Source organism: Devosia sp. MDV22-iso42 (assembly GCF_058629155.1).
Genome location: NZ_JBZVWR010000009.1, coordinates 54,466 through 108,883 on the forward strand (window position 1 = coordinate 54,466; position 54,418 = coordinate 108,883).

The window sequence follows — 54,418 nt, forward strand, 5'->3', positions numbered from 1 at the left end:
GGGAAACGCGCCTGGAATTTTACCAGGATCGACGGCAGCAGGTAGAAGAACACGGCCTGAGGCAATCCAATGCGGAGCACAGCCCGCTGGCTGTTAACCACCAGCGACAGCCGCTCCAGCATGATCTCGAGCTCGGGATGCAGCAGGTTGTAAAGTGCGGTCCCCCGCGCTGTCAGACGGATTTTTTTGGCGCCCTGATCGGATTCGACCAGCCGATCTTGCATGATCTGTTCCAGCCGCCGCACGTGGTTCGCCGCCGATTGGTAGCTCAGATTCAGCTCACGTGCCGCCGCGGAGTAGGACCCATGGCGGGCCACCTGGTAAAAGGTCTGGATCAGGGTGAGGTTTACTTCAGTCATCGAGGTCCTTCCGGGCTTGCCGGATGATAGAGCCCCCTCTGCGCTGAACAAGCTAGTGCAACGTCAGGCGTCTACAAAAAAGCAGGGGTCAGCGCCCCATGTCATTTGTATCGACGCTAAACCGCGGTGGCGGTCATTGTGGGGCGAAACGTTCTAGAGCCCTCTCATGATATCGCCCACCCGACATTCAACAGCTATTCCCAAGTCCGTCGTCGTGATCGGTGCTGGCATTGTCGGTATGTCGGCGGCGCACTTTCTGTCGCGTGCCGGCTGCCAGGTGCGCGTCATTGAAGCAACGGCCCCCGCATCCGGGGCCACCGGTTCATCTGATGGCGCCGTCTCGGTCGCCAGCAAGAAAGCCGGGCCGCTGATGACGTTGGCGATCGCCGGCGCCCAATTCTATCGCGACCTGACCCAGGCCGGTGTGCTGGCCGGTGAGTTCCATTCGCGCGCCACATATGTGGTTGCCACAGACGGCGATGAGTTGGCCGTGCTCCAGCGTCACGCCGCCCAGCTAGAGGCTGCCGGCGTTGACGCGCGCATGCTGACGGGCGCCGCCTTGAGGCGGATGCTCGGCCAAGCGGCACCATCGGCATGCGCGGCAGTTGCCGTGCAGGGCGATGGGCATGCGGTCGGCTATCGTGTCGTTGAGCGACTTCGCCAGCTAGGCGGTTTCACGATCGAACGTAATCTGCTCGTCAAGGGACTGGTCCAAAGCGATGGCCACGTAACGGGCGTCGCCACCGACAACGGCATCTTCGAGGCTGATGCCGTGTTGATCGCGGCCGGCGGTGGCTCCGCCACGTTCCTGGGAAGCTCTGACATTCTTCGGCCACGCAAGGGACAACTCATCGTCACTGAACGCGGCTATGCTGCCATGCCCGCTTTTCCCGGGCCACTGATGTCTTGCGGCTATCTGGTGAGCAAAGGCAGCCAGGTTGGCAGCGGACCTAACTCAAGCCGGGGCTTTGGCCTGGTTATCGATCCCTTGCGGACTGGTCAGTTCCTCATCGGTGGCACCCGCGAGGATAGCGCCGACGCGACCAGCACGGATCTGGCGGCCGTCGAGCGCCTGCTGCGCGACGCGGTGAACCTGTCGCCGTCGCTGGCGCAATTGCGCATAATCCGCGTCTTCGCCGGCGTTCGTGCCGCTACCAGCGACGGTCTCCCCATCGTCGGCGCCCTCGCTCCGCACGACAATGTCTGGATCGCCACCGGGTTTGAGGGGGACGGCATCTGCCTGGGCCCGCTCATGGCGCAGGCTTGCCAACAGCTGATCTGCGGCCAGACACCCGATATCGACATATCGGCTCTCGATCCCAATCGCTTCTCGCTCGGACGGGAGGCGGCATGAGCACATCACTCAAGACATTCTTGTGGGGCGGCAAACCAGTCCCCTTTGAGCCTTTTGACACAATCGCAGTTGCGCTCGACCGCGCCGGAATAAACACCCTTGGTGATGCGCAAGGCCATGGTGGCGGCCGCTATTTCTGCGGCATCGGCGCCTGCCAGGGTTGTATCGTGGGCGTGGATGGTGTGCACATGGAAGCCTGCCTGACCCCGGCATGTGAAGGCCAGCGGGTGCACCCCATTTGTCAGGTTACACCATGAGTGGGGCGCGCGTTCTTGTGGTCGGTGGCGGTCCCGCCGGCGTTGCGGCCGCCGTCGAACTAGCCACGGCGGGGCTCGCCGTGACCCTGATCGAGCAAGCGGGCAAGCTGGGCGGCGCAATTCATCACCAGCCAAACAATCCGGCCCGCAAGATTGCCGTACCGGCCGCGCAACGGCGACGCTGGGCCGAGTTGATGATGGCGTTTTCGGGCGCCGCAATCGAGGTCCGGTTTCGTCATGTCTTTACAGGCATCGACGGCACCGGCCTGGTCATGTGCGAAGATCGCGCGGCCGGCGCTGTTCGGGCCGAGCGCTTTGATGCTGTGATAATGGCGATCGGGGGGCTCGAACGCGTGCTGCCGCGGCCCGGGGCGCACCTGCCTGGTGTCGTCACCGCTGGGGGACTGCAGGTAATGATGAAGGCCACGGGCGTTGCGCCGGTTGGTGCAGTGCTGCTGGCCGGGTCGGGCCCGCTGCTGATTGCGCTAGGTGCGCAGATGTCTGCAGCGGGCAATCCACCAATCGCGATTCTTGAACGAAGCAAGGCGGCGGCATCGCCTTGGCTGCTCCTAAGTCTGCTGCGATCCCCAGCCTATCTGGTGGAAGCGGCAGTGCATATGTTCAGGTTGTGGCGCGCCGGTGTGCCGTGGCAGCTTGGCGTGTCGCTGTCAGCGATCCGCGCGACCGCAGATGGCCGCCTCGAAGCCACGCTGACGCAGGCCAACGGTCATCAGACCTGCATTCTCGCCGACCGCATTGCGCTGCATGATGGACTGCGCGCCAATAATCCCGCTCATGCCCCGTCATCGGCCGGCGACCTTGCACCCTACGTGATTTCTGCCGGGGACTGTCGGGAAGCGCTTGGTGGCGTTGCCGCGATTGCCGACGGGCAACGAGCGGCAGGGAGCATTATCACCCATCTTGGTGGGATCTGGCAGAACCAGGTCAGGGTTGAGGCGACGCTGGGCCATGAGCGCAAGGCGCAAGGCGCGCTTGCCCGTCACTTCGATTTTTACGGCCCGGACCTGAGCGAACTGCCGGACGAGACCATATTGTGTCGCTGCGAAGGGCGCACCGTCGGCGACCTGCGGGCGCTGCTTTCAAGCGACGATCTGCCGTCGCCGCGGGAAATAAAACTCAATGGCCGCTTTGCCATGGGTGCCTGTCAGGGACGGTTCTGTGCCGAATGGACCGCAGCCCTCGTGGCCGCCCGTACCGGCGGCAGTCCCCAGCCCTTAGCAGCCTTCACTGGCAATCGATGGCCCCTCAAACCCATTTCGATTTCATCCTTCCTAGGGACGTTGGCGCCAGACGCCACCCGCCCCCAAGCAGAAAACGAGAGCGATTGACCATGGCGAAAATACTGAAAATCGCGTCCACCAAACGCAATGAGCAGATTCTGGTGTCTTCACCCTTTGATGGGCGCCCGGTGGGCAGTGTCGATATTGCCGACGCAGACGAGATCTTCAAGGCCGTCCTCGCAGCCAAGAAAGCTCAGAATGGGTTTCGGTTCTCCATGCCGTCGCAACGCCGCGATCTGCTCAACGCGCTGGCCGGGATGATTGCTGGCCATGCCGAGATCCTGGCCCAACTGATCTGTGCCGAAGTGGGCAAGACCATTGGCGAGGCGCGCAACGAGGTGCGGCGGGCTCAGAATACACTTAAACTAGCGGGCGACGCGGCAACCTTTCTGGATGGCGAAGTGCTCCATTGCGGCATCGTCTCGGGTGGCGTGGATCGACAGGCCGTGGTGACCTATTCTCCGGTTGGCGTGGTGGGCGCCATAACGCCGTTCAATTATCCGCTCAATTTACTGTGCCACAAGCTGGGCCCCGCCATTGCCGCCGGCAACAGCGTTGTCGCCAAGCCGTCGCCCAAGGCCCCGCTGGCAGCACAAATGCTGGCTGAACTGGCGCTGGATGCGGGTTTTCCGGTCGGGCTGTTTCAGGTTGTCCATGGCGGTGCTGAACAGGCAATCGCGCTGGCGCGTGCGCCTATTGATCTGCTCAGCTTTACTGGCGGCCAAGCCGGTGGATTGGCACTCAAGAATGCTGCCGGGCTCATCCGCTGCTTGATGGAACTGGGCGGTAATGATCCCCTGTTTGTTCTGCCCGATGCCGACCTGGACGCGGCTGTCCTCACCGCAATCGCCCAGCGATATGAAATAGCCGGGCAGAGCTGCGCGGCGGTTAAAAAACTCTATCTTCACGCCGATATCCACGATACCGCGATGGCAATGCTCGACGATCGCATTGGGTCCCTGGTGCACGGCGATCCGCTCGATCCGGCAACCCAGATGGGACCGGTCATCGATACCGACGCAGCCGCCAATGTCGAGGCACGTATCGCCGCGGCCATCACTGATGGTGCCCGCCTCGTGCGGGGCGGTACGCGCAATGGCGCGCTGATGGCGCCCACTCTGGTCAGCGAAGTTCCGGCCGATGCCGCGCTGTTTGCTCAGGAGACCTTCGGACCCGTCATCTCGGTGCGTAAATTCTCCGATGCTGAACAGGTCATTGCCGAGTTCAACGCCGGTGTGCACGGCCTGCAGGCTGGCGTCTTCACCAATGATCATCGGGCCGTCAAGCTATTCTCCCGCAAGCTTCAGGTTGGCGGCGTCATGATCAATGAAGGCCCCGATTTCCGTGCTGAACACGTTCCGTTCGGTGGAATCAAGTCCAGCGGACTGGGCCGCGAGGGTGTTCGCATCACCCTGCGCGAAATGAGTGAGACCAAGGTGGTGATAGACTGATGGCCACCAGCAAGCGTTTTGCGGTTTATGGCGCCTCAGGCCGCGTCGGTGCCAGGCTGGTCGAAGCCATACTGGCCAGTCCAGGTATGGAACTGGCCGCCGCCCATGTCTCGCCGACCTCCAGCTGGATCGGCGGGCAGGTCGGCAATACGGCGATCGAATATCGCCAAGCCGAGTCGTGGATAGATACCCATTGCGACGCCATCATCGATTTTTCGACCCCGCAGGCCAGCATCGCCCTGCAGGCGTTGCTGGCAGACCGATCCATTCCGGTGGTGGTGGGCACAACCGGCTTTTCCGCCGCACAGCAGCAGCAGCTTGACGCGGCCGCGCGCCTGCGTCCGCTGATGGTGGGGATCAACTTTGCTTTGGGGTTCGGCGCCTTCACCGCGAGCGTACAAGATTTTGCCCGGGCCTTTCCAAGCGCGCGGGCACAGGTCAGCGAGACGTATCACCAGCGCAAGAAACGAGCTGCATCGGGTACTTCGCTCCTGCTGGCCGACATCATTCGGGACGCTCAAGGCAGTCACGCCGACCTGTCACCACCAGGACCGGAGATATCGATCCACCGCGCTGGCGATGTTGTAGGTGTCAATGAAGTGCATTTCGATCTGGGTGTTTCGCGGAGCAGCTTCAGCTTCAACGTGACCGCGTTGAACGCCTATGCCGAAGGAGCAATTGCCGGCGCCAACTGGCTGGCCGAACCGGGACGCAAGCGCGGACGCTATGACCCGTCTGACATCCGGACATGACCAGCCGCGTCTCACCAAATGCTTATCCAACAAGGACTCTATGACATGGCCAGCATGATCGACAGATTTTCGGGCGTCTTTACTGCCCTCGTTACCCCTTTCAGCGATAATGGCATCGACTACGACGCATATGATCGGTTGCTCGAAACACAGATTGACGCCGGGATCAAAGGTTTGGTGCCGGTTGGAACGACCGGTGAAGCGGCAACACTTGAAAAAGACGAGGTGGCGGCCCTGATCCGCCATACTGTCAGGCGTGTCGCCGGTCGGGCTTTTGTTCTCGCGGGGGCAGGGTCCAACAACACCCAACACGCCGTCGACGCCGCCCGCATGGCGGCGGACGCTGGCGCTGATGGTTGCCTTGTCGTTACCCCCTATTACAACAAGCCCAGCCAGGATGGCCTCATCCTGCACTATGCTGCAATTGCCGAGGCCGTCAGCACACCCATCATGTTGTACAGCGTCCCTGGACGCTGTGGCGTGGAGATTGCCGTCGAGACGGCCGCTGCCTTGGCCGCCGCGCACGCCAACATCATTGGCATCAAGGAGGCCGGCGGGCGCGCCGAGCGGATATCAGACCTCAGGGCCGCCTGTGGTGAGGACTTTGTCATCCATTCAGGCGACGATGATCTGACCTTGCCGTTCCTGGCGGTGGGCGCCCACGGCGTGACCAGCGTCATTTCAAACTATGCTCCGCAGGCCATGGTGGCACTTGTACGCGCCTGGGAGTCGGGCGATCTGACGGAAGCGCTTGTCTGGCATGAGCGTGTTCACGCCCTGGCCAAAGGCATGTTTGTCGAGAGTAATCCGGTACCAGTCAAATTTGCTTTGGCACTTCGCCAGAAAATGAATGGTGACGTTCGGGCGCCTCTGGCCCCATTGCGACCGACCAGCCGAACAGCTCTGATTTCCGCCCTCGAAGTCTTCGACGGCTACGCTGCCTAGGCGCGGACCTTCCAAGAAATGACACAAGTTGACTGCGCGCGTTTGCATTGAAGAGCGCAGGGTGGGGTTGCACTCTCAATTTGAGGGAAGGCGAGCCTCTGGGCTCGCAAGACTGAGGGACTAAAAGAACAAGAGGGAATTCGCCACTGGCGAAAAGGGAAAAACATGACAGAAATCAAGACAATTCTGGCAGCATCACTGATGGTACTTGGCGTGACGCTCACCGCGGCTCCTGCGCTCGCGCAGGATACCAAGAGCACCATCGACATGATCAAGGAGCGCGGCGTCCTGCGTATTCCTGCGATCATTAGCGAAGACCCTTACTTCAACAAGGATCCCCGCACGGGCGAGTGGACTGGATTCGTCATCGACATGGCCGGCGACATCGCCGAGACACTCGGCGTTGAGCTCGAAGTTGTTGAAAGTTCCTGGGCCAATTCGATCCTGGACGTTCAGTCGGGGAAGGTCGATATCGCCCTGGCGCTGACGGCTCTGCCCGCGCGTGCCCTGTCGCTGTCGTTTTCGGCACCCACCTACTACAACAGCTTTGTGATCGTCTCGCCAAAGCCACAGTTTGCTAGCGCTACCTGGTCGTCGCTCAACAATCCTGAGGTCACGGTGGCCGTCGACCTAGGTTCGGCGCAAGACCTGATCACAGAGCAATATCTGCCCAACGCCACCGTCCTGCGCTTCAAGACCCGCGATGAAGCGGTGCTGGCAGTCGCCAGCGGCAAGGCCGATTTGCTGGTCAACACCGTGCTCAACTCGATGGTGATGGTCAAACGCAATGCCGCACTTGGTGCGGTTTATACGCCACAGCCTGTGCTGTCGTCGCCGTCGGTCATTGGCATCAATTACGCTGCCGACGAGCAGTTCAAGTCCTTCATTTCTGCCTGGGCCGAATACAATCGCCGGGTCGGCAACAACCAGACCTGGATCGTCAAGGGTCTGGCGCCCTTTGGCATCGAGATCGTCGACCTCCCAGACGGCTTCAACATAGGCGGCTGATACGAACAATGGGGATGCCGATCGCCTCGGCATCCCTGCCCATCCAAGGAGACTGAACGATGTACAAATGGGACTTCAGCGCTGTCCTCCAATATTCGGACCTCTTTCTGTGGGGCCTTTGGATGACCCTGGCCTACACCGTCGGTTCGATCCTGATCGGGGTGATCATCGGTCTTGTCGCCTGCTTCGGTAGGCTCTCGCCATACGCGCCGGTCCGCTGGCTTTCGCGAGCCTATCAGGAAGTCTTCCGCTGTACGCCGCTGCTGGTGCAGCTGATGTGGTTCTACTACGCCTTGCCACTGCTGATCGGCGTGACCATCGACAACACGGTTGCCGCTATTGTGACGCTATCTTTGTATGCAGGCGCATTCTATGCCGAGATTTTTCGCGGCGGGATCCTGTCGATCGACAAGGGGCAATCCGAAGCGGCGCGTGCCATTGCCATGTCGAACGCCCAGACCATGTGGCGCATCGTCATCCCGCAGGCCGCCAAGCGCATGCTGCCTTCGTTCATCAACCAGTCCGTGATCCAGTTCAAGAACACCTCACTGATCTCGGTGATTTCTGTGGGTGAGCTCGCCTATATCGCCGCCGTGGTCAATGGGCGGACCTATCGGCCGCTGGAGGCTTTCACCATTGTGGCCGTTCTCTACTTTGCGCTGCTTTTCCCGCTGACGCAGATTGCCGACCATGTCGAACGCCGTCTTCGCGTGAACGAATAGACAGGCATGACGACCATTTCAAAGGAGGAACCGATTATGGTTTCGCAGGTCCCCAATATGTCAGCGACTGGTTCCACCGCAACCGGTGACGCTATCCTGACCGCATCCGGGTTGCGCAAGAGCTACGCCCGGCTCGATGTCATCAAGGATGTCGATCTTGCCCTGAAGGCGGGCGAGGTGCTTGCCATTATCGGCCCGTCCGGCTCTGGAAAATCAACGCTCATCCGCTGCCTCAACATGATGGAAACGCCGACTGCGGGCACCATCTCGTATAAGGGTCGTCTGGTGGAGAACCGTTTTTCCAGTCGGGCCGGCAAGATCGGTTGCGGCGAACTGCGACGCCATGTCGGAATGGTGTTTCAGCACTTCAACCTGTTTCCGCACAAAACCGTCATGCAAAACATCTGCGAGGGACCTCTGGTCGTTCTCAAGGAACCCCGCGATGTGGTGGAAGCGCGAGCGCTCGACCTGCTTGCCAAGGTGGGCCTGATTGACAAGCGAGACGTCTACCCCAACCACCTTTCAGGGGGCCAGAAGCAGCGCGTTGCCATTGCCCGAGCACTTGCCATGCAACCTGATGTCCTGCTGCTGGACGAAGTCACCAGTGCGCTTGACCCCGAATTGGTCGGCGAGGTGCTCGAAGTGATACGGGCCCTGGCTCACGACGGCATGACCATGGCCATCGTGACCCACGAAATGTCATTCGCTGCCGACGTAGCCGATCGTGTCGCCTTCATTGACGCGGGATGCATCAGCGAGATCGGAACGCCACAAAACGTCATCCGTGAGCCCAAAAGCGAACGCCTACAGTCTTTCCTGGCGCGGTTTCATTCCTGACGAAAGGTAAGCTGATGAAGGTATTGATCATTGGCGCGGGTCGCTTGGGGCTGGCGATCGGCGGTAAGCTTGTAGAATTTGCCGAATTCGACGTCGAACTTGCCGATACGACCACTGAAGCAACTGACGGCGCCCAGTCACGTGGATTTCACACGCGCCTGCTCGATGCCTCCGTTCTGCGCAACTGTATCTTGGCCCTGGAGTCAGTGGATATTGTTGTGAACGCTGGACCCAACCGGCTATCGGCCATTATTGCCCGTGCCGCAATGGAAACGGGAACTCACTATATCGACACAGCCGAGGACAGCAGTGCGATCAAGGCAATCGAAAGTGCTGGACTGGGCACGAGCGTGCTGCTGCCCGGCTGCGGGTTCTCGCCGGGCTTGGTTGCCAATATCGCTGCCGATCTGGCCAATGTGCTTGAGGGGCCGGTCGACATGGTGGTTCGCGCCGGTGCAGTTCCCGTCAATCCTTCAAGCGCCTTCGGCTATGGTCTGTCATGGGACGTCGATGGCCTGATCGCCGAGTACACCGGCGATTGCCAAGCGATCACCGAAGGCGCGCTTGTCAAAGTTGCCCCTCTCGAGGAGCACGAGAGCTTTGTGCTTGATGGCAGTCCGTACGAAGCATTCAGCACGGCGGGAGGACTGGGTGACCTCTGCCTGTCGTTGGTCAGCAAGGTACGCAACCTGAGCTTCAAGACAATCCGTTATCCCGGCCATCTGCATCTCGCCCGGTTTCTGTTCGAGGAACTGGGGCTCAAACGTCGCAGTGACATTCTCAAAACGGTCCTAAATTTTGGAATCCCGGAGATCGTCCAGGACGTGCTTATCGTTTTTATCAGCGTCCGCGGCACCTCACATGGACGCCCAGCGGAACGCACCTTCGTCCGGAAGTTCTATCATGAGCCCTCCGTCGTTGGGTTCCCCGGCAATGCGCTGAACCAGACATCTGCCGCACACGTGTGCGCCATGATCGACCTGATCAGCCAGGGTCTTGTGCATGAGGCGGGCCTGCACCGCCATGAAGATATTCCCTACGCTCTCATGAGCCAAAATCGCTTTCTGAAAGGCGTCCTCGCCTGACGGCGATTTGTCCAAGGTCAAATCACCACGGTTGCAGTGCGGCTGCCACTGTCGGAACCCCTCTAGTTACGACATTGCTTCCATGATTCTTCATTTCGCAGGTACTGAACAAGCCTGGCAGTTCTGGACAGAAGTGAGGAATGCATGGGCAGAGATTCTGATCTCAACGCGCGGGTCCTCGCCACGTATGCCAGCCCGGCTACGCTGCCAATATGGCTGCGCATCAGATGTCGGCGCAGCAGTTCCTCGAACGCCTGTTCGGCGATCTCGCCGGGCTGATCGTTGATGAAGATGCCCTGCGCGCAGAATGGAGTGACCCGGGTAGCCGCGACAAGCTGATCGCCGTCCTGGCTGAGCGCGGCTATGACGCCGACAAGTTGGACGACATGCGCCACCTGATCGACACGCCCAACAGCGACCTATTCGACGTCCTCCCCTATATCCGCTTCACCACGCCCGCCAGGACCCGCGTGGAGCGCGCTGCGGGCGCTGCCAGAGGCGATCTCGTCGTAATCGAAGGCAATATGGGCGACCTCCTCATCGGCGTCCTGCAGGCCTAGGCCGCCCATAGGGAGAGTGAACTCTCCCTGTCCTCAGCTTCGCCGGCGCCATATTTGGCGTTTTGCTCCCCAATCAGCCGGACAGTTCATCGCGCCGTGGAGACCCGGCGGCGCCCAGCCGGACGTCGCCCCAAGGCTAACCAAGCCAGAGAGAGTAAAACCAAAAATTTCAGAGGGTTGGCTGGTGCCGCTTAGGTGACTCGAACACCTGACCCCATCATTACGAATGATGTGCTCTACCAACTGAGCTAAAGCGGCAACGGTTGGCCTTTTACGTCGGGTTTTGGGCCGGTGCAAGAGGCAAGGCAATCTGCGCCGGCAATTGGCTGGGCAGGTCATCGCCGGACCGGGTCGTGGCCGCCTGGGTGGCGGTCATCGGCACCTTCCACTCAAAGGCATCCAGCCGCCCGGTCACCGGGGAAATCGGCTCCCACTCGTCGCTCACCATGCCATCGGCCGTCCAGGCCGGATCGCGTGGCGCCCGCACGGCACGGGCCAGCCATTCGCGGGCCTTGCCCTGGTCGCCATTCTGGCCTTCCTCGATCTCGGCCATCAGGCTGGCGACCCCCTGCGTGGCGTCCGGCCCCTCAAAGGGGGCCAGCGCATTGCGGGCCAGCGACCAGTCATAGGCATCGATGGCAGCCCGGGCCAGGGCCATGCCCGCGGCCCGGTGCGGCGGCGGCACCTCGATGATCTCGCCCAGCCGTTTGAGCCGGTCGACCGCCGACGCGCCCGGCTGGGCATGGGCATAGAGCGCGGCAATATCGGGATGCCCGGTGGCGCGCCAGATCCGGCGCAACAGGCTCATCGCCTTGCGCGTCTCGCCGCGATTGATATGGATGCGCGCCGCGATCAGCGCGGCGGGTACGAAATCGGGCAGCAGCTTGAGTGCGGTCAGCGCATGTTCAAGCCCGGCCAGCGGCTGGCTGGTTTCGGCTTCGCGCGCCCGCGCCGTTTCGATCACCGCCTGCCGGCGCCGCTTGCGGGCCCGCTCTTCCCGGCTGCCGGCCTGTTCGGCATTGACCATGGCCACGGCCTCGGCCCATTGCCCGCGCCGGGCCAGATCGTCAAACACCGCTTCCCCCGCCCAGCCGCTGCCCGGCGCCAGGGTCAGCGCCTTGCGGGCAAAGGTCAGCGCCGCCTGCGGTCGCTGCTGCGCCCGCGCCTGGTCATAGAGCCCGGTCAGCGCCGCCAGCGCCGTCTTGTCATCGGCAATCAGCGCCCGGTAATGCTCGCGCGCGGCCGGCATGTCGCCCAAAGCCAGATCGGCCCGGGCTTCGAGCAGCTTGGCCGCCGCATTGGCAGGCAGCCGCGCCTGGGCCTCGCGCGCCAGGGCCCGGGCCCGGGCCGGATCGCCGGCCTGCAGCGCAATCATCGCGTCGCTCAGCGCCTCGACGCCCTGCTCGCGCCGCCGCTCGCGACTGCGCCGCGCCATGGCGCGGGGCGCCGAAAGGATGCGCCGGACAATGGCCCAGACCAGGATGACCAGCATGGCCACGAGGAGGAAGATGAACACCGCCACGCCCAGCCGCGGCTGGGCGCGATAGCCCGCCACTTCCAGCGACAGCGTGCCGGGCAGCGAAATCATCCAGGCGGCAAGGGCCGCAATGACGAGGCTGCCGATAATCCACGTAGCGAGCCGGATCATCGGGTGACCTCGCCACCCAGCGCGGCGTCGCGCAGGTCTTGCAGGAACGTCTCGGCTTCGGCCTGTTCGGCCAGCAGCGCCGGCACGTCGTCAGCCGCCGCCTGCATCGGCACCGGCAGGCTTTCGAGCAGGGCCAGCGCGCTGGCAAATTCGCGACGCTCCACCGCGCCGATCAGGCGCGAGGTGATGGCCTCGGGCGTATCGCCCTCGATTTCCGCGGTCGGGCGCAGCGCAATGGCGCCGGCAAACCAGTCCAGCGCCCCGGTCTGCCACGCCGCATCCGGATTGGCCGGCCGGCCGGCCAGGATCGCCGGCAGCACCGCGTCGAATCGCCGTGCGATCTCGTCCGGACGGGTGAGACCCCCCATTGCCTGATTGGCGATCCGTGTCGGGATGGCGGCCTCGGGAACGGCCGAGCGCAGGGCCGCCAGTTCGGTCTCATAGGGGCGGCCGGTGGCAAAGGCGGTTTCAAAACCGGACAGGATCAGCGGCAGCGCCAGGACCGCGCCGATATCGCTGGGCTGCGCCGCCAGCGCCGCACTCGTTTCGGTGACGCTGCTGTCAAGGCTGCGCAGGCCCGACTCTGCCGTGCCCAGGCGCGCGGCCAGTTCTTCAATCCGCTCGCCCAGCGTCGCCAGATCGCCGCGCAGCGCATCAAGGGCAGTGGTATCGGCTGTCGGCGTTTCTGCCGCCGCCAGGCTATCGACCCGGGCACTGAGCGCCGCCAGATCGCCGGCAATGTCGGCGCTAGCGGTCGATGCCGCTACCGCATTGTCGGCTGCCGGCGCCCGTTCCAGCGTGGCCACCCGCTGGTTGAGCGTGGCCAGTTCGGCCTGGGTAGTCTGGGTCACGGTCTCGAGTTCGGGAATCGCCCTGCCATAGGCGGCCAGGCGGGGATCGGCTGCCACCGTCTCGACCGGTGCAGCGGGCCAGAGACCGGCATAGGCCAGGCCATAGGCAGCCCCCAGCCCGAGCAACCCGCCCACCAGGGCCGCACCGAAGCCGAAACCGGCAGCAGGCGCCGGCGCAGCCGCGCGTGGCTTGTCAGCTTGCCTGTCGCCCGCCTTGGCCTTGTCGGCAGCGGCGGCGAAGCCCGACGGGCCGGCGCCCGGCGCGGCCGCCCCTGCCGGTTTGCCGGCGCTTGCCGCCCCGGCGGCTGCAGGCGCGGCGGCGGTAGCAGCCTTGGCCGGGTCCGGCTTTGCCGAATCGGCGCCGACCGATCGCGCCGTCAGGTCGAGCACGGGCGGCTTGACCGCGCCGGATCGGACATCGCTGGCCTTTGCGTCGCTGGCCTTGGCCTGGTCGGCCTTGGGATCCGTGCCCTTGCTATCCGCCATATCGGGTCGTCCTCATGTTCGTGATCGACTATGGCCCAGTTTGCGCCCGGGCAAAACCCAGCGCCAGAACCATCATCGCTTCTTCATCGGGCCGATCAGCCAGGCTGATGCGGTTGAAATGCGCCTCCAGCAGCGGCTCCGCCACCGCCTCGCTCAGGCACAACAGACCAAGCCGCTGGCGCTGTGTCCGTTCCAGACTTTGCGCCAATTGCGCAAAGATTTCGGCCGTGCGCCGCGAATAGACCAGGGCCGCGTCGATGTCGCCATGGCGCAGCGCCGCCAGGATGTCGGGCGGCAGGGCCGGCACGGCCACCATGTCATAGATCCTGGCCGTAACCACCATCACCCCCAGCGGCGCCAGCGCCTTGCCCAGGTCGGCGCTCTGATGCTTGCCGGTGGGATAAAACAGCGGCCCCTGCAGCCCGGACAGCCCGATGGCATTGACCAGATCGGCAAAACTGCCGGCCGCGCTGCTGACCTTGATGAAGCCGGCGGCCTGTGCATCGCGCGCCGTGCGATCGCCCACCGCCAGCACCGGCAGATGCGCATAATCGCCCACCACGCCGCGCTCCACCAGGCTGCGCACGGCATTGGCGCTGGTCAGCACCACGGCGGCGAAACCGTCGGCCGGGGGCAGGCTGACCTCGATGGCGACGCGCTCCATCAGCGGCGCGGCCACCGCCTCGATGCCCAGCGCCTGCAACCGGGCCAGGCTCGACTGAGCATCGGGCTCCGGACGGGTCACCAGCATCCGCGTCATGTGGCTGCCGCCCATTTGGCCAGAAACTCCGTACCGGCCTGGGCCAGCAGATCCTCGCCGACCTGGCGACCCAAAGCGAAGGGATCAATGCCGCTGGCCGCGCTGTCAAAGGCGGTCTGGCCATCAAGGCTGAGGATCTGCCCCTTGAGAACCAGCATGTCGCCCTCAAGCCGCGTCAGCGCGCCCACCGGTGTCCGGCAGGAGCCATCGAGCACGGCCAGCATGGCGCGCTCGGCGCTGAGCGCCCGGTTGGTCGGCGCGTGATCGATGGCGGCGACCAGGGCGGCCATGCGCGCATCGTCGCTGCGCACCGCCAGCCCGATGGCACCCTGCGCCGGCGCCGGCATGAAGACTTCCGGATCCATCTGCCCGGTCGCCCGGTCGCCCTCGCCCAGCCGGTTGAGCCCGGCCATGGCCAGCAGCGTGGCATCGGCCACCCCGTCACTCAGCTTTTGCAGCCGTGTACCGACATTGCCGCGAAACGGCACGATCTGCAGGTCCGGGCGCCGCCGCAGCACCTGCGCCGCCCGCCGGATCGAAGAGGTGCCGAAATTGGCCCCCTCGGCCAGCTGGTCCAGGCTCGCCACCTTGAGCGACAGAAAGGCGTCGCGCACATCCTCGCGCTCCAAAAACGCCACCAGCGCCAGCCCGTCGGGCAGCCGCGTGGCCACGTCCTTGCTTGAATGCACACCGATATCGACGCGGCCACTGAGCATGGCGTCGTCGATTTCCTTGGTGAAGAGGCCCTTGCCGCCGATCTCGCTGAGGCTGGCATTGCTGGCCTGGCTGCGATCACCGCCGGTGGAGAGCACGTCTATGGTGATGTCGTCTTCGCTCACCCCATGCGCGCGCGCCAGCAGGCTGCGGACCAGCCGCGCCTGCATCAGCGCCAGGGGGCTGCCGCGGGTTCCGATTCGGGCAAAGACGGAGGGCGATTGCAATGTGATTTGGTCCTATAGTAGGCAGAGACCCATCAGGGAGTAACCAGTTCATCGTGACCGGGCAAGCGCCAGCCATCATTCTTGGTATCGAGACCAGCTGCGACGAGACCGCCGCCGCCGTGGTTATGCGAGACCAATTCGGCCATTCCACGATTCGGTCCAATGTGGTGCGCAGCCAGCTCGATGAACATGCGGCATTTGGCGGCGTGGTGCCAGAGCTGGCGGCCCGCGCCCATGTCACCTTTCTCGACCACATCATCGCCCAGGCCTGTCGCGAGGCCGGCATCGAACTGGCCGATGTCGACGCCATTGCCGCCACTGCCGGCCCCGGCCTGATCGGCGGTGTGCTGGTGGGCCTGACCACCGCCAAGGCGCTGGCTGCCGCGCTCGACAAGCCGCTGCTGGCCATCAACCACCTCGAAGCCCATGCCCTGACGGCCCGGATGACCGACGGCGTGGCCTTTCCCTATCTGATGCTGCTGGTCTCGGGCGGGCACAGCCAGTTCGTGCTGGTGCGCGGCGTCGGCGACTACCAGCGCTGGGGCACCACCATTGACGATGCCTTGGGCGAGGCCTTCGACAAGGTGGCCAAGCTGCTGAGCCTGGGCCATCCCGGTGGGCCAGCGGTGGAAGCCATTGCCAAACGGGGCGACCCGAGGCGCTTCAAGTTTCCCCGGCCGCTGCTGCGCGAGGCCAGGCTCGACTTTTCCTTTTCCGGCCTCAAGACCGCCGTCCGCCTGCAGGCAGAGGCGCTGGCGCCGCTAAGCGACCAGGACGTGGCCGACATTGCCGCCAGCTTCCAGGCGGCCGTCTCGGAGGTCATTTCGGTTCGTGCCCGACAGGCACTCGACCGCTTCAAGGCCGACCTGCCGGGCGAAGCGCTGCAACTGGTGGTCGCCGGCGGTGTCGCCGCCAACCGCGCCATCGCCACGGCCCTGGCCGAGGTCTGCGACAAGGCTGGCGCGACATTGATCGTGCCGCCCATTGCGCTCTGCACCGACAATGGCGCCATGGTCGCTTGGGCCGGTGCCGAACGCTTCGCCCTGGGCGTTGCCGATTCGCTGGTGTTTACCGCCCGGCCGCGCTGGCCGCTTGACCTGCCCGACATGAAGGTACCCGTCCATGTCTCATGAGACTGTCTCTGTCATCGGCGGCGGCGCCTGGGGCACGGCTTTGGCCCAGGCTGCCGCCATGGCCGGTCGCGAGGTCTCCCTCATTGTCCGCGACCCCGCCCAGCTGGACGAGATCAATGGCCACCACACCAACCAGGCCTATCTGGGCAGCCAGATCCTGCATGAGCGCATCCGCGCGAGCCTGATCGCAGGACCCGCCGATATCGTCATCCTGGCGGTGCCGGCGCAGTCGAGCCGCACCGCGCTGGCCGCGCTCGACCCGGACCTGCTGGCGCACCGGCCCGTCGTGCTGGCTGCCAAGGGCCTCGAAACCGGCACCCTGGAGCGCCAGAGCGAAATCCTGGCCGACATGGCGCCGCATGCCGTGCCCTATGTGCTTTCCGGCCCCAGCTTTGCCAGCGATGTCGCCGCTGGCCGGCCCACCGCCGTCACCCTGGCCGGCGATGATGCCGACCATACCTCCCTGCTGGCCGCGGCCCTGGCCGGCCCGAGCTTTCGCCCCTATGCCAGCGACGACCGCATTGGCGTCGAAATCGCCGGGGCGCTCAAGAATGTCTATGCCCTGGCCTGCGGCGCCATCGAGGGCGCCGATCTGGGCGCCTCGGCCCGCTCGGCCCTGATCGCCCGCGCCTTTGCCGAAATGGCCCGCATGGTATCGGCCATGGGCGGCTCCGCCTCGACCCTGACCGGGCTGGCCGGCCTCGGCGACCTGACGCTGACCTGCACCTCGGTGCAGTCGCGCAACTACCAGTTCGGCATGGCACTGGGCCGCGGCCAGACCGTCGGGCAGATCATGGCCTCTGGCGCCAAACTGGCCGAAGGTGTCGCCACCACCCCGGTGGCCGATGCCCTGGCCAAGAGCCTCGACGTTGACGCCCCCCTGATTGTCGCCGTGCACGCCGTGCTCAGCGGGCAGGCCAATATTGCCACCGTCGTTGCCGGCCTGATGGCCCGCCCGCTCAAACGTGAGGACTGACCTATGCTCTACGCCATGATCGCCAAGGACAAGCCGGGAATGGGCGACAAGCGCACCGCGACGCGTCCCGTCCATCTCGAGCACCTGCATGCCCTGGGCGATAGGCTGGTCCTGGCCGGCGCCCTGCTGGACGGCGAGGACAAGCCCGAAGGCTCGCTGATGGTGGTTGAGGCCGAAAGCCTCGAAGCGGCGACGGCCATGTTCATGGCCGATCCCTTCATCAAGGAAGGCATTTTCGGCACCACCGAAATCAAGCCCTGGCGCGTCGCCATCAACAACATGGCCAAGAAGGACTGACGCCAATGGCCTATTGGCTGATGAAATCGGAGCCCGACGTCTTCTCGTTCGATGACATGGTCGCCAAGACCAAGCGCGGCGAGACCGAAGCCTGGCATGGCGTGCGCAACTATGCCGCCCGCAACAATATGCGGGCCATGGCTTTGGGCGACCAGGCCTTCTTCTACCATTCCAATATCGGCAAGGAGATCGTTGGCATCATAGAGATCGTCGGCCTGGCCCATCCCGACGATACGGCCGAGCTCAATGCCAAGGGTGAGGTGGTGTGGGAATGCGTCGACGTTGCCTCGGTCAAGGCGCTGCCCAAGCCGGTGACCCTGGCCACCGTCAAGGCCACGCCCGAACTGGCCGGCCTCGAACTGGTCAAGCTGTCGCGCCTGTCGGTCTCCAAGGTCAGCCCGGATGAATGGGCGCTGCTCTGCCAGATGGGCGGGCTCTGACCCCCGGCTACCCAAGCGTGCCGGCCCGCGCTAGACTTTTCCCGCACAATCCAGTCTCGGGGGAGAAGAACATGCTGCACTTTGCCGTCAACTGGCTGGCCGTCGTGCTGGCCACCGTCACCGCCTGGGCCTTTGGCGCCGTCTGGTACATGGTCCTGGCCAGGCCCTGGCTGGCCTCCATCGGCAAGACGGCCGACCAGATCGACCGTAGTGATTACACGCCCTATCTGTGGTCTGTGCTGTGCATCTTCACCATGGCCTATTTCCTGGCCGTGCTGACGCCGGCCCTGACCGGGGCCACCACGGTCGCCAATGGCCTGCTGGTGGGCGGACAGCTGTGGCTGGGTTTCGTGATCACCGCCATGGTGCTCAACCACCGCTACCAGGGCGCGCCCTGGTCGCGCACGCTGATCGATGGCGGTTATCTGCTCGGCGTGCTGCTGCTCGCGGGCGTGGTCATCGGCCTGTTCGGCTGACCGTTGCCGGCCGGGACTGAGGCGCCGCTGCGCCTCAGTTATCCACCACGATGGGCGGTATATGCTGCGGCTCGCTGGGCGGCGCATATTTGTTGAGCAGGCTGACCTGGCTGATCGAAAACAGGATTGTCAGCGGCATCACACCAAAGGTCTTGAACGAGACCCAGAGGTCCGTCGCCGCCTTGGGATCGCTGGGGTGATAGAAGGCCGCGCCGCGCCACACCACCTCGTTGATCACCGCCAGCAGCACGAAGAACAGGCCCCAGTTCAGCGTCAGCTTGCTCCAGCCTTCCGGCCGCAGCTTGTAGACGTCGCCGAACACATATTTGAGCAGCGAGTGCCCGAATACCAGCCCGCCCAGCAGCACCGCGGCGAACAGGCCATTGGTGATGGTCGGCTTGATCTTGATGAAGGTATCGTCCTGCAGCCACAGCGTCAGCCCGCCGAACACCAGCACCACGACGCCGGTGACCAGCGGCATGACGGCAATCTTTTTCAGGATCAGCCAGCTGGCCAGCAGCGAGATCACCATGGCGCCCATGAACCAGGCCGTGGCGGCAAAGATGTCGGCGCGCGCATTGACGATGAAGAAGATCACCAGCGGCCCCAGCTCCAGCGCCATCTTGATCAGTTGCGGACGCAGCTCGTCCCAGTTGATCTCCGGTTCGGCTTGCGGCGTGGCTTTTTCAGACATGGTGTTTCTCGTTTCGGCTTGGCGGCAATGTGAGCGCTGCGGCCTGAGCATGCAAGGCCTCGTTAGGGGCCAAGCATGGTCAGATTAGGGCTGTTCGCGCCCGGCAATGGCCTGGGCGAAGTCGGCGGCAGTAAAGGCCTGCAGATCGCCCACCCCTTCGCCCACGCCGATGAAATGCACCGGCAGGCCGAACTTGCGGGCAATGGCCACCAGAATGCCGCCCCTTGCGGTACCATCGAGCTTGGTCATGACCAGGCCGGTGACGCCGGCCCGCTGGCCGAAGATCTCCACCTGCTTGAGCGCGTTCTGCCCGGTGGTGGCATCCAGCGTCAGCACGGTGGCATGCGGCGCGCTCGGATCGACCTTCTTGATCACCCGGATGATCTTTTCGAGCTCGTTCATCAGTTCGTCGCGGTTCTGCAGCCGCCCGGCCGTGTCGATGATCAGCACGTCACGGCCTTCGGCCCGCGCCTGTGTCACTGCGTCAAAGGCAAGACCCGAGGCGTCCGACCCGGCGGGGCGGGACACGACGGTAGCGCCGGTGCGCTGGCCCCAGACCTGCAATTGTTCAATGGCCGCGGCGCGGAACGTGTCGCCCGCCGCCAGCATCACCGAGCGGCCCTCCCCGACAAATTTCTGCGCCAGCTTGCCGATCGTCGTGGTCTTGCCCGAGCCATTGACCCCGATCATCAGGATGATGAACGGCTTCTGGGCGGTGTCGATCTGCAAGGGCCGCGCCACTGGACCGAGCACCTTTTCCACCTCGGCCGCCAGCACGGCCCGCACATCTTCTCCCGAGACATCGCGATCAAAGCGGTCACGGCGCAGGATATCGGTAATGGCGGTCGCGGTTTCGATCCCCAGATCGGCCTGGATCAGCACCTCCTCGAGCTCGTCGAGCGTCGCATTGTCCAGCTTGCGCTTGGTGAAGACCGCCGTGATCGAGCCGCTCAGCTGATTGGAGGACCGCTTGAGCCCGGAGGCCAGGCGCGCCAGCCAACCTTCCGGCTCGACAGGAGCACGCGTTGCCGCCACGGCGGGCACCACGGCATGGGCGCGCGCCTCCACGGCCTCGACATAATCCGGCGTGGTTTCCGGCGGGCCGGGCAGAGGCACATGCTCAGGCGCTGGCGGCGTCACTGGCGCCTGTAGCGCCTCTGAAACTGTCTCAGGCGCCGGGGCGGGCTGGACCACGTCCGACGGCACCGGCACCGGGGCAGCCTCGGGCAGTGTTTCGGCCGGCGCCGGACGGGGATCGGGCACCGGCGGGGCGACCTCGGCCCCGAACAGGCGCTTGAAAAATCCCGGCTTCTTGTCGGTCATCGGCGGACTTTCTCTATATTAGGCAGCTTCGCGCACCGCTTCGCCGACAAGGCCGGCATCTCGGCTCGCCATGATCCGAACGGCCAGCAGGTCACCCGGTTGCGCCGTCGGCACACGGACCGGCAGGTATTGCTCGGTCCGACCCACGCCATTGCGTTCCATCAGCACGGTTTCGACTCTGCCGACGCGGCTGGCGCACAGCGCCTTGAACTCGGCCTCGCCCGCTGCCCGCAGCAGCCTCGCCCGCTCCCGGGCGATGGACTGACTGACCTGCGGCATGCGCGCCGCCGGCGTGCCTTGCCGCGGCGAATAGGGAAAGACGTGCAGATGCGTCAGCCTGGCCTCGCTGACAATGGCCAGCGTATTGGCAAACATCGCGTCATCCTCGGTGGGAAAGCCGGCAATGATATCGGCCCCGAACACCATGTCGGGCCGCAGGCTGCGCAGCTTGGCCATGATGGCCAGCGCGTCGTCGCGGCTATGCCGGCGCTTCATGCGCTTGAGCACCATATCGTCGCCCGATTGCAGCGACAGGTGCATATGCGGCATCAGCCGGCGCTCGCTGGCGACCGCGTCATAGAGCGCCGCGTCGGCCTCGATACTGTCGATCGAGGAAATCCGCAGCCGCGGCAAGTCGGGCACATGCCGCAGGATGGACTGGGTCAGCTTGCCCAGCGTCGGCGCCCCCGGCAGGTCCGGCCCATAGGAGGTGATATCCACCCCCGTGAGAACCACTTCGCCATAGCCGTTGCCGACCAGCTTCTTGACCTGTTCGACCACCAGGCCCATCGGCACCGAGCGCGACGGGCCGCGGCCAAACGGGATGATGCAGAAGGTGCAGCGGTGGTCGCAGCCGTTCTGCACCTGCACGAAGGCGCGGGCGCGCCCATCCATGCCCTCGATCAGGTGGCCCGCGGTTTCCCGCACGCTCATGATGTCGTTGACCTGTACCTTGTCGTTGAGCGGCGTGCCGAACACCAGGGGGGCGTAGCTGGCCGCCTGCATCTTGTCATTGTTGCCGATGACGAGATCGACCTCTTCCATGTCGCCAAAGCTGCGCGCCTGGGTCTGCGCGGCGCAACCGGTGACGATGATGCGCGCCAGCGGATGGTCCCGCCGCGCCTTGCGCACGGCCCGTCTGGCCTGGCGCACAGCCTCCTCCGTCACGGCGCAGCTATTGATGATGACGGCATTGTCGAGCCCGGCCTTTTCGGCCTCCGCCTTCATCACCGCGGCTTCATAGGCATTGAGACGACAGCCAAAGGTCAGCGTTTCCACTGCCATCAGGCTGCAGCCTCCGCCCGGACCCAGGCGCCGCTGGCCGGATCGAGCGTGCCGGTCCATTCCAGTTCGGCCGGGCCGGTCAGCACCACATGGTCGTCATCGCGCCATTCGACGCGCAGATCGCCACCGGGCACGGTGACGGTCGCGGCCCGGGCGCTGCGCTTGGTACGCGCGCCATTGACCACCGCGGCGCAGGCCGCCGTGCCGCAGGCCTCGGTGAGGCCGGCGCCGCGTTCCCAGGTGCGCAGGATGATCCGGTCGGGCGCCAGCACCTGCGCGATCGAGATATTGGCGCGCTCGGGAAAGATCGGATGGTTTTCCAGCATCGGCCCGAACCGGTCCAGCGCATAGTTCCACACATCGTCATGCACCCAGAACGTGGCCTGCGGATTGCCCATCGAGGCCACCGAGGGCGAGTGCAGTACCGGCGCATCGATCGGGCCGATCTGCAGCTCGATCTTGCGGGTATCGGCAAATTCCTCGGCCAGGGGAATGTCGTACCAGGCCAATTTGGGCGTGCCCATGTCGACGGTGATCAACCCGTCGGGCTGCTCCTCGCCAAACAGGATGCCGGCCACGGTTTCAAAGGTGAAGGCCTGCCGGCCCTGCTCGGCGGTCAGCGCCTGCACCACGCAGCGCATGCCATTACCGCAGGCCTGGGCGCGCGAGCCGTCCGAATTGATGATGTCGATATAGGCCACGGTACCCGGGATACGGGAATCGTGGATCGCCATGATCTGGTCGAACTTGGTGCCCGGCGTGGCGTTGATGGCAATGGCCGCGGCGGGCGTGACCCGGTCGTCGCGGCCGCGCATGTCGGCCACGATGATCTGGTTGCCCAGCCCGTTCATCTTGAGAAACGGCACACTGCTCACTGTCTGCCTCGCCCAGCATTGGAAGGAATGTCCCTATATGGCTGATGCAGCCGAAAAATGCCAGTGGCCGCCGTTTCGCGCGCCCGGCTTCGGTGCCGCCGGGCCGACCAGCGCATAGGTCAGGTTGGAAATGTTCATGTCTTGTAAGGGTTTCCGCCAGGGCGGCCGCTTCACCCCGCTTTAACCAGGGCGGCAGGCATTTTCCCCGCCGGCCCCCCCTTGCCCTATGCTTGGGGCTGCAACAGGGAATGATTTTGGGCATGACGGCGGCAGAGAGCGTGGAGAAAGCCCCGGGCGTGGCACGCCCGGCGACGCGGCCTGCCGTGGTCCCCATGGCTGCCGTGCCGCGCGCCGCCTGGAACCGGCTGCGCGATAAAGCGGTCCAGACCAATGGCTTTTACAGCCCCGACTATGCCGTGGCAGCCGCCGGCCTCGCCGCCAAGCCGGGCCTGCTGCTGGCCTATGCCAGCAATGCCGACCGTGACCTGATCGGCCTGGTGCCGGTAGTATCGGCGTGGCGCGCGCTGCGCCTGCCTGTGCCGGCTCTGGTCGCCTTGCAGGCCTATAGCCCGCTCAGCGTGCCCCTGCTGCACCGGGATGCGGCGGCAACTGCCGCCGGCGCCCTGATCGATGCGGCAGCGACCGCCGGCGCCCGCGTGCTGTCACTGCCGGCAATGACCCTTGACGGTCCTGCCTTTGCGGCCCTGCGCGAGGCAATGGAGCAGCGTGGCCTGCGCCCGGCCATTCATGACCGGCATGAGCGCGCCGCGTTCGACGCCACCCAGCCGGCTGAGCCCTATCTGCGGACCGGCCTGGGCGGCAAGCGACTCAAGGAATTGCGGCGCCTGCGCAACCGGCTCGCCGATGACGGCACGGTGGCCTTCGCCCTTGCCCGCACTCCGGCAGACGTGGCGGCCGCGCTGGAGCGCTTTCTCGCCCTTGAAGCCATGGGCTGGAAGGGCGCGGGCGGCACCGGCCTGGGGCAGAATCCGGACGCCGCCGCCTTTATCCGCGCCGCCACCGCCGGGCTCAGCGCCGACGGGCGCGTCGAAATTGCCGAACTGACCCTAGATGGCGCGGTCATCGCCTCCGGCTTGGTGATCCGCCAGGGCGCCCAGGCGCTGTTCTTCAAGATTGCCTATGATGAAAACCACGCGCGCTATTCCCCGGGCGTGCAGCTGACGCTGGAACTGACCCACCATTTTGCCGCCGACCCGGCCATTGCCCTGGTCGATTCCACCGCCGATGCCGGCCATCCGATGATCGACCATGTCTGGCGGGAACGGCTGCAAATTGGCGATCTGCTGATCCCCACCATGCCCAACGATCCGCTTGCCGGCGCCATCATCGCGCTGATGGCCGCTCGCCGCACCGCCCGCAGCCACGCCAAGCGGCTGCTGCATGCCCGGGCCAACCCCAAGGAGAAACGTCCGTGACCGCATTGCTGACCGCCGAACCGGCCGCCTTTGAAACCCAGTTTCCCGACCGGCCCTTCCGCATCAATCATGGCCTGGTGGGCGATGCGCGCCTGACGCTGCCGGCCATCCTCGACCTGGTCAAGGCCCTGCCGCGCGATCGCATCGAATACAATTCTGGCAAGGCAGCGGTGAGCCAGGACCCCTCCGCGACGCCGCTGGTCGATCTCGACCCCGAGGACGTCATCACCCAGATCGAGACCGCCGGCGCCTGGATGGTGCTCAAGCGCGTCGAGCATCACCCCACCTACAAGGCCCTGCTCGAAGAGGTGCTGGATTCGGTGGCCAAAGCCCGCGGCTTTGCCGGCGCAAAGGATGCCCGGTTCACCGATATCCAGGGCTTCATGTTCGTTTCCTCGCCCAACTCGACGACGCCGTTCCATCTCGACAGCGAGGACAATTTCTTCGTGCAGATCCATGGCGACAAGCAGTTTGCCATCTACGACAATACCGATCGCAGCATTGCCAGCGAGGACCAGATCGAGCACGCGATCACCAAGCACCGCAACCTCAAGTTCGACGATGCCTATGCCCCACGCGGCACGGTCAACGAGCTCAAGCCGGGTGAAGGCGTTTTCGTGCCCTATATCTGGCCGCACTGGGTCAAGACCAAGGACACCTATTCGATCTCGCTGGCCATTACCTGGAAGACCCCCGAGGTGAAACGGCGCAACCATCTCTATGTCGCCAATTCCATGCTGCGCGACCGCGGCTTCCCCCAGCAGGCGCCCGGCGTCAGCCCTGGATGGGACGGACTCAAGGTCGCCGCCGTGCAGGCCCTGGCCCTGCTGGCCGCGCCGCTGCGCCAGAGCGAGGGCCTGCGCAAGCTGCTCCGCACGCTGGTCCTGGGCAAGAACGCCAACTATTACTACCGCGACAAGGCCAAACCCAAGCCAGGCATGTAGCGCCGGCGCGGGATATCCCGGAACACAGGCGGCCGGGCAACCGGCCGCTTTTTGGTCAGGACTTGCGGGTGAGGGTGAACAGGAACTGGCGCAGCCGCTTGGCCGCATTCCACAGCCGGGGCGTCTGCTTGATCTGGCGCTTGATGCCATCGCGCAGGCCCGACGCGGCGGCGGCCAGCTGCCCCCGGCGGGTCAGCGCGATGACGCTGTGGAATACCGGTTCGCGCTCGGCCCACTCGCTTTTATAGGCAAAATCGCCCAGCCCCATATCCATGGTCAGGATCCCGGCCTGGGTAAGGTCATCCATCACCGTGCCGATCAGGATGGCCATCAAGCTATATTGCGAGGCCGGGCCCGAACTGGTCGAATTGATATATTGCGAATAGTGGTCGCCCGCCATGGCGCCCCAGCAGGTGGCCGCGATCTCCTCGCCGGCATAAAGCACATGCAGGCACAGCGCCGGCCGGCTCTGGCCAAAGCTTGCCGAGGCCAATTGCCGGAACAGGCGCACAAATCCATCCTCGGCAAAGATATTGCGCACGCCCATCTCGACGAACCGCGCCGCGCGCTGCTCGAGAAACACCTGGTGCGCCGCTTCCAGCGTCGCCAGATCGTTGACCCGCACGGTCCGTAGCGGTCCGAAACTTTCTGCCAGCCGCCGCATGCCGCGCGTGATATTGTTGCGTCGCTTGGTGCTCAGCCTGTGCTCGATATAGGGCACTGGCGTGGGCCCGATGGTGGCCACATAAGTGTTGGAGGCGCCCGGTGCCTTGTCCAGCGCCAGCACTGCATTGTCCATGCCCTGCCAGCGCGCGGGCTGGTTGTAGAGCGTCACGAGATCGGCGCCCCCCGCTGCCTGGCAGATACGCCGCAACAGCGCCTGCAGCGTCGCCGGGTCGGGATTGAACCGGGGCAGCGCCACCAGCCAGTCGCTGTTTGATGACGCCGTGCCCAGCATGGTGGCGACGCGCAAGCCGAAATGCTGCCTTATGGCCAAGGGCAGCAGCGCCACGGTTTCGCCCGCCTGGCGGATGACGGCGATCACCAGTCCCGCGTCGCTTTCCAGCCCGGCCGCAATCAATGCCTTGATCCAGTCAAAACGCTGATAGGGCGTCAGCACGGCAGCCGCCTCGAGCGCCCGCCATTCGGCCTCAGCCGCATCCATGTCATGAAAGATTGCGACGTCAAACGCCTTCTGGGCCGATATTGGCCCGTGTCCGGCTTTGCGCCCTGTCAGCAATGTCATCGGTCGGCTTGGTCCATGCTTCGGATTGGACGGCCACGCTAACGGCTAAATGGGCAGGATTTGATTAATGGGGCGATGGGATAAGCCGGCGCCGATGCCGACCCCGCCGGTGGCGATGGGATGGGGCCGACTTTGTTGACTCGCCGGCACCATTGACGTAAAGCCAGCCCATTCATCAGGCCCAGTTCCTGACCAGCCGACCGGGACCCCTTGCAGGTATCGACGATCCCGGAGGCCACCACCCACCAGCGCGTTGCGCCCGTGGGTGTGCTTGGCGTTTGGACTGATGGATCCCATATCTCTCTCGGATTGCCCGAAGAGAAGAGGACCAGATAATGTTCGAGAGCCTTTCCGACCGGCTTGGCAAAATCTTTGACGGACTACGCGGCCGCGGCGCGCTGAGCGCCGACGACGTCGACCTGGCGCTGCGCGAAATCCGCCGCGCGCTGCTCGAAGCCGACGTATCGCTCGAAGTGGTCAAGGCCTTTGTCGAACAGGTCCGCGACCGCGCCGTGGGCGCCGAGGTCACCCGCTCGGTGACCCCTGGCCAGCAGGTCATCAAGATCGTCCACGACGAGCTCGTCGCCGTGCTGGGCGAAACCAGCGTCGCCATCGACCTCAATGCCAAGGCTCCGGTGACCTTGCTGATGGTCGGTCTGCAGGGCTCGGGCAAGACCACCACCACTGCCAAGATCGCCAAGCGCCTCAAGGACCGCCAGAAAAAGAAGGTCCTGCTCGCCTCGCTCGATACCCGCCGTCCCGCGGCCATGGAACAGCTGCGCGTGCTGGGCGAACAGGTCGGCGTCGATACGCTGCCCATTGTCACCAGCGAGAGCCCGGTCGAGATCGCCCGCCGCGCCGAGCGAGAAGGTCGCCTCGGCGGCTATGACGTGCTGATCCTCGATACCGCCGGCCGCACTCATATCGACGACGAGCTGATGGCCGAGACCGTCAGCATCCGCGACATCGCCAATCCGCACGAAATCCTGCTGGTCGTGGACGCACTCACCGGCCAGGATGCCATCAATGTGGCGCGCTCCTTTGACGGGCGCCTCGACATTACCGGCATCGTGCTGACCCGCGTCGACGGCGATGGCCGTGGCGGCGCAGCCCTGTCGATGCGCGCTGCCACCGGCAAGCCGATCAAGCTGATCGGCACCGGCGAAAAGATGGATGCGCTGGAGGATTTCCACCCCAGCCGCATCGCCGACCGCATCCTGGGCATGGGCGACATTGTCAGCCTGGTCGAAAAAGCCGCCGAACACGTCTCGGCCGAAGACGCCCAGAAGATGGCCAAGAAGCTCAAGAAGGGCTCCTTTGACCTCGACGATCTGCGCAGCCAGCTGATCCAGATGAAGAAGATGGGCGGCATGGGCGGACTGATGGCCATGATGCCGGGCATGGGCCAGATGAAAAAGGCCATGGCCGGGGCCAATGTCGACGAGAAGGTATTCGATCGCCAGATCGCCATCATCAATTCGATGACCAAGAAGGAGCGCGCCGCGCCCGACCTGCTCAATGCCAGCCGCCGCAAGCGCATCGCTGCCGGCGCCGGCGTCGAGGTCAGCGAAATCAACAAGCTGGCCAAGCAGCACCGCCAGATGGCCGACATGATGAAAAAGGTCGGCAAGGGTGGCATGGGTGCGCTGGGCGGCATGATGGGGGGCAAGATGGGCCAGATGATGGGGGGCATGGGCGGCATGCCCGACCTCTCCAAGATGGACCCCGCCCAGCTCGAACAGATGGCCCGCCAGGCCGGTATCGACCCCAGCCAGCTCAAGGGCCTGCCCGGCCCGGCTGCCCCCGCTTCCAAGGCGCTGCCGACCGATGTCGGCGCCCTGCTCAAATCCGCTGGCGGACCGGCTTTGCCCGGCTTTTCCGCCGCTCCCCGTTTCCCCGGCCTGCCTGGCCTGGGCAAGAAAAAGTAACCGTTTCAACCAACCCTAGGATACCAATATGTCCCTCAAGATCCGTCTGGCCCGTGGTGGCACCAAGAAGCGCCCATTCTACCAGATCGTCGTTGCCGATGCCCGTTCGCCCCGCGATGGCCGCTTCATCGAAAAGCTTGGCACCTTCAACCCGCTGCTGGCCAAGGACAATGAGGGCCGCGTCGTGCTCGACCTCGAGCGTTCCAAGCATTGGCTGAGCGTTGGCGCCCAGCCGACCGACCGCGTGCTGCGCTTCCTCGACGTCGCCGGCGTGATGAACCGCGAAGCCCGCAACAACCCCGACAAGGGCAAGCCCGGCGAAAAGGCCACCCAGCGCGCTGAAGAAAAGGCCGCCAAGCTGGCCGCTGCCGAAGAGCTCAAGAACGCTCCCAAGGTCGTCGAGGCGCCTGTCGAAGAAGCTGCTGCTGAAGAAGCCCCTGCCGCCGAGTAAGTCTGGCGCACACCTGAATGATCAAGGCCCCGGTGGAAACACCGGGGCCTTTTTGTATCTGTTCTGAATTCCCCCGCAGGGGCGGGTGTCGATGGCGCGATTCTAGGCCTTGAGCTTGGCCAGGATCGCTGCGCCCATTTCTTCCGTGCCGACCGTCTTGCGGTTGTCCTGGGCGATGTCGCCGGTGCGCAGCCCGTCGCTGAGGACGGCAGAAATGGCGTTTTCGATGCGGGTGGCCAGCTCGATCATGCCGAAGCTGTAGCGCAGTGCCATGGCGATGCTGGCGATCATGGCGATCGGATTGGCAATGCCCTTTCCGGCAATGTCGGGGGCCGAACCGTGCACGGGCTCGTAGAAGGCCTTGCGCTTGCCGGTGACCGGGTCGGGCGCACCCAGCGATGCCGAAGGCAGCATGCCGAGCGAACCCGTCAGCATGGCAGCGACGTCGCTCAGGATATCGCCGAACAGATTGTCGGTGACCATGACGTCGAACTGCTTGGGATTGCGCACCAGCTGCATGGCGGCGTTGTCCGCCAGGATATGGTGCAGCTCGACATCGGCATAATCCTTGCCGACGCCCTTGACCACTTCATCCCACAGCACGCCGGACTTCATCACGTTCTTCTTGTCAGCCGAATGCACCTTGTTGTTGCGCGTGCGCGCCAGGTCGAAGGCGACCCGGGCAATGCGGTCGATCTCATAGGTCTCGTAGACCTGGGTATCGATGGCGCGCTTCTGCCCGTCGCCCAGCTCGGTAATGGTCTTGGGCTCGCCGAAATAGACGCCGCCGGTCAGCTCGCGCACGATCAGGATGTCGAGCCCTTCCACCAGCTCGCGCTTGAGCGAGGAGGCATCGGCCAAAGCCGGATAGCAGATGGCGGGGCGTAGATTGGCGAACACGGCCATTTCCTTGCGCAGCCGCAGCAGCGCCGCCTCGGGGCGGTGCTCATAGGGGACATTGTCCCATTTCGGCCCGCCCACCGCGCCAAAGATCACCGCATCGGCCGCCTTGGCCTTTTCGGTATCCTCATCGGTGATCGCCACCTGATGGACATCATAGGCCGCGCCGCCAGCCAGGCCGCGCTCGGTGGCAAAGTCGGTCAGCTGCTCGCCATTGCTCCAGGCGATCAGCTTGTCGACCTCGGCCATGATCTCGGTGCCGATGCCGTCGCCGGGGAGCAGGAAGAGGGAATGGGTGGCCATGAGGGATCCTTGCCGTACTGGTGGTTACGCCTTTGACCTTGCTCATAGCGGCAATCGTCATATCTGCGCAAGCTGTGCCCCGCTGAAAACGTCTCATCGTCGTGCCGACCGACCCCCGGCTCTGACTTAGCCCCCGACAAAGCCATTGCGCTCGAACAGTACCCAGAAGGCGACAAAACTGCTGATGAAATGGGCCAGGCCCACATAGAAGACCGAGCCGGTCCGCCAGGCGATCCAGCTCCACAGCAAGCCAAGCGCCGCCGCGCCCCCGATCAGCGCCAGGGCGCCGCCCGCAAAGGTGATACCCAAGGTGAGCGCCAGCGGCATGTGCCAGGCAGTGAACAACGCCCAGCCCAGCCAGAAACCGAGGCGCGGCCGGGTCCGGTAGGTGGCGATGAACCCGCCCCGCCAGGCCAGCTCCTCGAGCGGCGCATGGATCGCCGCGACGAGAAAGGCCAGCCACATCCCGTTCGTGCTGAGCAAGGCCGTATGGGGCACAAAGTAGATCGCTGCCACCAGGCTTGCCTGCGCCAGCAGCAGCGGCAGGATCCACCAGTCGCGCCAGGCCAGCTTTTCCGAGAACAGTCGCCCGTCATTGCCTGGCAGGGCATGCAAGGCGATGACCGGGACACAGAAGGCCAGCCAGGAAAAGCCCAAGACGAGCAGGTAACCGGCCCGCGCATCCCAGGCCGTAAGCCAAGGCACGATGAAAAACAGCGCCCCGATAAGGAGCGCTGCATGCATGACCAGGGCGATCTGCCGACCGGACATCACCCGGCCTGGCTCAGCTATGGCTGCCGGCAGCGCCGATGCGGGCGGTGACCTCGATCTCGATCTTCATGCCGGCCTCGATCATCTGCACGATCAGCATGGAGGCAGCGGGCCGGATATCCTTGAACACCGGGCCCACGGCCTTGACCACCGCATCGACATCAGCGCGGTCGCCGACATAATAGACTACCCGCACGGTGTCCTGGATCGACGAGCCAGCTTCCTTGAGCGCCTTGTCGATGGTCGCCAGCGCATTGGCCGCCTGGGCGCCGACGTCGTCGGGCATGGTCATGCTGGCATAGTCATAGCCGGTGGTGCCGGACACGTAGACGGTGTCCTCATGACGGACAGCACGGGAATAGCCGAAGGTAGCCTCGAAGGGGGAGCCGGTGGAAACGCGCTGGACCATGATCAACTCAGGTGTTTGTGAAGGAAGAACCGGCTGGCGCCGGGCGGATAATTGGCGATCTCGCCGAACACGACATAGCCCAGCTTGGCGTAAAAGCCCGGCGCCTGGAAGCTGAAGGTATCCAGCCAGATGCCATCGCAGCCATGCTGGCGGGCCACGTCTTCGGCCTTGGCCATGATCTGACTGCCCACGCCCTGCCCGCGCAGGCGCTCGGGCACGATCAGCAGTTCAACGAACATCCAGTTGAAGCTGACGCGCGCGGTGAGCCCGCCATCCACGACGCCGGAGGCCGGATCGCGCAGGGTCAGCCCGATATCACGCGGCGCCGGAAACTGCGGCGCCTTGGACCGGTTGAAGGCGGTCAGCGCCGCGCTGATCGCCGCTGCACTGTCCGGCTGCAGCTCGGCCTCGTAGCCGATCTCGACCATGAAATCAGAGCCAGGGGCGGTTGGCCGCCATCTTGGTTTCAAACGAGGTGATGGAGGGGTCGGACTTCAGCGTGCCGGCAATGTCGTCGAGGCCTTCGAGCAGGATCTGCTTGCGGCTCGGATCGATGTCGAAATGCAGCGTGCCGCCATCGGGACCCTTGATGGTCTGGCTTTCCAGGTCCACCGTCAGCGTGGCATTGGAGCCGCGCTCGGCATCGTCCATCAGCAGCTTGAGCTGCTCGGCCGAGACCACGACGGGCAGGATGCCGTTCTTGAAGCAGTTATTGTAGAAGATGTCGGCAAAGCTGGTCGAGATCACGCAGCGGATACCAAAGTCCAGCAGCGCCCAGGGCGCGTGCTCGCGGCTCGAGCCACAGCCGAAATTGTCGCCGGCCACGATGATCTGGGCGTCGCGATAGGCCGGCTTGTTGAGCACGAAGTCGGGGTTTTCGCTGCCATCATCCTTGTAGCGCATCTCGGAAAACAGCGCCGTCCCGAGGCCGGTGCGCTTGATGGTTTTCAGATACTGCTTGGGGATGATCATATCGGTATCGATATTGATGAACGGCAGGGGCGCCGCGACACCGGTCAGGCTGATGAACTTGTCCATGAGGAAACCTCGCTTTGGCAACGGTCTTGGCGCAAAACCGCGCCCGCGGTCAAGCCGTGAATGCCGCAAAGCGTTCGCCGGCGCCCCGTTGGGGACTAGCCGGGCTGCTTGCTCGGCTTCCAGGTGACCACGCGGAAGAGGTAGACCAGCACCACCAGCGCCAGCACGCCATAGCTGAGCGGGTCGAGCACCACCTCGATGACGTGGTAATGCTCATGCAGGATATAGCCGGCCATGGTCAGGATGGTATTCCAGATCAGCGCGCCGGCGCCGGACGCCGCCACAAAAACCGGCAGGCTCATGCGCGACAGCCCGGCCGGAATCGAGATCAGCGTGCGGATCAGCGGCATCAGCCGGCCGAACAGCACGATGATCGGCCCGAAGCGGGTGAACCAGCCCACGGCTATGTCGATCTCGTCGGCATTGAAGGCCATCAAGCGCCCGAAACGGTCGGCCAGACGGCGCACCCGGGCCAGTCCGAACACGCGCCCGGCATAATACCAGGGCAGCATGCCCACCACCGCGCCCACCGTGGCGGTGGCGATGACGCCAAACAGGTTGAGATCGCCATTGGCGGCGGCAAAGCCGGCAAAGGGAATGATCAGTTCGGATGGGATCGGCGGAAACAGGCTCTCCGCCAGCATGACGAGAAAAATGCCGACATAGCCAAGCTCGGCTATGGTCTGGATGATCCAGTCAGTCATGCGTCTGCCTCTCGATATGCAGGATGGGGGCCAATCATCACCCCCTCCTGGCCTCAATTAAGGGCGCTACGGAACTGTGAAATGGCGCGATCTTGCCCTAGAGCGGAGCAATGCCTCCCCTGATGGGGAGGTTGGGAGGGGGTGGGGCGGCAGGCCCCGACCCCCAAATTGTCGTCAGGCCGACTTGGACACGCGGCTCATGCGCTTGCGATCATTGGGGTCGAGCCAGATCTTGCGCAGGCGCAGCGACTTTGGCGTCACCTCGACATATTCGTCTTCGGCGATATAGCCCAGCGACTGCTCGAGGGTCAGCTTCTTGGGCGTGGTCAGGCGCACCGCTTCGTCCTTGGACGTGGTACGGATATTGGTGAGCTGCTTGCCCTTGAGCGCGTTGACCTCGAGATCGTTCTCGCGGTTGTGCTCGCCAATGATCATGCCTTCATAGATGTCGACGCCCGAGTCGATCATGATCTGACCGCGGTCTTCCAGATTCCACAGCGCGAACGCCACGGACTGGCCGGCGCCATTGGAGATCAGCACGCCGGTGCGACGGCCGGGCAGATCGCCCTTGAACGGCACGAAGGAGTGAAACAGGCGGTTGAAGATGGCCGTGCCGCGGGTGTCGCTGAGCAGTTCCGGCTGGTAGCCGATCAGCGAGCGGGTAGGCACCAGCAGCTGGATGCGGGTACGGCCAATGCCGGACGGGCGCATGTCGGTCAGTTCGCCCTTCCGCTCGGTCAGCTTCTGCACCACGGTGCCGGTATGCTCGTCATCGACGTCGATGATGACTTCCTCGATCGGCTCGAGCTTCTGGCCGTTCTCTTCCTTGAACAGCACCTTGGGGCGACCAATGGTGAGCTCAAAGCCTTCGCGGCGCATGTTTTCGATCAGCACGGCCAGCTGCAACTCGCCGCGGCCGGCCACGTCATAGCTGTCATTGTCTTCGCCGGGCGTGACGCGGATGGCCACATTGCCCTCGGCTTCGCGCATCAGGCGTTCACGGATCACGCGCGACTGCACCTTGTCGCCTTCGCGGCCGGCCAGCGGGCCGTCATTGATGCGGAAGGTCACCGACAGAGTTGGCGGATCGATCGGCTTGGACGCGATCGGCTTGGTCACCTGCGGCGCGCAGATCGTGTCGGCCACGGTGGAGGTGACGAGACCGGCAATGGCGACGATGTCGCCCGCTTCGCCCGAATCCACCGGCGTGCGCTCGAGGCCACGGAAAGCCAGCACCTTGGAGACGCGGCCCTTTTCGACTTCCTTGCCCTCGCGGTTGAGGGTGTGGATCGGATCGTTCGACTTGACGGTGCCCGAGGTGATGCGGCCGGTCAGGATGCGGCCCAGGAAGGGGTTGCGCTCGATGGTGGTGACCAGCATGCGGAACTGGCCTTCTTCCACCGTCGGCTCTGGCACATGCTCGATGACCTTGTCGAGCAGCGGACCCAGATCGTCCTTGGGGCCTTCGGGCTCCATGGCCATCCAGCCCTGCTTGGCCGAACCGTACAGCACGGGGAAATCGAGCTGCTCGGGCGACGCGTCGAGCGCGATGAACAGATCGAAGATTTCTTCGAGCACTTCGAGGTGGCGTTCGTCCGACTTGTCGATCTTGTTGATCGCCACGATCGGGCGCAGACCCTGGGCCAGCGCCTTGCCGAGCACGAACTTGGTCTGGGGCATCGGGCCTTCGGCCGCGTCCACCAGGATGACCACGCCATCGACCATCGACAGGATGCGCTCGACTTCGCCGCCGAAATCGGCGTGGCCGGGGGTGTCAACGATATTGATGCGGGTGTCTTTCCACAGCAGGCTGGTAACCTTGGCCAGAATGGTGATGCCGCGCTCGCGCTCGATATCATTGCTGTCCATGGCGCGCTCTTCGACGCGTTCGTTTTCGCGGAAGGAGCCCGACTGCTTGAGCAGGACGTCGATCAGCGTGGTCTTACCGTGGTCAACGTGGGCGATGATAGCGATATTGCGCAAGGACATATGGATCCGGCCTGTTTGGCATGATCCCAAAACCTCGGGCCGCGATAGGGGCGGCAACAAGCGGCTGAACCATGCAGGAATGAACGCGCGCCAGCTCCCCGACAAAAGGGGATTGGCGCATTCGGGGCTGCATTACAGGAAGATGGGCTTTTCCACAAGCGCGAGCGATGCAGGGGTGGGTTGCGACGTCTCACGCCGCGCCCGATGGCTGGGCAATGGGCCGCGCCGATCAGCGCCTCAACCGGCCCGCTTCTGCAGGGCGGGCGCTGCCGCCTTGGCTTCCGCGACCAGCAGGTTGAGCAGCGCCTTGGGCGGCAGCGGCGGCGAAAACAGGAAGCCCTGCACCTCGGTGGCCCCCTGCGCCCGCACCAGCGCCAGCTGCTCTTCGGTCTCCACGCCCTCGGCCGTGGTCGACATCCCCAGCGAGCGGCCCAGGCCGATCACCGCCTCCATGATGGCCTGGCTGTCCTTGCGCGAGGTCAGGTCATGCATGAAGGAGCGGTCGATCTTGATCTTGTCGAAGGGGAAGCTGCGCAGATAGCTCAGCGAGGAATAGCCGGTGCCGAAATCATCCATGGAGATACGAACGCCCATGCCGCGCAGTTCGTGCAGCGCCTTGAGCGTGGTCTCGTTTTCCGCCAGCAGCAGCGATTCGGTTATTTCCAGCTCCAGCCGCGACGCCGGCAAGCTTGCATCGGCCAGCGCCGACTGCACCAGGCTCACCAGGTCGCGGTTTTTGAACTGGATCGGCGACAGATTGACCGCCACCCGCACCGCGCCGGGCCATTTGGCCGCCGCCTTGGTCGCTTCGCGCAATACCCATTCGCCGATCGGTACGATCAGTCCGGTTTCCTCGGCAATGGGAATGAACTCGACAGGCGACACCGTTCGGTCGCCATGGTCCCAGCGCAGCAGCGCCTCGACGCAGATAACCCGGTTTTCCGCCAGCCCCAGCAATGGCTGGTAGACCAGGCGCAATTCGTGGCGGGCCAGCGCCAGCCGCAGCCCGGCCTCGATGGACCGGCGCTGCTGCAGATCGGCGTCCATGCCCGCCTCGAAGAAGTGATAGGTCGAGCGACCCTCGCTCTTGGCCTTGTACAGGGCCAGATCGGCATTCTTGACCAGCGTATCGGTCTTGACCCCGTCCCCGGGACCCACGGCAATGCCGACACTGGCGCCGATTTCGATCATCTGGCCGCCGATCAGCATGGGCTGGCCGATCGACTGGATGATCCGGTCGGCCACCCGGGCGGCGGCGTCGGGTCCGTCGATCGGGCGCATCAGCAGCGCAAATTCGTCGCCGCCCAGCCGCGCCAGCACGTCGGTTTCCCGCGTGGCGCCCCATAGCCGCGCCGAGGCCTGCTTGATGACCTCGTCGCCCACCGCATGGCCCAGCGTGTCATTGACCGCCTTGAAATGATCGAGGTCGATATAGAGCACCGCCGCCATTTCGCCCCGGCTGAGGCCGGACTCCGCCTTGGCCATCTGGTCAAGAAACTCGATGCGGTTGGGCAGGTCGGTCAGCGCATCGTGCCGCGCCAGGTGCTGGATGCGCGCCTCGTTCTGCTTCTGCTCGGTAATGTCCTCATGGGTGGACACCCAGCCGCCATCCTTCATCGGATGGTGCTGCATCATGATGGTACGGTTGTTCAGCTCATGGATGTTCTTGCCATATTCGCGCCGAGCGATGACATCGCGGCGCCAGGCGATATATTCCTCGCGCGTGCCGCCCGTGCTCATGCCCATATCGAACAGATGCCCCAGAATATCCTCGAGCTGGGTACCGGCACGCAGCAGGTGTTCGGGCAGGCCATAGATGCGCGCATAGGGTTCGTTGCAGATCACCAGCCTGCCGCGCGCATCCATCATGCACAGGCCCTGGCTGATATTGTTGACGGCTGCGTCGAGCCGGATGTTCTGCCGCTCCAGCTCGAGCTTGCGCTTCTGCACCACTTCGGTCAGCGCGACCTCGTCGGTAATGTCCTCATGGGTCACCACCCAGCCCAGCGCCGCCGAATAGGCATGCGCTGTTTCGATGGTGCGGCCGCCCCGCACCACTTCCTGGCTCTTGAGCCGGGCGCCGTTGCGGTTGGCCAGCAGCTCGCCGGTATAGGTCTCGTAGAATTCCTCCGGGCTCATGTCCGGATGGTTGCCCAGGCGCGAACTGAGCTGTACCACATCCTCCAGGCTCATGCCGCGCTGCAGCGCGTCATCGGAGAACCCATAGAAGTCGCTATAGTGCTGGTTCCACATCACCAGGCGGAACTGCGGCGACCAGACACAAAACCCATAAGGAATATTTTCAAGCGCGGCATCAAGCAGCAATGCTTCCGCCATTTCGCTCAAGTTGCCAGCGTCTGCTGCCCGCACTCGACGAACCCTTTCGTTCGGCGACTAATATGACGCCGATGTGAACGCTAGTAGCAACCGCTTAACGATACATTAAGGACAATGGCGCAGGGCCGGCGAATCGTCCCGCCGGCCCCATTGTGAGCGTCAGGAACGACCAAGCAGCCGGTTGCGGGCGGCAAAAGTCTTGAGCCTCAGCCCGTTAAGCCGGATAAAGCCTTCGGCATCATGATGGTCATAGCTGCCGCTGCCTTCTTCAAACGTCACCAGGTCCATCGAATAGAGCGACATCGGCGAGGTCCGCGCGATGACGCTGGCACTGCCCTTGTAGAGCTTGATGGTGACCTCGCCGGCGACGAATTCCTGGCTCTTGTCGATCAGCGCCTGCAGCATTTCGCGCTCGGGCGCATACCAGAAGCCATTATAGATCAGCTCGGCATAGCGCGGCATGATCTCGTCCTTGAGATGGGCGGCGCCGCGATCGAGGGTAATGGATTCGATGCCCCGATGGGCCACCAGCAGGATCGTGCCACCCGGCGTCTCGTAGACGCCGCGACTTTTCATGCCGACAAAGCGGTTCTCCACCAAGTCGAGCCGACCCACGCCATGCTTGCCGCCCAGCTCGTTGAGCTTGGTCAGCAGCGCCGCAGGCGACAGGGTCACGCCGTTGACCGACACGGCATCGCCCTTGTCGAAGCCCACGGTGATGATCTCGGGTTCATTGGGCGCATCCACGGGATCCACCGTGCGCTGATAGACATATTCGGGCGCCACATCGGCGGGATCTTCCAGCACCTTGCCCTCCGAGGAGGTGTGCAGCAGATTGGCATCCACCGAAAACGGCGCTTCGCCGCGCTTGTCCTTGGGCACCTGGATCTGGTGCTTTTCGGCATAGTCGATCAGCTGGGTGCGCGAGGAGATATCCCATTCGCGCCAGGGCGCGATCACCTTGATCGAGGGGTCGAGCGCATTGGCGGTCAGTTCGAACCGCACCTGGTCATTGCCCTTGCCGGTGGCGCCATGGGAAATGGCATCGGCGCCAACTTCCTGGGCGATCTGCACCAGCCGCTTGGCGATCAGCGGCCGGGCAATCGAGGTGCCCAGCAGATAGACGCCCTCATAGACCGCATTGGCGCGGAACATCGGGAACACGAAGTCGCGCACGAATTCCTCGCGCAGGTCCTCGATGCGGATATCCTTGATCCCCATCAGCTCGGCCTTCTTGCGCGCCGGCTCGAGCTCTTCGCCCTGGCCGAGATCGGCGGTGAAGGTCACCACCTCGCACTGGTAGGTTTCCTGCAGCCATTTCAGGATGATCGAGGTGTCGAGACCTCCCGAATAGGCCAGCACGACTTTCTTGATGTCTTTTGCCATGAGCTCTGTCGTTCAAATGGTGATGATGTGGGAGGATAGACCAACTCAAACGCAATAATCTTGCCAAAACTTCACGTCAGAGCCCACCTGTGGCATGAAACGCCACAGATCCTGTCGGAGAAAGCACGTTATGCCGCCAACGCTTGATGCCATCGATCGCCGCATTCTGCGCGTGCTGCAACAGGACGGGCGCATTTCCAATGTGGACCTGGCCAATCAGGTGGGCCTGTCACCCTCGCCCTGCCTGCGCCGCGTGCGCCTGCTCGAGCAGTCCGGCATCATCGACCGCTATGTCGCCGTGCTCAACCCGGCCCGGATCGGCATCGGCCTGACGGTCTTCGTGCGAGTCTGGTTCAAGACCCAGGACGCCGCCGTCACCCAGCAGTTTGCCGAAACCGTGCGCGGCTTCCCCGAAGTGGTGGAATGCTATCTGACCACCGGGGAATGCGACGCCATCATGCGGGTGGTCACTGCCGACCTGCACGCCTATTGGCGCTTCCAGTCCGATCACCTGACCCGCATCCCAAGCGTGCAGAGCGTCAAGACCGACGTGCCGATGGAAACCATCAAGGCCAGTACCGAACTGCCTTTGCTCTGATCCCGGCCGCGCACTGGCAAGCGCCGCGGCCCTGCGCTAGAGCTGATGGCATCCGCTGCGCCGCTTCTCCGGGAAACCGCCATGCCCGCCTTTGTCCCCGATCTTGCTGTCATCCTGGCCTTTGCCCTGGCCGGCTTCGTGCTGGCCGTGACGCCCGGGCCGGACATGGCGCTGTTTGTCTCGCGCACCATGAATTTCGGCAAGCGGCACGGCTTTGCCACCGTGCTGGGCGCCCTGACCGGCATCGCTGTCCACACCATGCTGGTGGCCTTCGGCATTTCCGTGCTGATCGTGGCGGCGCCCGCCGCCTTCTGGGCGCTCAAGATTGTCGGTGCACTCTATCTGGTCTGGCTGGCCATCCAGGCCATCCGCAGTGGTGGCGGCATTCTGGTCACCCGTGCCGGCGGCAAGGCGCCCAGCCTGGCCCAGAGCTACATGACCGGGCTCGGCATCAACCTCACCAACCCCAAGGTGGCGCTGTTCTTCGTCACCTTCCTGCCCCAGTTCGTCTCCGCCAGTGATCCGGATGCCGTGGGCAAGCTGCTGTTTCTGGGCGTCGAATTCGTCGCCGTCTCGCTGCCCGTGGTCATTGCCATCGTGCTGTTCGCCCAGTGGCTGACCAGCACGCTGCGCGACAATGCCTGGGTTTCCAAGGCACTGAACTGGAGCTTCGCCGCTGTCTTCATGGCCTTTGCGGCGACAATCTTGCTGGCCGAAGGCCGCAAATAGGAACGCCTGGGCCGTTCACCCGTTGGCTTGCGTCATATAAGGGGGCCTGCCATGGACGTTCTGCGCATCATTCTGTCGGTCATCATCCCGCCCGTCGGGGTCTTTCTCCAGGTCGGCCTCGGCCTGCATTTCTGGCTCAATATCCTGCTGACCCTGCTGGGCTATTTCCCCGGCCTGATCCACGCCGTCTGGATCATCCTGCGCAAATAGGCACACCGCTGCCGGCTAGAGCTTGAACTGATAATATTTGATGGTGTCCTCCGCCCCGCCGAAACGGCGATACAGGCCATTGGCCGCGTCATTGTCGAGCTCGGTGCCCAGCCAGGCCTCCGCACAGCCCAGTTCCCGCCCCCAGGCGAACAGCTCGGCCAGCATGGCCGTGGCGATGCCCTGGCGCAGATGCGACGTCGCCGTGCCAACCTCATCGACATAGAGCTCGCTGACCTTGTCGGGATGGTGATGCAGCACGCCGGCGCATTGGCCCACAACCAGATGGCCATCCAGCGCCAGCACCATGAGATGGCCGGACGCGTCAAGATATCGCGCCAGTCGCTCTGGATCGATGGCTTCGTCAAACACGTCGGCGGCAACCGACGAAAATAGCCCGACCTGTCCGGCACAGACGCGATGAACTCTCAAGTGCATTGCTCAACCTGCGCTTTTGCGCTGCCATCATGCCAGACTATCGCCAGCAATAGCGGCCAACAAGCAGCTAGATGATTGCGCAGAACCGCAGCAGATAGCCGTCCGGATCCTGCACACACCATTGCCGCTGCGTCAGCTGCCGGTTGCCCACCGCCTAGGTTCGGGTTTCGACGGGCACAAGCGGCGTGATTTTGCCGGCAGCCAGGCGCTGCAGCAGCGGCTCCAGATCGTCCAGCTCGAACTGGAAATTGACGCCCCGTCCAAACGGCGGCTCCAGTGCACCGGTCACCCAGTCGCGGCCCAGCCCGAGCTGATCGAGCATCAGGCCGGCGCCAGCAATGTCGACAAAGGCAAAGCCCTCGTCGGCGCGCTGATAGCGCAGGCCGAACCCCAGCACGCCGCAATAGAAGGCCAGACTGCGGTCGATATCGCTGACCGATAGCTCCGGCACCAGCACCGCAGCCATTATCCCGCCAGCGCCTCGCGGTCCTTCTTGCTCAGCCGTTCGCTTTCGCTCTTGAGCTGGCCGCAGGCAGCAAAGATATCGCGGCCACGCGGCGTGCGCACCGGGCTGGCATAGCCGGCCTTGTTGACGATATCGGCAAACCGCTCGATGCGGCTCGAGGGCGAGGTGCCATAATTGGCGCCGGGCCAGGGATTGAACGGGATCAGGTTGATCTTGGCCGGAATGCCGGCCAGCAGCCGCACCAGCTCGCGCGCCTCGGCATCGCTGTCATTGATGCCGTCCAGCATCACATATTCAAAGGTGATACGGCGCGAATTGGAAACGCCCGGATAGGTGCGGCAGGCTTCCAGCAGCTCTTCGAGCGGCCACTTCTTGTTGATCGGCACCAGCACGTCGCGCAGGTCATTATTGGTGGCATGCAGGGAAATGGCCAGCATGACGTCGATTTCGCGGCCAGTCGGCTCGATGAAGGGGACAACACCCGAGGTGGACAGGGTGATGCGGCGTTTGGAAAGGCTCATGCCATCGCCGGCCGAGGCGATCAGCAGCGCCTGCTTGACGTTATCGTAATTGTAGAGCGGCTCGCCCATGCCCATCATCACCACATTGGTGATCGCGCGAGTACCAGCGGCGGGGACCAGGCCACCATCGTCGGGGCGCGTGCCGCCGGGAAAATCGCCCAGCTGCTCGCGCGCCATCAGGATCTGCCCGAGAATCTCGCCGGCGGTCAGGTTGCGCACCAGCTTCTGCGTGCCGGTGTGGCAGAACGAGCAGGTCAGCGTGCAGCCCACCTGCGAGGAGACGCACAGCGTGCCGCGGTCTTCCTCGGGAATATAGACGGTCTCGACCTCGACGGGGGGATAGTTCGGATTGGCCGGATCGCGGAAACGGAACAGCCATTTGCGCGTGCCGTCGCTCGAGACCTGCTCGGACACAATCTCGGGACGGTCGAGGTTGAACACATCGGCCAGCTTCTGCCGCACCGGCGCCGCCACATTGCTCATGCGGTCGAAATCGGTTGTGCCATGCACATAGAGCCAGTTCCACAGCTGGCTGGCGCGCATGCGCGCCTCCTTGTCGGCCGCGATCCCCGCTTCGGTCAGCGCCGCTGCCAGCTGGGGTTTGCTCAGGCCAATCAGCGACGGCCGGCTGCTGCTGGCCGGCCGGATGGTCGAGGAATGGTCAAGGTTCAGCGCAATGCTCATGGCGTGCGAAAGGTCCGGAAACGGCGGGATTGGCCCGGCCCATAGCATATGGGGGCGCTTTAGGCAAAATCACCACGAGCGGAGCTGGAATGCGCAGCGGTCAGGTCGACAGTGCCTGAACCGGCCTAGCAGGCCGAGGCAATCGACTGCTGCGCCGCCGTGGCCCCGGACAGGGAATAGGCCTGGGTCACCTTGATGCCGGCGGCACTGGTGCCTTCCACGCTCATGCTCGAGCCGGCCCGGATCGCGGTGGCAAGCGCTTCGGCCTGGCCGGCATCATCGAGCCAGGCCGCATCATTCTGCGTGAACAGGTTGAAGACCTGCCCATCGACGCTGACCGTCGCCATGCTGTCGGGCTGGAAAGTAAACCCCGCCACCAGATTGAATTCGGTGCCGACATTTTCAGCCGGTCGGTTGGTGATGTAGATATAAGCTTGGGTATAGCCATCCGGCGCCGGCGTGACGCTTTCCGGCTTGGTCATGGCAAAGCATACCTCGCCCGCCGTGTCGGTAGCGCCATAGCTCGACCAGGCCCGGTGTTCACCCAGCAGCCGCACCTGCTGCGCGCTGGCAGCGCCGGTCAGAAAAAGCGTGCCGGCAAGAGCAAGCGCTGCAGCGGACTTCGACATCGGGGCCTCAAACGATAAGGGGCGCGGGCTCAACAAGCCCGCCGCCCGGTTATGGCGGATTGCCCGGACCGGGCAACCGCAAACTACGGCTTACTGACAGGCGGTATCAATGGCATTCATGGCGGCGGTAGCCCCGCTCAGCGAATAATTGTCGCTGGTATTGGTGCCGCGCTGGCTGGTGCCCTTGATGGTCAGCTTGGTACCGGCCTTGAAGGCCTGCACGAAACCGCCCTCGTCACCCGTCGAAGCCAGCCAGCCGGCCGAACCCTCGGTGACCATGGGATAGGACTTGCCGTCAATGCTGGCACTGGCCTGGGCATTGGTGCTGTTGAACGGATAGCCGATAATGGTCTGTACCTCGTTCTTGGTGCCCATGCCCTTGCGGTGAATGATCATGAAATGGATAGGGTCGCGGTTCGCCCCGGCCGGTTCACTGGATTGCGGCGTCGCCGAAATATAGCAGATCACCCCGCTCGCATCGGTCGCCTGCCAGGCGGTCCAGGCGTTGAATGTCCCCAGCTCGGTGGCCTGCTGCGCCTGGGCGGCAGGGGCCAGAGCCATGATCGCGCCGACCGCGAGCCCAAGCACAAGGCTTCCGGTTTTCCTCGTCATCGCCAATTTTTTCCTCATCTTGTAGGTCCGCTATGGGGGTGGAGCTGCCCGCAGAGTCTGCCCCCGACATCGTTACCAGGGCGTCAAATGCCGCCACATCTGAACGAATTTGTTTCAATTGCCTGTCAAACGCGGCAGCACTTTGACGGCGGGACACAACTGCCATCCGGTTTGCGCCGTCAGGGTTAAGATCAGGCTAACGCTGTCAGGGGTCCAGAACTCACGCCGCCAGCGGATAGCTCTGCTCCACCACATAGGGCCCGCCCCCGACCGAATCCTTGCTCGAATAGAGTACGAACCTTCCCACCGGAAAGCTGAGCGGTTCAAACCGTCCGGCTTCCGCCAGAAACCGCGCCACTTCCAGCGCGGTCGCCCCGCGCAGCCGGGCCAGCGTCACATGCGGCACGAACTTGCGCCCTTCCGGCGGCAGACCGATGCGCTGCAGCACCCGCTCCTGCGCCGCCTGCAGGCGGTTGAGCGCTTCGCTGGGCTCGATGCCGGCATAGAGCGACCTCGGCTTGTCGCCGCCAAAGCTGCCCAGATGCGTCAGCCGGACGTCAAAGCGCAGTGAGTTCGCCAGCCGGTCGAGGCCGTCGGCCACCTCATCGGCGGTCTGGTGATCGACATCGCCGATGAATCTCAAGGTAATGTGATAATTGTCGGCATCGATCCAGCGTGCGCCCGAGAGCCCGCCCCGCTTCAATGACAGGGCAAATCCCACCGGGGCGGGGATTTCGAGACCGGTGAAGAGCCGGGGCATCGGGCCCTCCTCTTGTACGCAGATCAACGCGATTCGTGCCTAGACCCTAGCACAGCCGCTCTATCCGGCCAGTCTATTCGTCGCAGCCGGGCGCCAAGCCTTGTAAACGCTTGTTTCCCCCTCCATATTGTCCGTCAAGTGGCACAAATGCCCACCGGCGGTGCAACAGACCGCTTTTTCTGGGAAAGGAACCGACTAATGGCTGAATTTGACCGTCAGACCCTCGGCGCGCGGGCCCACTCGGCCGCGGCCATTGACGAGGGCCTCCGCAGCTACATGCTGCGCGTTTATAACTATATGGGCATTGGCCTGGTAGTGACCGGCCTCGCGGCCTGGTTCGCCGCCGCTGCCGCCGTGACCACCGATCCGGCCGCCGCCGTCGGCACGCTGGCCAATGGCACCATGGTCACCCAGTGGGGTTACCTGCTGTTCGCCAGCCCGCTGCAGTGGGTGGTGATGCTCGCCCCGCTGGCCTTTGTGCTGGTGCTCAGCTTCGGCATCAACAAGCTCTCCGTGCCGGCCGCCCAGGCGACCTTCTGGGGCTTTGCCGCCATCATGGGCCTGTCGCTCAGCTCGATCTTCCTGGTCTATACCGACGCCTCGATCGCCAAGGTGTTCTTCATCACCGCCGCCACCTTTGGTGCGATGAGCCTTTACGGCTACACCACCAAGCGTGACCTGACCGGCATGGGCAGCTTCCTGATGATGGGCCTGATCGGCCTGATCATCGCCTCGGTGGTCAACATGTTCATGCAGTCCTCGATGATGGAATTCATCATCTCGGTGGTGGGCGTGCTGATCTTTGTCGGCCTGACCGCCTATGACACGCAGAAGATCAAGGAAGGCTATTCGGAGTCACATGGCGCCGATGTGCTGGCCAAGGGTGCCATCATGGGCGCGCTCAGCCTCTACCTCGACTTCATCAACCTCTTCCTGATGATGCTGCGCCTGTTCGGCAATCGCGAATAGGCCCCAGCATCCTTGATTGCATGATCAAGGAATTTGGTTGGACGACAAATCGGACCGCAGCCTACAAGGGCTGCGGTCTTTTCTTTGCCTGGATGACAAGCCGTGTCCGAATTCCGCCTGCGCCCCTTTGAGTGGGCCGACGTCCCCGCCATCACCGCCATCTACAAGCACTATGTCGAGCATTCGGTCGCGACCTTCGACCTGGTGGCACCCGGCGAGGACGTGCTGGCGGAAAAGTTCGGCCATATGCTGGCCGCCAACCATCCAGTGGTCATGGCCGAGGGGCCGGATGGCGCCCTGCTGGGCTATGCCTATGCCTCGGTCTATCGCCCCCGCCCCGCCTATCGCTTCACCTGCGAAAACTCGGTCTATTGCGCGCCTGACGCTCAGGGGCGCGGCCTGGGTTCGGCCATGATGGGCGAGATCATCAGCCAGTCGCGCGCCTTCGGCTTCAAGCAGATGATCGCCGTCATCACCGCCGAAGGCACCGGCTCGATCAAGCTGCATGACAAGCTCGGCTTCCGCCATATCGGCCGGCACGAGGCGCTGGGCTTCAAGTTCGACCGCTGGCTCGACATCGTGCACATGCAGCTCACGCTGTAGTCACAGGACCTTGACCATCGGATAGCCGGCAAGGCGCGAGCCGGGGCCGACCTGCCGCCAGCCGTGGCGCGCCGGAACCGGAGCGCGCGGCGTCTTGCTAGCCCACCACCGCCAGTTGCGGATCCAGCACGCGCAGCACCTGGGCGATGTCGTGTCCGCGCTTGAGAATGCGGCCCTGCTGGTTGGTAACGCTGTACTGGCCCTGGCGATTGCGCAGCTTGGGCAGCTTTTCCACGATGAACAGCGGCCGTTCCGAGACGCGGGCATAGATGGAAAACACCGCCCGGTCGCGCAGGAAATCCATGGCATAGTCGCGCCATTCGCCCTGCCCCACCTTGCGGCCATACACGGCCAGAATGGTGGTCAGCTCCCGCCGATCAAAGGCCACGATTATGGGCACCTTGCTGCCACTGGCAGTCGGCTCGCCGGTATGTACCAGCACGAGCGAACCCGGCTTGTCGGTTGGTGTGCCGCTTTGCACCAGTCCGCCTGCTCCATTGTCAATGCAATGTCATGATTGCGGCATTCGCGCCGCGACGCAAGACCCCTCAGGGCGACCGAAATACCCCAATGCGGTCACAATTTGTCCCTGAACCCGCCCAAATACGCCGTCACGTTACAACCATTGCCTCCAGGAGCTGGCGCCCGGGCCGACTGAGCCCCCAAACCTTGAAGCCTTGGCACCAGTCTCTTCTATTGAGTTGACCAGTCATAACTATCCCCGCCCCTGTCCCCCAGGGGCGGGGTTTTTGTCTGCGCTGCTCAGCGTTCGAAACTTGCCGCGCCCAGGATGGGACCCGGCAGGCCATCGCGCTCCTGCTGCACGATCACGGCGATGCCGGTGCTCTTGTGCGCGAGTACCTCGGGAAGTGGCAGCTTGATGGTGGCGCCGGTCTCGTATTCCCAGACCCCCAGGGCCTGCCGGCCGGTGACGACCTGGGTATAGGCCATGGTCTTGCCGGCATTGTTGCCGCGCTCGATTGCCACTTCCGCCCGATCGATATAGGTCACCAGCCAGACCACCGCATCCTGCAGCGACGCATCGGGCGGAATGGTGATCTTGAGCATGTCGCCGTCTTCGGTGATGCCGACCGGCAGGGTCAGCCTGGCCTGCCCGATCGCCCCATGCACCTCGCCACGGCGCGAGCCGACCACGCCCTTGCTGCCATTGACCACCATTTGCGGGGTAAAGATGCGCGAGGAGCCCCAGCTCTGGGCATAGGCGCGCTGGCGATCGGAATAGTCGGCCTCGCCAAAGGTGTCCTTCCAGCCCACATAGTCCCAGTAGTCGACATGATAGGCCAGGGCGACCACGTCGTCCTGCTCGGCCAGGCTGGTCAGCAGGGCATCGGCGGGCGGACAGGACGAGCAGCCCTGGCTGGTGAACAGCTCCACCACCGCCCGCGGATGCAGGCGCGTCTCCGCGCTGGCCGGACCGGCCAGGCTCCACAGGACGGCAACCCCGACAAGGGCTGAACACCAGGACACATGTTTCATGGCCATGGTTGTAAGCTGGCCGTGCCGGCCCCCGCCAGTCAAAAGAGGGTGAGACGGTTAAAACCGCCCTGCAGCGCAAGAAAATGGCGGCCACCAGGGCCGCCATTGTCATTCTGGTGCCCTAAAACTAGGCCGCGACGAGACTGCGCAGCACATACTGCAGGATGCCGCCATTCTTGTAATAGTCGAGTTCATTGGCCGTATCGATGCGGCAGCGCGTCTCGATGGTCAGTACCGAGCCATCGGCCCGGGTGATCTTGACCGGCACCATGGCGCGCGGCGCGATGGACGTGACGCCCTCGATCGAGACCGTTTCGCTGCCATCGAGGCCCAGGCTCTGCCAGCTCTCGCCATCCTTGAACTGCAGCGGGATCACGCCCATGCCGACCAGGTTGGAGCGGTGAATGCGCTCAAAGCTCTGGGCGATCACGGCGCGCACGCCCAAGAGGTTGGTGCCCTTGGCAGCCCAGTCGCGGCTCGACCCCGTGCCATATTCCTTGCCGGCAAACACCACCAGCGGCACGCCGGCGGCCTGATAGGCCATGGCAGCGTCATAGATGGCCATCTGCGAGCCATCCGGCCCCTTGGTATAGCCACCCTCGACGCCGGGCAGCATCTGGTTCTTGATGCGGATATTGGCAAAAGTGCCGCGCATCATCACTTCATGATTGCCGCGGCGGGCGCCATAGGAGTTGAAGTCCCGGGGCGCGACCTGGCGCTCTTCGAGATATTTGCCGGCCGGGGTGCTGGCCTTGAACGAACCGGCCGGGGAAATGTGGTCGGTGGTGATGGAATCAAGGAACAGCGCCAGCACCTTGGCATTCTCGACATTGGTGATGGGCTTGGGCTCCATCGTCATGCCGTCGAAATAGGGGGGGTTCTGCACATAGGTGGACGCGCTGTTCCACTTGTAGGTTTCCCCGCCATCGACCGGGATGCCCTGCCAGTTCTTGTCGCCCTTGAACACGTCCGAATAGCGGCCCTGGAACATTTCCTTTGTCACATGCGTGCGCACGATCTCGGCGACCTCGTGGTTGGAGGGCCAGATATCCTTGAGATAGACCGGCTTGCCGTCCTTGGAGATGCCCAGCGGATCCCTGGTGATGTCGATATTCATCGACCCGGCAATGGCATAGGCCACCACCAGCGGCGGCGAAGCCAGATAGTTGGCCTTGACGTCGGGATTGACGCGGCCTTCAAAATTGCGATTGCCCGACAGCACCGAGGCAGCGACCAGGTCACCGGTCTGCACCGCCTTGGAGATTTCCACGGGCAGCGGACCGGAATTGCCGATGCAGGTGGTGCAGCCATAGCCGACAAGATTGAAGCCGATCGCGTCCAGGTCGGCCGACAGACCGGCGCTGTCGAGATAATCGGTCACCACCTGCGAGCCGGGCGCCAGCGAGGTCTTGACCCAAGGCTTGGAATCCAGCCCCAGCGCCCGGGCCTTGCGGGCGACGAGGCCAGCGGCCACCAGGACCGACGGATTGGACGTATTGGTGCACGAGGTGATCGCGGCGATCACCACATCGCCATGGCCGATGCTGTAGTCGGTGCCTTCAACGGCAATGCGCGGATTGTCGGTCTTGCCGAATTCGGTCGGCAGGCCGGTAATGAACTTGTCCTTGGCCTGATCGAGCGCGATGCGGTCCTGCGGGCGCTTGGGACCCGAGATCGACGGCACCACGGTGGTCAGGTCCAGCTCGAGCGTCGAGGTGAATACCGGATCGGCCGACGCGGTCTCGCGGAACATGCCCTGTGCCTTGGAATAGGCCTCCACCAGCGCCACGCGCTCGGGATCGCGACCCGAGGTGGTCAGGTATTTCAGCGTATCGGCATCGACCGGGAAGTAGCCGCAGGTGGCGCCATATTCGGGCGCCATATTGGCGATCGTCGCCTGGTCTTCGAGGCTGAGATAATCAAGGCCCGGGCCGTAGAACTCGACGAACTTGCCGACCACACCCTTCTTGCGCAGCATTTCGGTGACGGTCAGCACCAGATCGGTGGCGGTGATGCCTTCATTGATCTTGCCGGTCATCTTGAAGCCGACCACTTCGGGGATCATCATGGTGATCGGCTGGCCCAGCATAGCGGCTTCCGCCTCGATGCCGCCCACGCCCCAGCCCAGCACGGCCAGGCCATTGACCATGGTGGTGTGCGAATCGGTGCCCACCAGCGTGTCCGGATAGGCCACGGTCTCGCCGTTCTCTTCCTTGGTCCACACGGTCTGGGCCAGATATTCCAGGTTCACCTGGTGGCAGATGCCGGTGCCGGGCGGCACCACGCGGAAATTGTCAAAGGCCGACTGGCCCCAGCGCAGGAACTCGTAGCGTTCGCCATTGCGCTCATATTCGAGCTCGACATTCTGCCCGAACGACTGCGCCGTGCCGAAACTGTCCACCATCACCGAGTGGTCGATGACCAGGTCGACGGGCACCAGCGGATTGATCTTCTGCGGATCGGCACCCAGCTTGGCCGTCGCGTCGCGCATCGCGGCCAGATCCACCACGGCGGGGACGCCGGTGAAATCCTGCATCAGCACGCGCGCCGGACGGTAAGAAATTTCCTGCTCGGAGGTGCGGGTGATCAGCCAGGTCGCCACCGCCTGGATATCGGCCTTGGTGACGGTGCTGTTGTCCTCGAAGCGCAGCAGGTTTTCCAGCACCACCTTCATCGAGTGCGGCAGGCTCGACACACCGGCCAACCCGTTCTTTTCGGCTTCCAGGATCGAGTAGTAGGTGTAGGTCTTGCCACCGACCACCAGGGTCGATTTGGACTTGAAGCTGTTTATCGAGGTCACTGTGTTTCCGCCCGTCATCTCGTGTTGCGGCAGGCGCGCCGGTTCGGGAATTGCGTCCAAAACCGCTCGGCAGCACTGCCTTTCCTGGAATGACTCCAATCTATAAGGGCTTATAGAGAAAGACGATTGGGCTTGCCAGCCCGACCTTTCGTTCAATACGAGAAGGGGCCATGACCGATCAGCAAGTCTTTTCCCCGCTCACCCTGCGCGCCAGCGGCCTCAGCTGTGGTCGCAGCGGTCTGGTCCTCAACGAGAATCTGGACTTTTCCCTTACCAGCGGCGAGTGCCTGCTGCTGCGTGGCCCCAACGGCACCGGCAAGACCACGCTGCTGCTGACCCTGGCAGGCATTGTCGCCCCGCTGGCAGGCCGCTTTGCCCTGGAGGAGCCTGGCGATGAGCTGCCGCTGCTGCACTATTGCGGCCACCGCAATGCCATCAAGCCGCGCCTCAGCGTGCTGGAAAATCTCACCTTCTGGGCCGAGCTCAACGGCCCCACCGGCCTGATACCGGGAGCGGCGCTGGCCGAGGTGGGACTGGCCAGACTGGCCGGACTGGACGCCGGCTACCTGTCCGCCGGTCAGGCCCGCCGCCTGGCTCTGGCACGCCTCCTGGTCAGCCTGCGTCCGCTCTGGCTGCTTGACGAACCCACCGCTGCCCTCGACGCGGCCGGACATGGCCTGGTGGCGAGCCTGCTCGACGCGCATCTGGCCAGGGGCGGCCTCGCCATCGCGGCTACCCACGATCCGATCAGCCTGCCTGACCATGGCCCGCCGCGCGTGCTGCAGCTGGAGGCCAATTGGTGAGCGCTTTCATGACCATGCTGGCACGCGAACTGCGGCTGGCCCTGCGCGGGGGCGGCGACATGCTGACGCTGGTGCTGTTCTTTGTCATCGTCGGGGCCATCGTGCCCTTCGCCGTCGGCCCCGACCAGACGCTGCTGGCCGCCATTGCGCCGGGCATTGTCTGGATCGCCGCCTTCCTGGCCATGCTGCTCGGGCTTGAGCGCCTGTTTCGCCCCGATCACGAAGACGGTTCGCTGATCCTGCTGCGCCATGCGCAATTGCCGCTGAGCGCCATTGTTGCGGCAAAATTGCTCGCCCACTGGCTGGTCTCGGCTGTGCCGCTGCTTTTGGCCAGCCCGGTCCTCGCCTTGCTGCTCGCCATGGATCTGGACGCCTTCGGTCGCACCCTGCTGTCGCTGCTGCTGGGAACCCCCGCCTTGGCAGCCTTTGGCGCCATCGGCGCCGCCGTGACCGTGCCGATCCGGCACGGTGGCCTGATCGCCCCGATCCTGATCGCGCCGCTCTCGGTTCCGGTGCTAATCTTCGGCGTCGGCGCCGTCACCTCCCCCCAGTCTTGGTCAGCCACGCTGTTTCTTGCGGCATTGAGCCTCATGGCGGTGGCATTGGCTCCCTTTGTCGCCGCATTTGCGCTAGGAACGGCGGAAGACTAGCGCCAAGCGCCCCATATAGTCCGATGGTTGCCGGAAATTCCCATGCATGATGACACGACACGACGGCAGAACTGGTGGCAACGGATCGCCCATCCGGGGCAGTTCGTCGCCTGGACGACGCCGCTGCTCTGGCCGCTGACCGTACTTACTGCCGCCCTGTTCGCGCTGGGCCTGTGGTTCGCCTTCTTCAATTCGCCGCAGGACTACCAGATGGGCGATACCGTGCGCATCATGTATGTCCACGTCCCCAATGCCTGGCTCAGCCAGTTCGTCTATGCCGTGATGACGGTCTCGGCTTTGGGCACCCTGGTCTGGCGCCATCCCATGGCCGATGTGTCCATGCAGGCTGCCGCCCCGCTGGGTGCGCTGTTTACCGCTTTGGCCCTGTTCACCGGCGCGCTATGGGGCCGCCCGACCTGGGGCACCTTCTGGGAATGGGATGGTCGCATGACCTCGACCCTGGTGCTGCTGTTCATCTATCTGGGCATCATCGCGCTCTGGCGCGCCTTTGACGACCAACTCCGCGCCGCCCGCGTCGTGGCGGTGTTCACCCTGGTGGGGGCCATCAACATTCCCATCATCAAGTTTTCCGTCGACTGGTGGAGCACGCTGCACCAGCCCGCCAGCGTTTTCCGCCCCGATGGCCCGACCATGCCGGGCTCGATCCTGACGCCGCTCTTCGTGATGTTCTTTGCCTTCACCTTCCTGTTCCTGGCGCTGCACCTCAAGGCCATGCATACCGAGGTCAAGCGGCGCCGGGTGATGACGCTGGAGCGCCGGCTGGCACAGGGAGTTCGCCCATGATCGAACTGGGACCCCATGCCGTCTTCATCGTCTGGGCCTATCTTGGTGTCGCCCTGGGCGTTTTCGGCCTGCTGGCCTGGACACTGTTTGACGCCCGCACCACCGCGGCAAGGCTCGCGGCCCTTGAAGCACAGCTACCGCGTCGACCAGACAGGGAGAACGCTGCCTGATGCGCTACATCCTGTTTGGCCTGCCCCTGGTGGCGCTGGTGGCCCTGGTCGCCATCTTTGCCTTCTCCATCAATCGCGACCCCAACCTCGTGCGCTCGGTGCTCATCGACAAGCCGGCCCCGGCCTTTGTTCTGGCAGCGGTGCCCGAACTGGGCGTCCCCGGCTTCGATACCGCCTCCCTCAAGGGCCAGGTCAGTGTGGTCAACGTCTTTGCCAGCTGGTGCATTCCCTGCCGCGACGAACATCCCCTGCTGATGGCGCTGCGAGACACGGCCGATATCCGCCTGCTGGGCATCAACCAGAACGACGCGCCAGAAAATGCCCGCGCCTTCCTGGCCGAACTGGGCAATCCCTACGACGCGGTCGGCGCCGACCGCGACCGCCGCGTGTCGATCGACTGGGGCGTCTATGGCGTGCCGGAAACCTTCGTGGTCGATGCCGATGGCATCATCACCTTCAAGCATGTCGGGCCGTTGACGCCGCAGACGCTGCAGAGCGACCTGTTGCCTGCTATCGCCCGAGCCCGCGACTGAACAGACCATTCAGACTGGGTTCAGCCAGGCCTTGCCATAGTCCTGGCAATGTTCTGGTGTTGAAAGACTGCCATGTTGACTGCGATCCGCTCATTCATCCGCGACGAGGCCGGTGTAACCCCGATTGAATATGGCCTGATCGCCGCCATCATCGTGGTGTTTGCCACGGCCGCGGTGTCTGCCGCCGGCTACACGATCCATGATCTGCTGGGCACAGCGCCGCAGGACTGAGCGCGGCCTAGAAATCGCTCGTCAGCCCCTTGATCTCCCAGTCGCCATAACGCCCCGGCTCAAGACCGCCGCGACCGCCCTGTTCCTTGGGCGCAAAGGCGCCCTTGCCGTCAATCGCCGCGCGTCGCGCCGCGGCCTCGGCGAGCGCGCGCTCGGCCGCAGGTGTCAGGGGCGCACGCGGGGTCTGTTCAGGCGCGCTATCGGACTCGTTCATGGCAGGGACCTTCCCACATTACGTTTTGGTCATGCGCTTGCATGCATCTGCTCGTCACCCAACATAATGGCGCAAGACCTCGAACCCAAGGGCTCCTGATGTTCAATACGTTTCGTACCTTTGTCCTGCTGGCGGCGCTGACAGCCCTGTTCATGACCGTGGGCTATTTCATCGGCGGTACCGGCGGCATGATGATCGCCTTCGGCTTTGCCCTGGTCACCAATCTGTTCGGCTACTGGAACTCGGACAAGCTGGTGCTGCGCATGCAGAATGCCGTGCCGGTGGCGCGCAGTCGCGTGCCTGAGCTCTACGACATGGTCGACATTCTGGCCCGCAAGGCCGGCATCCCGACCCCGGCCGTCTATCTGATCCAGTCCGACCAGCCCAATGCCTTTGCCACTGGCCGCAACCCGCAAAACGCCGCCGTGGCCGTCTCGGCCGGATTGCTGCGTCATCTCGAAACCCGCGAAGTGGCTGCCGTGGTCGCCCATGAGCTGGCCCATATCCGCAACCGCGATACCCTGACCATGACCATCACGGCCACCTTTGCCGGCGCCATCTCGGCCCTGGCGCAGTTCGGCCTGTTCTTCGGTGGCGGCAACAATCGCGACAATCCGCTCGGCGGCGTGGGCGCGTTGCTAATGGTATTTCTGGCGCCCGTTGCCGCCATGCTGGTGCAGATGGCGGTCAGCCGCACCCGTGAATACGAGGCCGACCGGCTTGGCGCCGAGATTGCCAGCGACCCGCTGGCACTGGCCTCGGCGCTCGAAAAAATCGCGGCCCTGGCCGGCCGCGAGGTCAATGTCGCGGCCGAGCGCAACCCAGCCATGGCCCATATGTACA

61 protein-coding genes and 1 tRNA gene (2 of these 62 running past the window's edge) are annotated in these 54,418 nt (G+C 64.1%); 32 read left to right on the forward strand and 30 right to left on the reverse strand.

Annotated features, from left to right (window positions below; all coding sequences use genetic code 11):
* On the reverse strand, positions 1-359 hold the beginning of the coding sequence (locus AC4NN3_RS10150) for a LysR family transcriptional regulator (RefSeq protein WP_491926984.1). The gene continues 541 nt to the left of window position 1, outside the view; 359 of the gene's 900 nt are visible here — the first part of the coding sequence; it begins with the start codon at positions 357-359; its stop codon lies beyond the left edge, outside the window.
* Between the two features lie 166 nt (positions 360-525).
* On the opposite strand from AC4NN3_RS10150, the gene AC4NN3_RS10155 reads away from it, so the two are divergent.
* The 11 genes from AC4NN3_RS10155 (at position 526) to AC4NN3_RS10205 (ending at position 10,631) form a co-directional block, all read left to right on the forward strand.
* On the forward strand, positions 526-1,713 hold the full coding sequence (locus AC4NN3_RS10155) for an NAD(P)/FAD-dependent oxidoreductase (protein ID WP_491926985.1): 1,188 nt from the start codon (positions 526-528) through the stop codon (positions 1,711-1,713).
* Positions 1,710-1,970, forward strand: a complete 261-nt coding sequence (locus AC4NN3_RS10160) for a 2Fe-2S iron-sulfur cluster-binding protein (RefSeq protein WP_491926986.1) — start codon at positions 1,710-1,712, stop codon at positions 1,968-1,970. Before AC4NN3_RS10155 ends, AC4NN3_RS10160 begins: the two co-directional genes overlap by 4 nt.
* Positions 1,967-3,319, forward strand: a complete 1,353-nt coding sequence (locus AC4NN3_RS10165; RefSeq protein ID WP_491926987.1) for an FAD-dependent oxidoreductase — start codon at positions 1,967-1,969, stop codon at positions 3,317-3,319. The genes AC4NN3_RS10160 and AC4NN3_RS10165 overlap by 4 nt, the downstream gene beginning before the upstream one ends.
* A gap of 2 nt (positions 3,320-3,321) precedes the next feature.
* Positions 3,322-4,722, forward strand: a complete 1,401-nt coding sequence (locus AC4NN3_RS10170; RefSeq protein ID WP_491927305.1) for an aldehyde dehydrogenase family protein — start codon at positions 3,322-3,324, stop codon at positions 4,720-4,722.
* A complete protein-coding gene (locus tag AC4NN3_RS10175) occupies positions 4,722-5,474 on the forward strand; it encodes a 4-hydroxy-tetrahydrodipicolinate reductase (RefSeq protein ID WP_491926988.1) in 753 nt (250 codons plus the stop codon). Before AC4NN3_RS10170 ends, AC4NN3_RS10175 begins: the two co-directional genes overlap by 1 nt.
* Positions 5,475-5,519: 45 nt before the next feature.
* On the forward strand, positions 5,520-6,419 hold the full coding sequence (gene dapA, locus AC4NN3_RS10180) for a 4-hydroxy-tetrahydrodipicolinate synthase (RefSeq protein ID WP_491926989.1): 900 nt from the start codon (positions 5,520-5,522) through the stop codon (positions 6,417-6,419).
* 165 nt (positions 6,420-6,584) lie between these two features.
* Entirely contained in the window at positions 6,585-7,427 is an 843-nt protein-coding gene (locus AC4NN3_RS10185) for a transporter substrate-binding domain-containing protein (protein ID WP_491926990.1), read from the forward strand.
* Between the two features lie 59 nt (positions 7,428-7,486).
* Complete coding sequence (locus AC4NN3_RS10190; RefSeq protein WP_491926991.1) at positions 7,487-8,149, forward strand: amino acid ABC transporter permease; 663 nt, start codon at positions 7,487-7,489, stop codon at positions 8,147-8,149.
* A gap of 57 nt (positions 8,150-8,206) precedes the next feature.
* A complete protein-coding gene (locus AC4NN3_RS10195; RefSeq protein ID WP_491927306.1) occupies positions 8,207-8,986 on the forward strand; it encodes an amino acid ABC transporter ATP-binding protein in 780 nt (259 codons plus the stop codon).
* A gap of 14 nt (positions 8,987-9,000) precedes the next feature.
* A complete protein-coding gene (locus AC4NN3_RS10200) occupies positions 9,001-10,071 on the forward strand; it encodes a saccharopine dehydrogenase family protein (RefSeq protein ID WP_491926992.1) in 1,071 nt (356 codons plus the stop codon).
* Between the two features lie 212 nt (positions 10,072-10,283).
* Complete coding sequence (locus tag AC4NN3_RS10205; protein ID WP_491926993.1) at positions 10,284-10,631, forward strand: type I restriction-modification enzyme R subunit C-terminal domain-containing protein; 348 nt, start codon at positions 10,284-10,286, stop codon at positions 10,629-10,631.
* A gap of 182 nt (positions 10,632-10,813) precedes the next feature.
* On the opposite strand, the gene AC4NN3_RS10210 is transcribed toward AC4NN3_RS10205, so the two are convergent.
* The 5 genes from AC4NN3_RS10210 to hemC all read right to left on the reverse strand — a co-directional run bounded on the left by AC4NN3_RS10210 (position 10,814) and on the right by hemC (position 15,317).
* A tRNA-Thr gene (locus AC4NN3_RS10210) sits at positions 10,814-10,889 on the reverse strand.
* A 13-nt stretch (positions 10,890-10,902) separates the two neighbouring features.
* Positions 10,903-12,279, reverse strand: a complete 1,377-nt coding sequence (locus AC4NN3_RS10215) for a heme biosynthesis protein HemY (RefSeq protein WP_491926994.1) — start codon at positions 12,277-12,279, stop codon at positions 10,903-10,905.
* Positions 12,276-13,616: a COG4223 family protein gene (locus tag AC4NN3_RS10220; protein ID WP_491926995.1), complete on the reverse strand. Its 1,341-nt coding sequence runs from the start codon at positions 13,614-13,616 to the stop codon at positions 12,276-12,278. Before AC4NN3_RS10220 ends, AC4NN3_RS10215 begins: the two co-directional genes overlap by 4 nt.
* A 28-nt stretch (positions 13,617-13,644) precedes the next feature.
* Complete coding sequence (locus AC4NN3_RS10225; RefSeq protein ID WP_491926996.1) at positions 13,645-14,391, reverse strand: uroporphyrinogen-III synthase; 747 nt, start codon at positions 14,389-14,391, stop codon at positions 13,645-13,647.
* Entirely contained in the window at positions 14,373-15,317 is a 945-nt protein-coding gene (gene hemC / locus AC4NN3_RS10230; RefSeq protein WP_491926997.1) for a hydroxymethylbilane synthase, read from the reverse strand. The genes AC4NN3_RS10225 and hemC overlap by 19 nt, the downstream gene beginning before the upstream one ends.
* A 53-nt stretch (positions 15,318-15,370) precedes the next feature.
* Between hemC and tsaD the strand changes: the two genes are divergently transcribed.
* The 5 genes from tsaD (at position 15,371) to AC4NN3_RS10255 (ending at position 18,639) form a co-directional block, all read left to right on the forward strand.
* Positions 15,371-16,450 (forward strand): tRNA (adenosine(37)-N6)-threonylcarbamoyltransferase complex transferase subunit TsaD, encoded by a 1,080-nt coding sequence (gene tsaD, locus AC4NN3_RS10235; RefSeq protein WP_491926998.1) that lies wholly within the window; start codon positions 15,371-15,373, stop codon positions 16,448-16,450.
* Positions 16,440-17,426, forward strand: a complete 987-nt coding sequence (locus AC4NN3_RS10240) for an NAD(P)H-dependent glycerol-3-phosphate dehydrogenase (protein ID WP_491926999.1) — start codon at positions 16,440-16,442, stop codon at positions 17,424-17,426. The genes tsaD and AC4NN3_RS10240 overlap by 11 nt, the downstream gene beginning before the upstream one ends.
* A gap of 3 nt (positions 17,427-17,429) precedes the next feature.
* Positions 17,430-17,723: a YciI family protein gene (locus AC4NN3_RS10245; protein ID WP_491927000.1), complete on the forward strand. Its 294-nt coding sequence runs from the start codon at positions 17,430-17,432 to the stop codon at positions 17,721-17,723.
* A gap of 5 nt (positions 17,724-17,728) precedes the next feature.
* Complete coding sequence (locus tag AC4NN3_RS10250) at positions 17,729-18,163, forward strand: EVE domain-containing protein (RefSeq protein ID WP_491927001.1); 435 nt, start codon at positions 17,729-17,731, stop codon at positions 18,161-18,163.
* Between the two features lie 71 nt (positions 18,164-18,234).
* A complete protein-coding gene (locus tag AC4NN3_RS10255) occupies positions 18,235-18,639 on the forward strand; it encodes a DUF1761 domain-containing protein (RefSeq protein ID WP_491927002.1) in 405 nt (134 codons plus the stop codon).
* Between the two features lie 34 nt (positions 18,640-18,673).
* Here the strand turns inward: AC4NN3_RS10255 and AC4NN3_RS10260 are convergent, their stop codons facing one another.
* The 4 genes from AC4NN3_RS10260 to dapF all read right to left on the reverse strand — a co-directional run bounded on the left by AC4NN3_RS10260 (position 18,674) and on the right by dapF (position 22,791).
* The gene (locus AC4NN3_RS10260; RefSeq protein ID WP_491927003.1) at positions 18,674-19,333 is read right to left on the reverse strand and encodes a septation protein A; all 660 of its coding nucleotides are present in this window, start codon (positions 19,331-19,333) and stop codon (positions 18,674-18,676) included.
* An 84-nt stretch (positions 19,334-19,417) separates the two neighbouring features.
* Complete coding sequence (gene ftsY, locus AC4NN3_RS10265; RefSeq protein WP_491927004.1) at positions 19,418-20,656, reverse strand: signal recognition particle-docking protein FtsY; 1,239 nt, start codon at positions 20,654-20,656, stop codon at positions 19,418-19,420.
* Positions 20,657-20,674: 18 nt separating this feature from the next.
* Positions 20,675-21,940, reverse strand: a complete 1,266-nt coding sequence (gene mtaB, locus AC4NN3_RS10270) for a tRNA (N(6)-L-threonylcarbamoyladenosine(37)-C(2))-methylthiotransferase MtaB (RefSeq protein WP_491927005.1) — start codon at positions 21,938-21,940, stop codon at positions 20,675-20,677.
* Complete coding sequence (gene dapF / locus AC4NN3_RS10275; RefSeq protein WP_491927307.1) at positions 21,940-22,791, reverse strand: diaminopimelate epimerase; 852 nt, start codon at positions 22,789-22,791, stop codon at positions 21,940-21,942. The genes mtaB and dapF overlap by 1 nt, the downstream gene beginning before the upstream one ends.
* A 284-nt stretch (positions 22,792-23,075) precedes the next feature.
* On the opposite strand from dapF, the gene AC4NN3_RS10280 reads away from it, so the two are divergent.
* Positions 23,076-24,251: a GNAT family N-acetyltransferase gene (locus tag AC4NN3_RS10280; protein ID WP_491927006.1), complete on the forward strand. Its 1,176-nt coding sequence runs from the start codon at positions 23,076-23,078 to the stop codon at positions 24,249-24,251.
* Positions 24,248-25,195, forward strand: a complete 948-nt coding sequence (locus tag AC4NN3_RS10285) for a cupin-like domain-containing protein (RefSeq protein WP_491927007.1) — start codon at positions 24,248-24,250, stop codon at positions 25,193-25,195. The genes AC4NN3_RS10280 and AC4NN3_RS10285 overlap by 4 nt, the downstream gene beginning before the upstream one ends.
* Before the next feature lie 55 nt (positions 25,196-25,250).
* Here the strand turns inward: AC4NN3_RS10285 and AC4NN3_RS10290 are convergent, their stop codons facing one another.
* Positions 25,251-26,360 carry a GNAT family N-acetyltransferase gene (locus AC4NN3_RS10290; protein WP_491927008.1) on the reverse strand — a complete coding sequence of 370 codons (1,110 nt, stop codon included), beginning with the start codon at positions 26,358-26,360 and terminating at the stop codon, positions 25,251-25,253.
* 416 nt (positions 26,361-26,776) lie between these two features.
* Here AC4NN3_RS10290 and ffh point away from each other — a divergent pair, with 416 nt between their 5' ends.
* Positions 26,777-28,369: a signal recognition particle protein gene (gene ffh / locus AC4NN3_RS10295; protein WP_491927009.1), complete on the forward strand. Its 1,593-nt coding sequence runs from the start codon at positions 26,777-26,779 to the stop codon at positions 28,367-28,369.
* A gap of 28 nt (positions 28,370-28,397) precedes the next feature.
* Positions 28,398-28,820 (forward strand): 30S ribosomal protein S16, encoded by a 423-nt coding sequence (gene rpsP / locus AC4NN3_RS10300; protein ID WP_491927010.1) that lies wholly within the window; start codon positions 28,398-28,400, stop codon positions 28,818-28,820.
* A 102-nt stretch (positions 28,821-28,922) separates the two neighbouring features.
* Here rpsP and leuB read toward each other — a convergent pair whose 3' ends face one another.
* The 9 genes from leuB to AC4NN3_RS10345 all read right to left on the reverse strand — a co-directional run bounded on the left by leuB (position 28,923) and on the right by AC4NN3_RS10345 (position 38,657).
* Positions 28,923-30,023: a 3-isopropylmalate dehydrogenase gene (leuB, locus tag AC4NN3_RS10305; protein WP_491927011.1), complete on the reverse strand. Its 1,101-nt coding sequence runs from the start codon at positions 30,021-30,023 to the stop codon at positions 28,923-28,925.
* A gap of 126 nt (positions 30,024-30,149) precedes the next feature.
* On the reverse strand, positions 30,150-30,794 hold the full coding sequence (locus AC4NN3_RS10310; RefSeq protein ID WP_491927012.1) for a CPBP family glutamic-type intramembrane protease: 645 nt from the start codon (positions 30,792-30,794) through the stop codon (positions 30,150-30,152).
* Positions 30,795-30,807: 13 nt separating this feature from the next.
* Positions 30,808-31,203, reverse strand: a complete 396-nt coding sequence (locus AC4NN3_RS10315) for a RidA family protein (protein WP_491927013.1) — start codon at positions 31,201-31,203, stop codon at positions 30,808-30,810.
* 2 nt (positions 31,204-31,205) lie between these two features.
* Positions 31,206-31,631, reverse strand: coding sequence for a GNAT family N-acetyltransferase (locus AC4NN3_RS10320; RefSeq protein ID WP_491927014.1), 426 nt, complete (start codon positions 31,629-31,631; stop codon positions 31,206-31,208).
* Positions 31,632-31,635: 4 nt separating this feature from the next.
* The gene (gene leuD / locus AC4NN3_RS10325; RefSeq protein WP_491927015.1) at positions 31,636-32,241 is read right to left on the reverse strand and encodes a 3-isopropylmalate dehydratase small subunit; all 606 of its coding nucleotides are present in this window, start codon (positions 32,239-32,241) and stop codon (positions 31,636-31,638) included.
* A gap of 95 nt (positions 32,242-32,336) precedes the next feature.
* The gene (locus AC4NN3_RS10330; protein WP_491927016.1) at positions 32,337-32,945 is read right to left on the reverse strand and encodes a DedA family protein; all 609 of its coding nucleotides are present in this window, start codon (positions 32,943-32,945) and stop codon (positions 32,337-32,339) included.
* 174 nt (positions 32,946-33,119) lie between these two features.
* A complete protein-coding gene (typA, locus tag AC4NN3_RS10335) occupies positions 33,120-34,934 on the reverse strand; it encodes a translational GTPase TypA (protein ID WP_491927017.1) in 1,815 nt (604 codons plus the stop codon).
* A gap of 237 nt (positions 34,935-35,171) precedes the next feature.
* Positions 35,172-37,271: a putative bifunctional diguanylate cyclase/phosphodiesterase gene (locus tag AC4NN3_RS10340; protein WP_491927018.1), complete on the reverse strand. Its 2,100-nt coding sequence runs from the start codon at positions 37,269-37,271 to the stop codon at positions 35,172-35,174.
* A 159-nt stretch (positions 37,272-37,430) separates the two neighbouring features.
* The gene (locus AC4NN3_RS10345) at positions 37,431-38,657 is read right to left on the reverse strand and encodes an argininosuccinate synthase (RefSeq protein ID WP_491927019.1); all 1,227 of its coding nucleotides are present in this window, start codon (positions 38,655-38,657) and stop codon (positions 37,431-37,433) included.
* 130 nt (positions 38,658-38,787) lie between these two features.
* Here AC4NN3_RS10345 and AC4NN3_RS10350 point away from each other — a divergent pair, with 130 nt between their 5' ends.
* The 3 genes from AC4NN3_RS10350 to AC4NN3_RS10360 all read left to right on the forward strand — a co-directional run bounded on the left by AC4NN3_RS10350 (position 38,788) and on the right by AC4NN3_RS10360 (position 40,194).
* The gene (locus AC4NN3_RS10350) at positions 38,788-39,255 is read left to right on the forward strand and encodes an Lrp/AsnC family transcriptional regulator (protein ID WP_491927020.1); all 468 of its coding nucleotides are present in this window, start codon (positions 38,788-38,790) and stop codon (positions 39,253-39,255) included.
* Positions 39,256-39,336: 81 nt separating this feature from the next.
* The gene (locus tag AC4NN3_RS10355) at positions 39,337-39,984 is read left to right on the forward strand and encodes a LysE family translocator (protein WP_491927021.1); all 648 of its coding nucleotides are present in this window, start codon (positions 39,337-39,339) and stop codon (positions 39,982-39,984) included.
* Between the two features lie 51 nt (positions 39,985-40,035).
* Positions 40,036-40,194, forward strand: coding sequence for a YqaE/Pmp3 family membrane protein (locus AC4NN3_RS10360; RefSeq protein ID WP_193337771.1), 159 nt, complete (start codon positions 40,036-40,038; stop codon positions 40,192-40,194).
* 15 nt (positions 40,195-40,209) lie between these two features.
* Here the strand turns inward: AC4NN3_RS10360 and AC4NN3_RS10365 are convergent, their stop codons facing one another.
* The 6 genes from AC4NN3_RS10365 to thpR all read right to left on the reverse strand — a co-directional run bounded on the left by AC4NN3_RS10365 (position 40,210) and on the right by thpR (position 44,301).
* Positions 40,210-40,629, reverse strand: coding sequence for a GNAT family N-acetyltransferase (locus tag AC4NN3_RS10365; protein ID WP_491927022.1), 420 nt, complete (start codon positions 40,627-40,629; stop codon positions 40,210-40,212).
* A gap of 154 nt (positions 40,630-40,783) precedes the next feature.
* Positions 40,784-41,095, reverse strand: a complete 312-nt coding sequence (locus tag AC4NN3_RS10370) for a VOC family protein (protein WP_491927023.1) — start codon at positions 41,093-41,095, stop codon at positions 40,784-40,786.
* The gene (gene rlmN / locus AC4NN3_RS10375; protein ID WP_491927024.1) at positions 41,095-42,300 is read right to left on the reverse strand and encodes a dual-specificity RNA methyltransferase RlmN; all 1,206 of its coding nucleotides are present in this window, start codon (positions 42,298-42,300) and stop codon (positions 41,095-41,097) included. Before rlmN ends, AC4NN3_RS10370 begins: the two co-directional genes overlap by 1 nt.
* A 125-nt stretch (positions 42,301-42,425) precedes the next feature.
* Positions 42,426-42,929 carry an invasion associated locus B family protein gene (locus AC4NN3_RS10380; RefSeq protein WP_491927025.1) on the reverse strand — a complete coding sequence of 168 codons (504 nt, stop codon included), beginning with the start codon at positions 42,927-42,929 and terminating at the stop codon, positions 42,426-42,428.
* 90 nt (positions 42,930-43,019) lie between these two features.
* Positions 43,020-43,541 (reverse strand): invasion associated locus B family protein, encoded by a 522-nt coding sequence (locus AC4NN3_RS10385; protein WP_491927026.1) that lies wholly within the window; start codon positions 43,539-43,541, stop codon positions 43,020-43,022.
* A 220-nt stretch (positions 43,542-43,761) separates the two neighbouring features.
* Complete coding sequence (gene thpR, locus AC4NN3_RS10390; protein WP_491927027.1) at positions 43,762-44,301, reverse strand: RNA 2',3'-cyclic phosphodiesterase; 540 nt, start codon at positions 44,299-44,301, stop codon at positions 43,762-43,764.
* 198 nt (positions 44,302-44,499) lie between these two features.
* Here thpR and AC4NN3_RS10395 point away from each other — a divergent pair, with 198 nt between their 5' ends.
* Entirely contained in the window at positions 44,500-45,270 is a 771-nt protein-coding gene (locus AC4NN3_RS10395) for a Bax inhibitor-1/YccA family protein (protein ID WP_491927028.1), read from the forward strand.
* A gap of 102 nt (positions 45,271-45,372) precedes the next feature.
* Entirely contained in the window at positions 45,373-45,873 is a 501-nt protein-coding gene (locus tag AC4NN3_RS10400) for a GNAT family N-acetyltransferase (RefSeq protein ID WP_491927029.1), read from the forward strand.
* A gap of 97 nt (positions 45,874-45,970) precedes the next feature.
* Here AC4NN3_RS10400 and AC4NN3_RS10405 read toward each other — a convergent pair whose 3' ends face one another.
* The 3 genes from AC4NN3_RS10405 to acnA all read right to left on the reverse strand — a co-directional run bounded on the left by AC4NN3_RS10405 (position 45,971) and on the right by acnA (position 50,188).
* Complete coding sequence (locus AC4NN3_RS10405; protein ID WP_491927030.1) at positions 45,971-46,354, reverse strand: DUF2794 domain-containing protein; 384 nt, start codon at positions 46,352-46,354, stop codon at positions 45,971-45,973.
* Between the two features lie 281 nt (positions 46,355-46,635).
* Complete coding sequence (locus AC4NN3_RS10410) at positions 46,636-47,376, reverse strand: DUF1223 domain-containing protein (protein ID WP_491927031.1); 741 nt, start codon at positions 47,374-47,376, stop codon at positions 46,636-46,638.
* Between the two features lie 121 nt (positions 47,377-47,497).
* Positions 47,498-50,188, reverse strand: a complete 2,691-nt coding sequence (acnA, locus tag AC4NN3_RS10415; RefSeq protein WP_491927032.1) for an aconitate hydratase AcnA — start codon at positions 50,186-50,188, stop codon at positions 47,498-47,500.
* A gap of 152 nt (positions 50,189-50,340) precedes the next feature.
* Between acnA and ccmA the strand changes: the two genes are divergently transcribed.
* The 6 genes from ccmA (at position 50,341) to AC4NN3_RS10445 (ending at position 53,361) form a co-directional block, all read left to right on the forward strand.
* Positions 50,341-50,973, forward strand: a complete 633-nt coding sequence (gene ccmA / locus AC4NN3_RS10420; RefSeq protein ID WP_491927033.1) for a heme ABC exporter ATP-binding protein CcmA — start codon at positions 50,341-50,343, stop codon at positions 50,971-50,973.
* Entirely contained in the window at positions 50,970-51,623 is a 654-nt protein-coding gene (gene ccmB, locus AC4NN3_RS10425) for a heme exporter protein CcmB (protein WP_491927034.1), read from the forward strand. The genes ccmA and ccmB overlap by 4 nt, the downstream gene beginning before the upstream one ends.
* A 42-nt stretch (positions 51,624-51,665) precedes the next feature.
* Positions 51,666-52,427: a heme ABC transporter permease gene (locus tag AC4NN3_RS10430; protein WP_491927035.1), complete on the forward strand. Its 762-nt coding sequence runs from the start codon at positions 51,666-51,668 to the stop codon at positions 52,425-52,427.
* Entirely contained in the window at positions 52,424-52,597 is a 174-nt protein-coding gene (gene ccmD, locus AC4NN3_RS10435) for a heme exporter protein CcmD (RefSeq protein WP_491927036.1), read from the forward strand. The genes AC4NN3_RS10430 and ccmD overlap by 4 nt, the downstream gene beginning before the upstream one ends.
* Positions 52,597-53,130, forward strand: coding sequence for a DsbE family thiol:disulfide interchange protein (locus AC4NN3_RS10440; RefSeq protein WP_491927037.1), 534 nt, complete (start codon positions 52,597-52,599; stop codon positions 53,128-53,130). The genes ccmD and AC4NN3_RS10440 overlap by 1 nt, the downstream gene beginning before the upstream one ends.
* Before the next feature lie 72 nt (positions 53,131-53,202).
* A complete protein-coding gene (locus AC4NN3_RS10445) occupies positions 53,203-53,361 on the forward strand; it encodes a Flp family type IVb pilin (RefSeq protein WP_491927038.1) in 159 nt (52 codons plus the stop codon).
* Positions 53,362-53,368: 7 nt separating this feature from the next.
* Here the strand turns inward: AC4NN3_RS10445 and AC4NN3_RS10450 are convergent, their stop codons facing one another.
* A complete protein-coding gene (locus tag AC4NN3_RS10450; protein WP_193337754.1) occupies positions 53,369-53,575 on the reverse strand; it encodes a DUF1674 domain-containing protein in 207 nt (68 codons plus the stop codon).
* 98 nt (positions 53,576-53,673) lie between these two features.
* Here AC4NN3_RS10450 and htpX point away from each other — a divergent pair, with 98 nt between their 5' ends.
* On the forward strand, positions 53,674-54,418 hold the 5' portion of the coding sequence (gene htpX / locus AC4NN3_RS10455) for a zinc metalloprotease HtpX (RefSeq protein ID WP_491927039.1). The gene runs 239 nt beyond the window's last position; only the first 745 of its 984 coding nucleotides appear in the window; it begins with the start codon at positions 53,674-53,676; its stop codon lies off the right edge, out of view.

Coding starts and splice junctions, on each gene's coding strand:
- AC4NN3_RS10155 (WP_491926985.1), top strand. CDS start 526: ATGATATCGCCCACCCGACATTCAACAGCTATTCCCAAGTCCGTCGTC.
- AC4NN3_RS10160 (WP_491926986.1), top strand. CDS start 1,710: ATGAGCACATCACTCAAGACATTCTTGTGGGGCGGCAAACCAGTCCCC.
- AC4NN3_RS10165 (WP_491926987.1), top strand. CDS start 1,967: ATGAGTGGGGCGCGCGTTCTTGTGGTCGGTGGCGGTCCCGCCGGCGTT.
- AC4NN3_RS10170 (WP_491927305.1), top strand. CDS start 3,322: ATGGCGAAAATACTGAAAATCGCGTCCACCAAACGCAATGAGCAGATT.
- AC4NN3_RS10175 (WP_491926988.1), top strand. CDS start 4,722: ATGGCCACCAGCAAGCGTTTTGCGGTTTATGGCGCCTCAGGCCGCGTC.
- dapA (WP_491926989.1), top strand. CDS start 5,520: ATGGCCAGCATGATCGACAGATTTTCGGGCGTCTTTACTGCCCTCGTT.
- AC4NN3_RS10185 (WP_491926990.1), top strand. CDS start 6,585: ATGACAGAAATCAAGACAATTCTGGCAGCATCACTGATGGTACTTGGC.
- AC4NN3_RS10190 (WP_491926991.1), top strand. CDS start 7,487: ATGTACAAATGGGACTTCAGCGCTGTCCTCCAATATTCGGACCTCTTT.
- AC4NN3_RS10195 (WP_491927306.1), top strand. CDS start 8,207: ATGTCAGCGACTGGTTCCACCGCAACCGGTGACGCTATCCTGACCGCA.
- AC4NN3_RS10200 (WP_491926992.1), top strand. CDS start 9,001: ATGAAGGTATTGATCATTGGCGCGGGTCGCTTGGGGCTGGCGATCGGC.
- AC4NN3_RS10205 (WP_491926993.1), top strand. CDS start 10,284: ATGGCTGCGCATCAGATGTCGGCGCAGCAGTTCCTCGAACGCCTGTTC.
- AC4NN3_RS10215 (WP_491926994.1), bottom strand. CDS start 12,279: ATGATCCGGCTCGCTACGTGGATTATCGGCAGCCTCGTCATTGCGGCC.
- AC4NN3_RS10220 (WP_491926995.1), bottom strand. CDS start 13,616: ATGGCGGATAGCAAGGGCACGGATCCCAAGGCCGACCAGGCCAAGGCC.
- AC4NN3_RS10225 (WP_491926996.1), bottom strand. CDS start 14,391: ATGGGCGGCAGCCACATGACGCGGATGCTGGTGACCCGTCCGGAGCCC.
- AC4NN3_RS10240 (WP_491926999.1), top strand. CDS start 16,440: ATGTCTCATGAGACTGTCTCTGTCATCGGCGGCGGCGCCTGGGGCACG.
- AC4NN3_RS10245 (WP_491927000.1), top strand. CDS start 17,430: ATGCTCTACGCCATGATCGCCAAGGACAAGCCGGGAATGGGCGACAAG.
- AC4NN3_RS10250 (WP_491927001.1), top strand. CDS start 17,729: ATGGCCTATTGGCTGATGAAATCGGAGCCCGACGTCTTCTCGTTCGAT.
- AC4NN3_RS10255 (WP_491927002.1), top strand. CDS start 18,235: ATGCTGCACTTTGCCGTCAACTGGCTGGCCGTCGTGCTGGCCACCGTC.
- AC4NN3_RS10260 (WP_491927003.1), bottom strand. CDS start 19,333: ATGTCTGAAAAAGCCACGCCGCAAGCCGAACCGGAGATCAACTGGGAC.
- ftsY (WP_491927004.1), bottom strand. CDS start 20,656: ATGACCGACAAGAAGCCGGGATTTTTCAAGCGCCTGTTCGGGGCCGAG.
- mtaB (WP_491927005.1), bottom strand. CDS start 21,940: ATGGCAGTGGAAACGCTGACCTTTGGCTGTCGTCTCAATGCCTATGAA.
- dapF (WP_491927307.1), bottom strand. CDS start 22,791: ATGAACGGGCTGGGCAACCAGATCATCGTGGCCGACATGCGCGGCCGC.
- AC4NN3_RS10280 (WP_491927006.1), top strand. CDS start 23,076: ATGACGGCGGCAGAGAGCGTGGAGAAAGCCCCGGGCGTGGCACGCCCG.
- AC4NN3_RS10290 (WP_491927008.1), bottom strand. CDS start 26,360: ATGGATGCGGCTGAGGCCGAATGGCGGGCGCTCGAGGCGGCTGCCGTG.
- ffh (WP_491927009.1), top strand. CDS start 26,777: ATGTTCGAGAGCCTTTCCGACCGGCTTGGCAAAATCTTTGACGGACTA.
- rpsP (WP_491927010.1), top strand. CDS start 28,398: ATGTCCCTCAAGATCCGTCTGGCCCGTGGTGGCACCAAGAAGCGCCCA.
- leuB (WP_491927011.1), bottom strand. CDS start 30,023: ATGGCCACCCATTCCCTCTTCCTGCTCCCCGGCGACGGCATCGGCACC.
- AC4NN3_RS10310 (WP_491927012.1), bottom strand. CDS start 30,794: ATGTCCGGTCGGCAGATCGCCCTGGTCATGCATGCAGCGCTCCTTATC.
- AC4NN3_RS10315 (WP_491927013.1), bottom strand. CDS start 31,203: ATGGTCCAGCGCGTTTCCACCGGCTCCCCCTTCGAGGCTACCTTCGGC.
- AC4NN3_RS10320 (WP_491927014.1), bottom strand. CDS start 31,631: ATGGTCGAGATCGGCTACGAGGCCGAGCTGCAGCCGGACAGTGCAGCG.
- leuD (WP_491927015.1), bottom strand. CDS start 32,241: ATGGACAAGTTCATCAGCCTGACCGGTGTCGCGGCGCCCCTGCCGTTC.
- AC4NN3_RS10330 (WP_491927016.1), bottom strand. CDS start 32,945: ATGACTGACTGGATCATCCAGACCATAGCCGAGCTTGGCTATGTCGGC.
- typA (WP_491927017.1), bottom strand. CDS start 34,934: ATGTCCTTGCGCAATATCGCTATCATCGCCCACGTTGACCACGGTAAG.
- AC4NN3_RS10340 (WP_491927018.1), bottom strand. CDS start 37,271: ATGGCGGAAGCATTGCTGCTTGATGCCGCGCTTGAAAATATTCCTTAT.
- AC4NN3_RS10345 (WP_491927019.1), bottom strand. CDS start 38,657: ATGGCAAAAGACATCAAGAAAGTCGTGCTGGCCTATTCGGGAGGTCTC.
- AC4NN3_RS10350 (WP_491927020.1), top strand. CDS start 38,788: ATGCCGCCAACGCTTGATGCCATCGATCGCCGCATTCTGCGCGTGCTG.
- AC4NN3_RS10355 (WP_491927021.1), top strand. CDS start 39,337: ATGCCCGCCTTTGTCCCCGATCTTGCTGTCATCCTGGCCTTTGCCCTG.
- AC4NN3_RS10360 (WP_193337771.1), top strand. CDS start 40,036: ATGGACGTTCTGCGCATCATTCTGTCGGTCATCATCCCGCCCGTCGGG.
- AC4NN3_RS10365 (WP_491927022.1), bottom strand. CDS start 40,629: ATGCACTTGAGAGTTCATCGCGTCTGTGCCGGACAGGTCGGGCTATTT.
- AC4NN3_RS10370 (WP_491927023.1), bottom strand. CDS start 41,095: ATGGCTGCGGTGCTGGTGCCGGAGCTATCGGTCAGCGATATCGACCGC.
- rlmN (WP_491927024.1), bottom strand. CDS start 42,300: ATGAGCATTGCGCTGAACCTTGACCATTCCTCGACCATCCGGCCGGCC.
- AC4NN3_RS10380 (WP_491927025.1), bottom strand. CDS start 42,929: ATGTCGAAGTCCGCTGCAGCGCTTGCTCTTGCCGGCACGCTTTTTCTG.
- AC4NN3_RS10385 (WP_491927026.1), bottom strand. CDS start 43,541: ATGACGAGGAAAACCGGAAGCCTTGTGCTTGGGCTCGCGGTCGGCGCG.
- thpR (WP_491927027.1), bottom strand. CDS start 44,301: ATGCCCCGGCTCTTCACCGGTCTCGAAATCCCCGCCCCGGTGGGATTT.
- AC4NN3_RS10395 (WP_491927028.1), top strand. CDS start 44,500: ATGGCTGAATTTGACCGTCAGACCCTCGGCGCGCGGGCCCACTCGGCC.
- AC4NN3_RS10410 (WP_491927031.1), bottom strand. CDS start 47,376: ATGGCCATGAAACATGTGTCCTGGTGTTCAGCCCTTGTCGGGGTTGCC.
- acnA (WP_491927032.1), bottom strand. CDS start 50,188: ATGACGGGCGGAAACACAGTGACCTCGATAAACAGCTTCAAGTCCAAA.
- ccmA (WP_491927033.1), top strand. CDS start 50,341: ATGACCGATCAGCAAGTCTTTTCCCCGCTCACCCTGCGCGCCAGCGGC.
- AC4NN3_RS10430 (WP_491927035.1), top strand. CDS start 51,666: ATGCATGATGACACGACACGACGGCAGAACTGGTGGCAACGGATCGCC.
- ccmD (WP_491927036.1), top strand. CDS start 52,424: ATGATCGAACTGGGACCCCATGCCGTCTTCATCGTCTGGGCCTATCTT.
- AC4NN3_RS10440 (WP_491927037.1), top strand. CDS start 52,597: ATGCGCTACATCCTGTTTGGCCTGCCCCTGGTGGCGCTGGTGGCCCTG.
- AC4NN3_RS10445 (WP_491927038.1), top strand. CDS start 53,203: ATGTTGACTGCGATCCGCTCATTCATCCGCGACGAGGCCGGTGTAACC.
- AC4NN3_RS10450 (WP_193337754.1), bottom strand. CDS start 53,575: ATGAACGAGTCCGATAGCGCGCCTGAACAGACCCCGCGTGCGCCCCTG.